We start from the raw sequence: 57,671 nt of genomic DNA, 5'->3' as shown, positions 1-57,671 counted from the left end.
TCTCCAGCAATTCCGAGTAGTAGCTGACGGACTCCGGGTCGGCCGTTCCCATGGCGCGAGCCAGCGCCTTCAGTATGGCCGGGGCGTCCCGGTGGCTGCCATGTGTCAGGGCCGAGAAGGTCGCCAGGGTCAGGTCCTGGGCGGCCTCCTCGGGGTCCAGGATCACCGGGACGTTCCCGGGGCCTAGGACCAGTGGGTGTACGGACAGTGCCGTCCAGTCGCCCAGGCCGAGCCGGAAGGGCCCCGCCGCCCAGTCGGCGGTTGACTTGTCCTGGCAGACCACCAGGAGAAGCGCCGGGCGCTTGTGCTTCGCCTTGAGGAACGCCAGGTAGTAGGCCCAGCTGACGGCCTTGTCCGGGTCGGGGCGTCCCTGAGCCTCGATGGCCAGGAGGAAGCCGCCGCCGTCAGGCGGATCGACGCGCAACACGCTGTCCACGCGCCGCTCCAACGGGCGGATCTCCGTGGCGTCGGGGGTGAGCACCTCGACGGCTGCTTCCTTCGGCAGCGGGACGTCCAATATGCGGAATACCGGCGCGAGTAACTCCGGTCGTTCTTGAAAGATGCGATGTGCGGCCTCGTGCCGCGAACTGACCATGTATGTGAACGTAGGGTCATCGGAGCATGTGCACGGGGCAAATGACCGGTGATCACCCGATTGGGGGAAAGGTCCGTGCGAGGTCAGGCGGCGATCTCGTATGCGTGCTGCTGCGGGGTGAGCTCGAACCAGAGCAGCTTGCCGCTGATGCCGAAGAGGTCGTCGGCGAGGGGGTAGCCGCCCCAGTTGTCGGCGCACAGCCGGACGATGAGCAGGCCGCGCCCCGAGGTCGCGTCCAGGTTGGCGGCGGCCTCGGTGAGGGCCGTGAAGCGGTCGAGGGGGCTGGGCGGGGCGTCGAAGGGTGCGGGGATGGTGGGGTTGGTGTCCCAGATGCTGACGCGGAGGCGGTTCTCGCAGAGGTGGCGGATGCGGAGTTGGGCCGGGCCGTCGGAGTGGCGGACGGCGTTGGTGACCAGCTCGCAGGTGAGGAGTTCCGCAGTGTCGGTCAGCTCGGCCATGCCGTGGGAGGAGAGGACCGCCCGGAGGGTGGCGCGTGAGATGCGTGCGGCCCGTGGGTCGTTGGGCAGGCGGAGGGAGTACGTCCAGGGGTCGGAGGACGGCGGTACGTTGGCCATGGAGACTCCCTCGGTCGGGTGGAGTTGGGTGGCTTGGGCCACACCGTATGGCAGTCGGTGGTAGACCTGCTACGAAATCAGCAGCAAGGCTGCTAAATGACTTCGTGTGGGTGACATAGGGAGATCCGGATGCCGCCGAGCAACACCCCGACCCTGACCCAGCGACGCCTGGGGACAGAGCTGCGCAAGCTCCGGGAACGCGCGGGCTTGTCATCAACCGCTGCCGCCGCGCGGCACGGGATCATTCAGGCTCGTCTGAGCAGTATCGAGGCCGGTCGATATCCGGTGAGCGCGGATCGTGTGCGGCTCTTCGCACGCAACTACAGCTGCGCGGAGGACGATCTGGTGGACGCGATGGCGGAGATGACAGGCGGGCGCACACGAGGCTGGTGGGACGAGTATCGGGAACACCTTCCGGCCAGTTTCGCCGATCTGGCGGAGCTGGAGCAGCATGCCCGGGAGATCCGCGTCGCGGTGGTCATCCATATCCCCGCGCTGTTGCAGACCGTCGATCACGCCCGGGCAGTGTTGCGGGAAGCGGCTCCGCCGTTGAGGGCTTACGAGGTGGAGCACCGGCTGTCTTACCGGATGAAGCGCCAGGCGATTCTCCATGAGGGCAGACCGGTGTCGTACACCGCGATCATCCACGAGGCCGCCCTGCGGATGGAGTTCGGTGGGGTGCGCACGGTGCGCGCACAGCTCGAACACGTCATCGCGATGGGCGAGCTGGACAACATCAACGTCCGGGTAATCCCGTTCAGTGGCGGCGGAACCTTCCCTGGGACAGGGCAATCGTTCGATTATGTGTCTGGCGCCGTGCCACAGCTTGACACGGTGCAGCTCGACTCAGCTCACGGGTGTCAGTTCATCGACGCGGTGGCTGAGTTGGCCAAGTACCGAGCCCTCTTCGAACGGATGGAGGCGACCGCCCTCAAGCCGGCTCAGTCGCGGGACTTCATCCACGGCATCATGCGCAGCATGTGAAAGGTGAGAAACGTGCCCACGTATCTGTGGCGTAAGTCCTCCTACAGCGCGGACGCATCCAACTGCGTGAACGTCGCCGCCGACGGCAATGGCATAGCGCTGCGCGAGAGCGACGCCCCCGACGTCATCCTGACCACCACACCCGCCGTCCTGCGCGCCTTCATACGTGGGGCCAAGGCCGGGGACTTCGACCGCGTCCAGGAAAGTTAGGCGCGACGGCCCGTCGGGAGAGGGAGGGAGAACAGACGGCCCGTCGCGTTCGCGACCCTAGGGTCCGGCGCTGAGCGGGCACTTACCGCTTGCTGAGGCCGGAAAATCGAGAGGCGGACTGATCGCCGACCGGGGTACCGTTCCCGCATGGACTCGTTTCTTCAGATCTACGGCTGACACGCCGTTCCGCCCGGCGCACCGGTGACATCGCCGCTGCGCCGGGCCGTCGTGTCCATCTCGCCGTAGACCTGAAACGAGTGATCCCCTATGTCCCGTCGCCGTGCCCATATCGCCATGGTCGGCATCCCCGCCATCAGCCACACCCTCCCCAGCCTCGAGATCATCCGTGAACTCGTGGCGCGCGGGCACCGGGTGACCTACGCCAACGATCCCTACATGGCGGACGCCATCGCGCCGACCGGCGCCGAGTTCGTGCCGTTCGAGTCCACCCTGCCGGTCGTCGACAACGACTGGCCGGAGGACCCGATCGCCGCGATGACCCTGTTCCTGGACGACGCCATCCACGTCCTGCCCCAACTGCGCGCCGTGTACGACCGCGACCCGGCCGATCTGTATCTGTACGACATCGGCGCGTACCCCGCGCGGGTGCTCGCCGAGACACAGGGGCGCCCGCTGGTTCAGCTGTCGCCGACGATCGTGGCCTGGGAGGGCTACCACGACGAGTTCGGGGGGCAGATCATGAGCCTTCCCGGGGCGGACGCGTATCAGGAGAAGTTCGGGGCGTGGCTGGTGGAGTCCGGCGCCACCACCACGGACCCGAACGCCTTCTCGGGGCTGCCGCCGCGCTGTGTCGCGCTCATTCCCCGTGCGATGCAGCCGAACGCCGACCGGGTGAACACCGAGGTGGTGACGTTCGTCGGACCGTGTCTGGGGGACCGTGCCGACCAGGGCGGCTGGGAGCGCCCCGCAGGTGCGGAGAAGGTGCTGCTGGTCTCGCTGGGCTCGGCGTACACCCGGCAGGCCGACTTCTACCGTGAGTGCGTCGCGGCCTTCGGGGATCTGCCCGGGTGGCATGTGGTGCTCCAGATCGGCAAGTACGTCGATCCGGGTGAGCTGGGGGAGATCCCGGCGAACATCGAGGTCCACAACTGGGTGCCGCAGCTGGCGATCCTGGAGCGGGCGGACGCGTTCATTACCCACGCGGGGATGGGCGGCAGCAACGAGGGGCTGTACACCGGCTGTCCGATGATCGCCGTCCCGCAGGGCGCCGAACAGGCCATGAACGCCGACCGGCTCGTCGAACTGGGCGTGGCCCGCCGCCTTGAGACGGCGGATGCCACCGCCGGTGTGCTGCGTGCCGCCTTGCTCGAACTCACCACGGATCCGGAGGTCGCGCGCACCTCGGCGCGGCTTCGGGACGAGGTGCGGGCCGAGGGCGGCAGCGTGCGGGCGGCCGATCTGATCGAGGACGCGCTGCGCTGACACGACGATGGCCCGGCCGCCACAAGCGGCCGGGCCATCGGCGTACACCGGGTTACTTCACGATCGTGATGCGGTCCGCCTTCGGCGGGTCCAGGGGCGAGGACTGCGACGAGTGCGCGCCCAGGTAGGCCGTGAACGCGTCCAGGTCGGAGGCGCCGACGAGCTTGTTCTTGCCCTCCTTGAAGGCGGGGAAGCCGTCGCCGCCGCCCGCGATGAACTCGTTCAGTGCGACGCGGTAGGTCTTGGCGGGGTCGATCGCCGCACCGTTCAGCTTCACCGAGTCCGTGACGATCCGGTCCTTGCCGGACTTGGTCAGGTCCAGGGTGTAGGTGAGGCCCTTGGAGACCTGGAGGATCCGCGGGGACGCCTCGTTGGCGCCGCTGACCTGCTGCTGGAGCGCGGTGATGAGCTGGGAGCCGGTCAGGTCGATCACGTTCATCATGTTGGTGAACGGCTGGACCGTGAACGCCTCGCCGTAGGTCACCACCCCGTCCCCCTCGCTGCCCGACGCCTTGTAGGCGAGGTCGGAGCGGATGCCGCCGGGGTTCATGAAGGCGATCTGGGCGCCGCCCTTGTCGGACGGGGAGAGCGCTTCGAGCTGGGCGTCGGCGATGGTGTCGCCGAGGGGGGTCTCGTAGGCGGTGGAGCCGCGACCGTTGATGTCGGCGGAGATGTAGCCGACCGGCTTGTTGGCGATCGGGGCGGCCAGCTTGTTCCAGCGCCCGATGAGCGAGGTCATGTCGGGGGCCTTGGGCTGCTCGCGGTCCACGACGTGGTTCGCCGCGTGGGCGCCCTTCACGCTCGTCCGCACGATGTCGCCGGTGCGGCGGTCGTAGGTGAGCGTGGTGTCGGTGTAGAGACGGCCGAAGGAGGCCGCTGAGGTCACCGTGCGCGGGGTGCCGGACGGGTCCGGGACGGTGCAGGTGTACGCCTGGTGGGTGTGGCCGGTGACCAGGGCGTCCACCTTGGGCGTGATGTTCTTGGCGATGTCGACGATGGGGCCGGAGATGCCCTTGCCCGCACCGCCGTTGTCGCAGTCGTAGTTGTACGAGGGGGAGGCGGGCAGCCCGCCCTCGTGGATGAGCGCGACGATCGACTTCACGCCCTTGCGCTGGAGTTCCTTGGCGTACTTGTTGATCGTCTCGACCTCGTCGTGGAACTTCAGGCCCTTGACGCCCTCGGCGGTGACGATGTCCGGGGTGCTCTCGAGGGTGACCCCGATGAAGCCGATCTTCACGCCCTTGTGCTTCCACACCGTGTAGGGCTTGAGGATGGGCTTGCCGGTCTTCTCGTCGGTGACGTTCGCGGCGAGGTAGGGGAAGTCGGCGCCCGGGAAGGTCTTGCCCTTCTCGTAGCAGCCCTCCTTGGGGTGGCAGCCGCCGTTCTGCATCCGGCTCAGCTCGGCGCGACCCTCGTCGAACTCGTGGTTGCCGACCGAGGTGACGTCGAGGTCCAGCTTGTTGAGCGCCTCGATGGTCGGCTCGTCGTGGAAGAGCCCGGACATCAGCGGGCTGGCCCCGATCATGTCGCCGCCGGCGGCGGTGACCGAGTACTCGTGGCCCTTACGGGCGTTACGGAGGGAGGTGGCGAGGTATTCGGCGCCACCCGCCGGGACGGTCTTGGTGGTGCCGTCCGCCTGGGTCTCGGTGACGGTGCCCGAGGAGCCCTGCGGGGGCTCCAGGTTTCCGTGCAGATCGTTGAAGGACAGCAGCTGCACGTCTACGGTGCGCCCGGGCCGGTGCTTGTCCGGGGCGGCGGCGCCGGTGTCCGCACCCGCCGGGCTCACGGCGGTCAGCACCCCGGCCGCGGCGGCCAGCACCGCGACTCCCGTGGCCAACCGGCGTCCCGCCCCGCGCCGTTGAGGTCTCGCTGGCATGTCGTCCCCTTGTGTGCCCCGTGATGGATGGTGGAGCGCAGCTTACGGTCAACGCGCGTAGCGGGGCAGGGGGGTGAGGTGAAGAGCTGGTGGCCGGTGGTCAACGGTGTGGGCCGACTTCGCCCGTTCGGCGGAAAAGTCCTGATGGTGGGTTTGGGTGGTGGTTCGTTATGTGAGCGTGCGGATCATGCAGAACGAACTCGCGAAGCAGACGCCCATCCCCGCGCAGGGGTCCGAGCTTCCGTCGGGCTTCTTCGAACTGGTCGATGACCTCAAGGCGATCGTCACGCAGGCGAGCGTGCGTGCTCAGCTCAAGGTCAACACCGAGATGATCAAGATGTACTGGCAGATCGGCCGGACGATCCTCGACCGGACGGAGCGGGAGAGGTGGGGATCAAAGGTCCTTGAGCGGGTGGCGACGGAGCTGCGTACGGCCTTCCCGAATCAACGCGGATTCTCGCGCAGCAACCTGAAGTACATGCAGCAGATGGCGAGGCTGTGGCCGGAGTCAATTGGCCAACAAGCTGTTGGCCAATTGCCCTGGGGACACATCACGGTCCTCATGGCGCGCTGCAAGACTCGCCCTGAGCTGGACTTCTACGCCCAGCAGGCCGTGCAGCAAGGCTGGTCCCGCGTCATGCTCGACCACTGGATCGACGCCCAGTTGCACCTCACCCAGGGCGCCGCGCTCAACAACTTCCACGCCACGGTCCCGGAGGACTCCGATGCCGTCAATGAGGTGGTCAAGGATCCCTACCGAGTCGACTTCACTCGGCTCTCCGGCAAGGTGGCGGAGCGCGACCTCGAAGACGCGCTGGTACAGCAGCTTGTTCGGTTCCTCACGGAGCTCGGGGTCGGCTTCGCCTTCGTCGGACGCCAGTACCCCATCAAGGTCGGGGACGAGGAGTTCCGTATCGACCTGCTCTTCTACCACCTCAAGCTGCACCGTTACGTCGTCATCGAGCTGAAGACCGACAAGGCCCGCCCTGCCCACCTGGGCCAGCTCGGCTTCTACGTCACCGTCGTCGACGACCTGGTCCGGGACAAGGAGCGCGACGATCCGACCCTCGGGATCCTCATCGCCAAGAGCCGCGACAAGGGGACGATCGAGTACGCCCTGCGGAGCAACAACGCACCGCTCGCCGTGAGCACGTATGCCGCGCTGCCGCCCCATGTGCGGGAGCTGATGCCCAGCGCCGAGGACCTCTCGCGTATCGCCGACGACGTCCTTGACGGAGGTGGGGCAGCCGGGTGACTCGCCGGTAATAAATTGTGCAGCAGCTTGCTGGACAATTGGGCCGCCGTAGGCTCGGCCCCATGAATGACGTGGTGAACGAGACATCCGGCGCCCGGCGGCTCGATGTGCTGGAGGAGTTGACGTCGGCCGAGGTGGAGGACGTGCTGCGGCTGGTCGCGGAGGCCGCGCGGGCCGATGGGCAGCAGGCGGTATCCGAGCAGGGGCGGCTCCAGCTGCGGGGGCGGCGGGAGGGGGTGCGGCATCTGGTGTTGCGGGAGCCGAGCGGGGAGCTGGTGGGGTACGCGCAGTTGGAGGACACCGACCCGGTGGAGGCGCCGGCGGCCGAGCTGGTCGTGCATCCGGGGCACCGTGGGCAGGGGCACGGCCGGGCGCTGGGGGTGACGCTGCTGAGGGAGTCGGGGAAGCGGCTGCGGATCTGGGCGCACGGAGGGCATGCCTCGGCGCGCCATCTCGCGCAGGTGCTGGGGCTGACGCTGTTCCGGGAGCTGCGGCAGATGCGGCGGCCGCTGGGGTCGCTCGCGGAGCTGGGCCTGCCGGAGCCCGCCTTCCCGGAGGGGGTGACCGTACGGACCTTCCGGCCGGGTGCGGACGACGCCGCGTGGCTGGCGGCGAACTCGGCGGCCTTCGCCCACCACCCCGAGCAGGGTGCGCTCACCCAGCGTGACCTGGACGACCGCAAGGGTGAGCCGTGGTTCGACCCGGAGGGGTTCTTCCTGGCCGAGCGGGGCGGGGAGATCGTCGGGTTCCACTGGACGAAGGTGCATGCCGAGGAGCGGCTGGGGGAGGTGTACGTCGTGGGGGTGCGGCCGGACGCGCAGGGCGGCGGCCTCGGCAGGGCGCTGACCTCGATCGGGCTGCGGCATCTGGCGGCTCAGGGGCTGCCGACCGCGATGCTCTATGTGGACGCCGACAACTTCGCCGCGGTCGCGGTCTACGAGCGGCTCGGCTTCGTCACCCATGAGACGGATCTGATGTACCGGACGGAGACCTGAGCGAAAACGGGGACCTGAGGGAGGCCTGAGCGGGACCTGGGTGAGGGGGGCGCGCAGGGGCCCTTGGGGGCGTGAAGAGGGCGGGACCCCTGGGGGATGGGTCCCGATTTCCTACGCGCCATGTGTCCGTTACCGGCGATTCAACCTTGGTTGCGAGCATCACTGAATGCAGCCCGCTGTGCCGAATTCGTCGAACCGGAGGCTCCGTGCCGTTTCCGCACCCGCTTCCGCCACGCCGTATTCACCTCCGGCGCGGAACAATGAGTTCATGAGCCACACAAGCGGTCAGGCATCGGTTTCCCCGCAGCCCCAGCCCAACCACCAGCCTTCGGTCGGGTCCATCGCGGCCCACCGGCCGCATGCTGTCGCCGCACCGGTGCGGTCGCTCGACCCCGATCTCGACGCCGACCTGGACTCGTACGAGGAGGGCACCGGGCCCGGCACGGAGGGCGGGGAGCTGCCGCAGGGGCGGTTCCTGGACCGGGAGCGCAGCTGGCTCGCGTTCAACGAGCGGGTGCTCGAGCTGGCCGAGGACCCGTCCACCCCGCTGCTGGAGCGGGCCAACTTCCTGGCGATCTTCGCCAGCAATCTGGACGAGTTCTTCATGGTGCGGGTCGCCGGCCTCAAGCGGCGCATCGCCACCGGGGTCGCCACCCGCTCGGCCTCCGGGCTCCAGCCGCGCGAGGTGCTGGAGCTGATCTGGAACCGGTCCCGTGAGCTCATGGCCCGGCATGCCGCCTGCTACCAGCAGGACGTCGCCCCCGCGCTCGCGGAGGAGGGCATCCATCTGGTCCGCTGGCCGGATCTCACCGAGAAGGAGCAGTCCCGCCTCTTCACCCTCTTCCGGCAGCAGATCTTCCCCGTGCTGACCCCGCTCGCCGTGGACCCGGCACACCCCTTCCCGTATATCTCGGGGCTGTCGCTCAATCTCGCGGTCGTGGTGCGCAACCCCGTCAGCGGACATGATCACTTCGCACGTGTGAAGGTTCCGCCGTCGCTCTCCCGGTTCCTGGAGGCGTCGCCGCAGCGGTACGTACCGCTCGAGGACGTGATCGCGGCGCATTTGGAGGCGCTCTTCCCGGGGATGGAGGTGCTCGCGCACCACATGTTCCGGGTCACCCGCAACGAGGACCTCGAGGTCGAGGAGGACGACGCCGAGAACCTCCTCCAGGCCCTGGAGAAGGAGCTGCTGCGCCGCCGCTTCGGGCCCCCGGTGCGGCTGGAGGTCGAGGAGTCCATCGACCCGTACGTACTGGACCTGCTGGTGCGCGAGCTGAAGATCTCGGACGCGGAGGTCTATCCGCTGCCCGGGCCGCTCGACCTCACCGGCCTGTTCGGCATAGCCGCGCTGGACCGGCCGGAGCTGAAGTACCCCAAGTTCGTGGCGGGCACCCACCGGGACCTCGCCGAGGTGGAGTCCGCCTCCCCGCCCGACATCTTCGCGGCGCTGCGCGAGCGGGACGTCCTCCTCCACCACCCGTACGACTCCTTCTCCACCTCCGTGCAGGCGTTCCTGGAGCAGGCGGCCGCCGATCCGGACGTCCTGGCGATCAAGCAGACGCTGTACCGCACCTCCGGCAAGTCGCCGATCGTCGACGCGCTCATAGACGCCGCCGAGTCCGGCAAGCAGGTGCTGGTGCTGGTCGAGATCAAGGCCCGCTTCGACGAGCACGCCAACATCAAGTGGGCGCGCAAGCTGGAGGAGGCCGGCTGCCACGTGGTCTACGGGCTGCTGGGCCTGAAGACCCACTGCAAGCTGTCGCTGGTGGTCCGCCAGGAGGGCGAAACCCTCACCCGCTACTCGCACGTGGGCACCGGCAACTACCACCCCAAGACCGCCCGGCTGTACGAGGACCTGGGGCTGCTGACGGCGAACTCCCAGGTCGGCGCGGACCTCTCCGACCTCTTCAACCGGCTGAGCGGCTACTCCCGGCGGGAGAACTACCGGCGGCTGCTGGTCGCCCCCAAGTCGCTGCGCGGCGGGCTGATCACCCGGATCAACAAGGAGATCACCCACCATCGGGCGGGGCGACCGGCCTACGTCAAGATCAAGGTCAACTCGATGGTCGACGAGGCCGTCGTCGACGCCCTCTACCGGGCCTCGCAGGCCGGGGTGCCGGTCGATGTGTGGGTGCGCGGGATCTGTGCGCTGCGGCCGGGCGTCCCCGGGCTCTCGGAGAACATACGGGTCCGCTCGATCCTCGGACGCTTCCTGGAGCATTCGCGCGTGTTCGCGTTCGGGAACGGCGGCGAGCCGGAGGTGTGGATCGGCAGCGCCGACATGATGCACCGCAATCTCGACCGCCGGATCGAGGCGCTGGTGCGGGTCACCGACACCGGTCACCGCGCCGCCCTCAACCGCCTGCTGGAGACCGGGATGGCCGACTCCACCTCCTCCTGGCACCTGGGCCCGGACGGCGAGTGGACCCGGCACGCCACGGACGCGGACGGCCAGCCGCTGCGGAACGTTCAGGAGATGCTCATCGACGCCCGGAGGCGACGGCGTGGTTCAACGACATGACCTGCCGCCGGCCGGGATGACGGGCGCCGTGGACCCGGCCGCCGACCCGTCCTGCCCGGGGACCGACGGCGACGGCGTGACGGACCGGGCGGCACCCTCCGCGGCTGCGGCACCTTCCGCGGCTTCGGGGGCCTCTGCGGCTTCGGGGGCCTCCGCGGCTTCGGGGGCCTCGGGAACGCCTTCGGGAGCGCCCGGGTGGGAGTCGGCGACGGCCGGGGAGGTGCTGTCGGCGTATTTGCACGCCCAGGCCGGGGACTTCCTGCGCAGTCTGCGGCTGCACCGCGAGAGCGGCTCCGACGTCCAGGAGGCGGCCGAGGCCGCCCGGCTGCTGCGCCGCGCCGCGCGGCGGATCAGCGGCGCGCTCTACGTCTACCGCCCGCTCACCGACACGACCTGGTCCGATGAGCTGCGGACCGAACTGGCCTGGCTGTCCGGCACGCTGGCGCGGGAGCACGCCTACGCGGAGCGGCTGGACCGGCTGCGCGGCGCCCTGCACCGGCTCTCGGGCGCGGGCGGCCCCTCGGACCGGTCACCGCAGGGCGAGGGGACGGCCGCCGAGACTGCGAGCCCGGGTGAGCGGCCCTCCGACAGCCAGCCGGTGAACGCGGCGCATGCCACCACCGCCGCGCGCACCGCGCGCGGCGGGGTCACGCTCGCGGTCGACGGCGCGGGGGGCCCGCCCGGCACCGCGGGCCCGATTCCCCGCTCCACCCGTGCCTCCCGCCGCAGCGTCTCGCTGGCCGCCGGAGGCGGGGCCGCGGACCCCGTCGGGGGGCAGGGTCCGCGGCCCGGTCCGGCCGACGCGGCCGGCGGCACCGAGGGCGCGGCCGGAACGACCAGGGACCGGGACCGAGACCGAGACCGGGACCGAGACCGGGAACGGGACGAGAGCCGGGCGGCCGGACGGCGCCGCGGTGAGCGCGGCGACAAGAGCGGCCGGGGCGCCAAGGGCGACAAGGGCGAGCGGTCCGGTCAGCCGGGCGCGACCCACCAGCGGGCCGGTGCCGAGGAGGAGGCCCGCGGCGGGGCGCTGACCGTGGGCGCGGCCCGCGCCGGAGCGCTGCTGGAACGCCAGCTCACGCTGGCCCGGACCCGGGCCCACACCGCCGCCCTGGAGGCGCTCGGCTCCTCCCGCTTCCACGCGGTCGCCGACACCGTCGCCCTGCTCGCCTCCGACGTCCCGCTCGACGAGGCCAACGCCGCCCGTCCCGCCGGGCAGGTGCTGCCGCCGCTCGCCGAGCTGGCGAACCGGCGGCTGGCCGAGGCGGTGGAGGCGCTGCCGCTGGTCCGCGCCGGACATCCGTACAACGCGGAGGCGCTGGTGCACGGCCTGGCGGCGACCCCGGCCGCGGACGCCCCGCCCGCCAGCGAGCGCCAGGACGCCCCCTGGCACCAGGTGCGCCATCTGCTGCGGCTGCGGCGGTACGCGCTGGAGGTGCTCGACCAGGCGTGGCACCAGCCGGACGAGTCGAGCGGACCGAACGGCTCCGGTCCTGGTGGTTCCGGTCCTGGCGGCTCCGGCCCCGTGGACGCCGAGCCGCCGCTGTCGGTGCGGCTGCTGGCCGCCGGACAGGCGCTCGAGCGCCACCGCGACGCGGCCGAGGCCGCCGCCGCTGCGGCGGCAGCCGCCCGTACGCCCCGGATCGCCCCGGCGACGGCGTACGCGCTCGGGGTGCTCCACGCCGATCAGCGGCATGAGGTCGAGGCGGCCCGGTTCGCGTTCGGCAGGATCTGGCGGCGCGTGTCCGCCGCCAGATCCTCCTGACGGGTCCTACGCCCCGTACAGGCGGTGGACGACGCACGACAGACACAACAGAACCGGGGAGGGAGAGACGGCGGATGAACCGGCGGAATTCCCGTGACGACGGGCTGGTCGGAACGGACACAGGCACGACTACCGGAACGGATGGCACCGGGACGGTCCTGGCGGCGGGCTGTGTGCTGTGGCGACGGTCCCCGCGCGGCGGCGGGCTCGAGATCGCCCTCGTCCACCGCCCCCGCTACGACGACTGGTCCCATCCCAAGGGCAAGCTGAAGCACGGCGAGGAAGCGCTGCACGGCGCGGTGCGCGAGGTCGCCGAGGAGACCGGCATGGGCTGCGCCCCGGGAGAAGCGCTGCCCACCCTCCACTACATGGCCAAGGGCCGCCCCAAACAGGTCCGCTACTGGGCGGCGGAGGCGATCGACCACGACGAGACCTTCGTGCCCAACCGCGAGGTCGACCGCCTGCTCTGGCTGCCCCCGGACGCGGCCCGCCGCCGCCTCACCTACGACCACGACCGCACCCTCATCGACGCGCTGCCGCACGCTCTGCGGTCGTCCTGAACCGATCTCGGCGTCCGCCCGGCGGCAGCCGGTCAGCGGCGGCGCAGGCTCTTGTCCGCGAGCGCCGGCGGCACGTAGTAGCTGTCCGCCCGGTTGAGGTCGGTGCCCGGCGGGACGATCTCGTCGATCCGGTCCAGGACGTCCTCGCTCAGCTCCACCTCGGACCCGACGAGCAGATCCTCCAGCTGCTCCATGGTGCGCGGGCCGATGATCACCGAGGTGATGGCCGGATGCGCCCGTACGAAGGCGATGGCCATGTGCGGCAGCGAGAGCCCGGCGTCGGACGCCAGCTCGGCCAGCGCGCCGACCGCCTCCAGCTTGCGCGCGTTGTCGGGCAGCGACGGGTCGAACTTGTGCTTCTCCACGGCCGCCCGGCCGCCCGAGAGATCGACATCGGACGCCTTGGTGTAGCGGCCGGTGAGCCAGCCCGCGGAGAGCGGGCCCCAGCTCAGCACGCCCATCCCGTACTTCCGGGCGGTCGGCAGCACCGCCGCCTCCACGCCGCGCGCCAGGATCGAGTACGGCGGCTGCTCGCTGCGGAACCGTACGTGGCCGCGCCGGTCGGAGACCCACTGGGCTTCCACGATCTGCTCGGCCGGGAAGGTGGAGGAGCCGACGGCGCGCACCTTGCCCGCCCTGACCAGGTCGGACAGGACCGACAGCGTCTCGTCGACGTCCGTCGTCGGGTCCGGCCGGTGGATCTGGTAGAGGTCGATGTGATCCGTGCCCAGACGGCGCAGGCTGTTCTCGACCTCCTGGGTGATCCAGCGCCGTGAGTTGCCGCCTTCGTTGGGGTCGTCGCCCATCGGGAAGTGGGCCTTGGTCGCGAGGACGATGTCGTCGCGGCGGCCCTTGAGGGCCTTGCCGACGATCTCCTCGGACTCGCCCGCGGAGTAGACGTCGGCGGTGTCGACGAAGTTGATGCCCGCGTCGAGGGCGCGGTGGATGATCCGTACCGAGTCCTCGTGATCGGGGTTGCCCAGGGCGCCGAACATCATCGCGCCCAGGGCGTACTCGCTCACCGAGATGCCGGTACCGCCCAGGATCCTGCGCTTCATGGCAGCTGCCTTCCTTTGCCTTCCGTGGCCTTTGCCTTCCATGGCGTCCTGCGCCCTCAGCCTCGGCCCCGGGCGGATACGTCACCAGGCCCGGCTCAACCTGGGTCTGGCAGAACCACCTGTCCGGCCCAGAATCCGGCGTTGCCCGGATAATGGAGCGATGGGCCATTCCGAACCGGAGATCAAGGGGTTTCTCACGTCGCGCCGCGCCGCGCTCGACCCGGCCGAGCTGGGGCTGCCGGAGGGGGTCGCCCGGCGCCGGGTGCGCGGTCTGCGCCGTGAGGAGGTCGCCCAGCGGGCCGGGATCAGCGTCGACTACTACACCCGTATCGAGCAGGGCCGGGCCCCGGCCGTCTCGGACTCGGTGGTCGACGGACTGGCGCGGGCGCTGCGGCTGACCCCGTCCGAGCACACCTATCTGCGCAACATCACCCTGCCCCGGCGGCGCGCCGGGGAGCCCGACCCCGATCCGCGGCCGCGGGTGCGGCCGGAGATCCAGCAGCTGCTGAACGCGATGGACGGCACCGTCCCGGCCTATGTCTACGGACCGGCGATGGACGTCCTGGCCTGGAACACCCTCGGCACCCGGCTCGGCATCGACTACGCCGCGATCCCCGAGGAGCGGCGCAACGGCCCGCTGCTGGTCTTCCTCGACCCCCGGATGCGGGAGATCCATCCGAACTGGGCCGAGGTCGCCGATGACACGGTGGCCGGGCTGCGCGCGGAGACCGGACGCCACCCGGGCAGTTCGCGGGTGTGCCGGGTGACCCATGAGCTGCTGGAGCGGAGCGAGGAGTTCCGGCGGCGCTGGGAGGCGCAGGCGGTGCAGGAGCGGACGCGGGGCGTCAAGCGGTTCCGCCATCCGGAGGCGGGGGAGCTGGTGCTGCGGTTCGAGGCGTTCACGCTGCCCGCGGATCCGGGGCAGATGCTGTGCACGTACACGGCCGACGAGGGGTCGGCGACGGCGGAGGCGCTGAGGGTGCTGGCGGGCGCGGCGGCGGTGGCCTGAGTCCGGCCCGGGGAGTGGTGCGCGCGAGGAGCGGTGCCCTGACGGCCGCTCAGGTCACTGACGGCCGCTGAGGGCCACGGACGGCCGCTGAGGGCCACGGACGGCCGCTGACGGCCCGGGACGCGCTCCGTTTTTGCCGCGGCCCACCTCCTTGACGCGACTGGAAACTTTCCTTACTTTCATTTCCTCCCACGGTGGCGCCAGTGGCGCGAGAGGGCAATGGAGGTCCGGATGTCCGGCACCGAGGGCGGATTCGTCCGCCGTATCGGCCTGTTCCAGTCGACCGCCATCAACATGAGCCAGATGTGCGGCATCGGCCCGTTCGTCACCATCCCCCTCATGGTCGCCGCCTTCGGTGGACCACAGGCGGTCATCGGCTTCGTCGCGGGCGCGGTGCTCGCGCTCGCCGACGGGCTGATCTGGGCCGAGCTGGGCGCCTCGCTGCCCGGGGCCGGCGGCAGCTATGTGTATCTGCGCCAGGCGTTCCAGTACCGCAGCGGCAAGTTGATGCCGTTCCTGTTCGTCTGGACGGCGATGCTGTTCATCCCGCTGATCATGTCCACGGGTGTGGTCGGTCTGGTGCAGTATCTGGGCTATCTGTGGCCGGATATGACACAGACCCAGGGCGATCTGGTCGGTCTCGGCGTCATCGTCCTCGTCATCGGGCTGCTGTGGCGGGGCGTCGAGCACATCGCCCGGATCACGGCCGTCATGTGGTGCGTGATGATCGCGTCCGTGGTCCTGGTCATCGTGGCGGCCTTCAGCCACTTCGACGCGGGGCAGGCGTTCACCTATCCGGACCACGCCTTCGAGTTGACCAGCGGTCACTTCTGGACCGGGTTCGCCGCGGGCCTGACCATCGGCATCTACGACTACCTCGGCTACAACACCGCCGCGTACATGGGCGCCGAGATCAAGGACCCCGGCCGCACCCTGCCGCGGGCGATCGTCACCTCGATCGCCGGGATCATGGGGATCTACCTGCTGCTCCAGATCGGCACCCTCGGCGTCGTCGACTGGCACGAGATGACCGACCCCGACTCGGTGGCCGCCCAGTCCGTTGCCTCGGCGGTGCTCGAGGAGACCTGGGGGAAGGGCGCGGCCGACGTCGTCACCGTGCTCATCCTCATCACGGCCTTCGCGTCCGTCTTCGCCGGGCTGCTGGGCGGCTCCCGGGTGCCGTACGACGCCGCCCGCGACCGGGTCTTCTTCCGGCCGTTCGGCACGCTCCACCCGCGCCACCGCTTCCCCGTGCTGGGCCTGGCCACGATGGGCGTCGTGACGGCGGTCGGCTTCCTGATCGGCCGCCACACCGATCTGGCCACGCTCATCCAGCTGCTGACCACGGTCATGGTGATCGTGCAGGCCCTGGCGCAGGTCGTCGCCGTCACGGTGCTGCGCCGCCGCCAGCCCGGTCTGCGGCGGCCGTACCGGATGTGGCTCTATCCGCTGCCGAGCGCGGTGGCGCTGGTGGGCTGGCTGGTGATCTACGGCTACGCGGACAAGAACTCCCCCGGTCGGCACCCCATCGAATGGTCGCTCGCCTGGGTCGCGGCGGGGTGTGTGGCGTTCGTGCTGTGGGCGCGGGTGGAGAAGGTGTGGCCGTTCGGCCCGAAGGAGATCAGCGAGGAGTACGCGGCGGGGGCCGACCCCGATACGGAAGGCGGCACCCTGGGCACGGGGGACCGCCCGGACGGCGCCGTCAGCCCCGGGGCGCCACCGCCTCCCACCGCACCGTGACCTCGCCCTGACGCCAGCGCCGCGGCCCGTCGGTGAGCGGCCAGCCCCCGGCGCGCAGCGTCCTCGCGCTGCGTATCCAGCGCTGACGCGCGCTGAGCGGCGCGTACGGGGCGGCGGCCGCCCAGGCGCGGTCGAAGTCGCGCAGGAAGGTGTGCACCGGCTCGCCCGGCACATTGCGGTGGATCAGCGCCTTGGGGAGCCGTTCGGCCAGGTCGGAGGGGCGTTCCAGGGATCCGAGACGGGCCGCGAAGGTCACGGTGCGCGGGCCCGACGCGTCCAGCGCGACCCATACGTGCCGCCGCCCGATCTCGTCGCAGGTGCCCTCCACCAGCAGTCCGCCGGGGGCCAGCCGGGCGCAGAGCCGCCGCCACACGGCGGCGACCTCGCCCTCCTCGTACTGCCGCAGCACATTGGCCGCCCGGATGAGCGCCGGGCGGGCCCCGCCGGGCAGCGGCACCTCGAAGCCGCCGTGCGCGAAGGTGAGCCCCTCGCGCTCGTACGGCCGGGCGGCCAGCACGCGTCCGGGGTCGATCTCGACCCCGACGACACGGGCCCCGGCCCGTACGGTCCGCAGCCGGTCCAGCAGCTCGACGGCGGTCCACGGGGCCGCCCCGTAGCCCAGGTCCACCGCCACCGGCGCCTCCGCGGCCCGCCGCAGCGCGGGCCCGTGCGCCGCCGCGATCCACCGGTCCATCCGGCGCAACCGGTTGGGGTTGGTGGTCCCGCGGGTCGCCGAACCGATCGGGCGGGACGGCGGGGGAACGCGGGCGGGCATGGCGCTGAGCCTATGCCGGGGCGGAGGCCGAGCCCGTGCCGGGGCGGGCCCTGGGCCCGTGGCGGGGCGGGCGCCGAGCCGATGGGGAACCCCTGCCGGGGCGGACGGGGAGTGGCCGTCGGACATCGGAACGTCACGCTTTGGCAAAGCGGAAATGGGAACCATACGTTCCGGTGTTGACGCCCTCGAGGGAGCCCGCCCCGGCAAGGAGGTAACGCGCGGTGAGCCAGCACGCGTCCCGGCTCGGCGGCCTGCGAGGCCGGTCCCACATACCGTTCGGCGCCCCGTCCCACCAGCGGCTTCGCCGCATTCCACGGCGGCCGCGGCGGATCGCGATGCTCAGCGTGCACACCTCGCCGCTGCATCAGCCCGGCACCGGCGACGCCGGTGGGATGAACGTCTACATCGTGGAGCTGGCCAGACGGCTGGCCGCCATCGACATCGAGGTGGAGATCTTCACCCGGGCCACCACCGCCGCGCTGCCCCCGGCCGTCGAGCTCGCCCCCGGCGTGCTCGTCAGGCATGTGGACGCCGGGCCCTACGAGGGCCTCGCCAAGGAGGACCTCCCGGCGCAGCTGTGCGCGTTCACCCACGGCGTCATGCAGGCGTGGGCCGGGCACCGGCCGGGCCACTACGACCTCGTCCACTCCCACTACTGGCTCTCCGGCCATGTCGGCTGGCTGGCCGCCGAGCGCTGGGGAGTGCCGCTGGTGCACGCCATGCACACCATGGCCAAGGTCAAGAACGCCGCGCTGGCGGCGGGCGACACCCCCGAGCCCGCGGCCCGCGTCATCGGCGAGCAGCAGATCGTCCGCGCCGCCGACCGGCTGATCGCCAACACCGCCGAGGAGGCGGAGGAGCTGGTGCGCCACTACGAGGCGGCGCGCGAGCTGGTGGCGGTCGTCCACCCAGGGGTGAACCTCGACCGCTTCCGGCCCGCCGACGGCAGGGCCGCCGCCCGGGCCCGGCTGGGGCTCCCGGCCGACGCGCTGATACCCCTCTTCGCCGGGCGCATACAGCCGCTGAAGGCCCCCGACATCCTGCTGCACGCCGTCGCCCACCTCCTGGAGGAGGACCCCTCGCTGCGCGAGCGCATGGTCGTGCCCGTGGTCGGCGGCCCCAGCGGCAGCGGCCTGGCCAAGCCCGAGGGGCTGCACAAGCTGGCGGCGCGGCTGGGGATCTGCGATGTGGTGCGGTTCCGGCCGCCCTGTGCGCAGGACGAGCTCGCGGACTGGTACCGGGCGGCGTCCGTGCTGGTCATGCCGTCGTACAGCGAGTCGTTCGGGCTGGTGGCCATCGAGGCCCAGGCATGCGGCACCCCGGTCGTGGCGGCCTCGGTGGGCGGCCTTCCGGTGGCCGTACGGGACGGGGTCAGCGGCACGCTGATCGACGGCCACGACCCCGCCGACTACGCCCGCGCCCTGCGCCCCTTCGCCCAGGACCCGGGGCGGGCGGACCGGATGGGCGCGGCGGCGGCCGGGCACGCCCAGGACTTCGGGTGGGACACGGCCGCCGCGGCCACGGCGGAGGTGTACACGGAGGCGATGCGCGAGCGGCGTCGCCTACGATCGGCCCATGGCTGACCCCAAGGCTGACACCGCCCCCGAGGCCGCCCTCGAGACCGGCCCCCGGGCCGTCATCGAGCGGACGCTGAACGACGCCGAACTGGAGTGGGAGAGCCCGGAGGACGGCACCTACGTCATCACGCTCCCGGGCACCCGCAAGCTGTCGACCACCTGCTCGCTGCGGGTCGGCCGGCACTCCCTCTCGGTCAACGCCTTCGTCGTCCGCCACCCGGATGAGAACCACGAGGCGGTCCACCGCTGGTTGCTGGAGCGCAACACCCGGCTGTACGGGGTGAGTTACGCGATCGACCAGCTCGGCGACATCTATCTGGTGGGCAAGCTGCCGCTGGCGGCCGTCACCCCGGAGGAGGTGGACCGGCTGCTCGGCACGGTGCTGGAGAACGCGGACGGCAGCTTCAACACACTGCTGGAGATGGGGTTCGCCACGGCCATTCGCAAGGAGTACGCATGGCGAACCGCACGGGGCGAATCGACGCGGAATCTTGAGGCGTTCAGCAATCTGACTCGCGATACGGCGAAGTGAACGACCGGGCCCCGTGACCTACGTCGTCGGTCCATCCTGACGCGACCCCTTCCGCGCGCCCCTGCCCCATGGCATTCTCACGCCGTCTCTCACCTGAACTGCGTTCACATCCATGGAAGGCGGCGCTGGCTCATGGGCACGGAGATCGACAGAAGGCGGTTGCTCGGCGGTGCGATGGGACTGGCGGCGGGCGCCACGCTCCTGGGGGCGGGCGCCCCGCTCCTGACCGCCACGGACGCGGCGGCGGCCGCCGCACCGGGTGTGCCGGGCGGGGCCCGTGCGTCCGGCGGGACGGGCACGTCCGCCCTCTGGCGTGAGTTCCGCGCCCACCCGTACACCCACCCCCAGATCCCCTACGTCGGCCGCGCCGGCTACCTCGGTGGCCGTACGGGCTTCCCCCGCCTGCCCGTCGTCGCGGACGTCCGCGCCTTCGGCGCCCGGCCCGACGGCTCCGCGGACGCCGCCCCCGCGATCAACCGCGCCATCGCCGCCGCCGGTCGGCGTGGTGGCGGCACGGTGCTGGTGCCGCCCGGGACATACCGGGTGGACGACGTGATCCGCCTCGGCTACGACAACGTCGTACTGCGCGGCGCGGGCAGCGGCCGCACCACCCTCCACGCGACCCGCGACCTCACCGAGCTGATCGGCCCGTACGGCAGCCGCTACGGCGGCAACAAGTCGTCCTGGTCCTGGGCCGGCGGGCTCATCTGGATCTGCCCGGACGCCCGCTGGCGCTCCCTCACCGACGCGATCCGGGCCCAGGACTGGCCGTTCGAGGGCTGGACCGGCAACCGGCGCGACGAGTGGCACACCCTCACCGACTTCGCCGCCCCCGCCCGCCGCGGCGACTGGACGGTGACCGTCGAGGACCCGTCCGCCCTGCGCCGCGGCGACCGCGTGCTGCTCCAACTCACCGACGACGACGCCCACTCGCTGCTGGCCCATATGGCCGGCGATGTCGAGGGCGCCGCAGACTACGTCTGGACCGACAAGACCAAGCTCACCTCGTACGTCCCCTATGAGTGGCCGTGCCGCGTCGTAGCCGTCGACCGGCGCCGCCGCCGGGTGACCCTCGACCGCCCGCTGCCGCTCGACGCCCGGCCCGCCTGGAAGCCCCGGTTCACCACGCTGGTACGGCCGGTCACCGGCTCCGGGGTCGAGGGCATCACCCTCGACGTCGTCGAGACCCCGCAGTCGCAGCATCTGCTGGACAAGGGGTACAACGGCGTCGCGCTTCAGTGCGCATGGGACTGCTGGGTGGACGACGTGACCGTCAACAACGTCGACAACGGCTTCCTGCTCGTCGCCGCCAAGGCGTGCACCCTGCGCCGCACCCGGGTGACGGGCCGCGGCAGCCATCATCCTTACTGCTGCCGCGAGGGCTCGCACGACAACCTCGTGGAGGACTTCGTCCTGGCCCAGCGGACCGTTCCGGCCCCGGCGGGGACACAGCTGCACGGCATCAATGTGGAGGGGCTGTCCAGCTACAACGTCTGGTCGCGCGGCCGGATGGAGATGGGCACCTTCGACACCCACCGCGGGATGCCCTTCGCCAACGTCCGTACGGAGATCACCGTGGACAACACGGGGGCGCACGGCGGCGACGCGAGCGCCGGTCCGCTCTACGGTGCGCGGTTCGCCCACTGGAACGTCACGGTCACCAATCAGCGGGCCGGATGCGTCAGGATCGACGACATCGCGCCGTACAGCGCGACGGTCGGGATCAGCGAGGTGCGGCAGTTCGGCCAGATCGACGTCCCTGACTTCACCGGTCCGCTCCACTCCCGTATCGAGTCCTACGGTCACCCGGAGGCGGTCCACCCCCGCAACCTGTACGAGGCGCAGCGCGCACTTCGCTGACGTATCCCCCGGAACATCGTGAGGAACGCGGTGGGCTCACGGTGGCAACGGTTGTGACGGTGGGGGTTGGCAACTGCTCGTCCGGGAGCGTGCATAAGGCTGGTTTAGCTCGATCGTGTGATGGTCGTCTTCCGGTCTTGCGGTGCCACGGGCGGGTCGGGTTAGCGTGGCTGTGCGATCTGGGACGCCGGGTGCGGTGCCAGCGTGCGGGGCCCCTGCTCCACCAGAGAGATGGTTCAGGGCCTCCCCGTCGCCTCTGGCCGTACCCACATGGCCAGGTCGTGAGGGACTCCGCCCACCCGGCTCGGACCACGGACGCGATCCGTGTCGCCGCCCGGGACGCGAAAGCGGACGACCAGTACGCCCAAAACCGTTCGGGGCGTGCCAGTGAGCGGACTCACTCCCGCCCACTGCCCAGGAACGGTGCTACGGCTGATGGGGGACGTCATCCGCCGGCTGGCGGTGCGCTCGGGCGAACGGCTCCGGGCGCGCACGCTGGCCGAGTTGGTGAACAGAATGGAGCCGGGCGCGCGTACATCGAGGCGATGCGCCGCTGGCCCGAGGTCAGGGCGTGCGCCTCGCCCGAGGCATGGGTGACCACCACCATGCGGCGCAAGCTCTCGCGGGACGGGCGGCGCTGGTGGTTCCGCTGGAAGCCGGCCGAGATGAGCGTCCCGGCCGCGACGACCGCGAGCGTGGAGGAGACCGCCGAGGCGCTGGCCGCCCTGCGCGCCCTCGGCACCCTGCCACCGCGTCAGCGCCAGGTGGTCGTGATGCACTCGCTCGAGGGCATGAGCTACCAGGCGATCTCGGCCGAGCTGGGCACCTCCGTGGGCAGCGTCGGCAGCAACCTCCACAAGGCCCGCGCCCGGCTGAGCCTGCTGCTGGACGTCTCCCCCGAGCTCGGCCGCGCGACCGAGCGCCTCCTGACCCGTACCCCGAAGGACCCGCTGAGCGTGGCCCTGTACGGGGCCGCGGAGTGGCTGTCGGCCGGGTTCAGGGGCGAGGGCCGGGCGTTGCGGGGCGGAGTCGACGGCCACGGCGGAGTCGACGGCCACGGTGGAGTCGACGGCCACGGCGGCGCCCGTGGCGATGCCCCGAAGATCGCCCCGAAGATCGCCCCGAACCGCGCCAGCGACGGCATCCGGGGGCGTCGATGATCGCCACCGCCCGCGCGCTCCTCGCCCTCGCCCTGCTCGCCGTCTTCTACGCACTGGTCGCGGCCATGGTGCTGCTCTGGGCGGCCTTCCTCGTGGCCGCCTTATGGACCGCGGGAACGCCGGAGGCCACGACGCCGCCCACCACGGTCGTCACCGCCTGCGCCGCGTTCGCCCCCATCGTCTTCGGCATGGTGTGGGCGGTGATCCGCACCGCCCGCCCGGCCGCCCCGCGCGAGGACGCGGTGCCGGTGACCCGGCGCGGGGCGCCCGAGTTATGGCGCACGGTCGAGGAACTGGCCCTCGACGTCGGCACCCGGCCGCCCGGCCACATCAAGCTGACCGCCGAGGTCAACGCCTCCGTCACCGAGGACGCACCGCTCCTCGGCCTCGCCCCCGGCCGACGCGTCCTCTACCTGGGACTACCCCTGCTGGCCGGACTCTCGCCCGCCGAACTGCGCGCCGTCCTCGCCCATGAGCTGGGCCACTTCTCCGGCCGCCACAGCCGCTTCGGCGCGGTCGCCCACCGGGGCGCGGCGGGCCTGGTCGCCGCCCGGCAGGCGATCCAGGACGCGTCGGCCGCGAACGACCTGGTGCGGCTGTACGCGGGCGTACCGCTGCTGCTGCTCGGCCTCTACACCCACGTCTTCCGCTGGCTCACCCGCCCGGTCCGGCGGCGGCAGGAGCTGGAGGCCGATCGTGAGGCGGCGCGGGTGGCCGGTCCGGGTGCCGTCGCCGACGCGCTGTGCTCCACGGCGGCGCTGGAAGCGGCGTGGCAGGAGTTCCTCGTGGACTTCCTCGCCCCGATGCGCCGAGCGACGGGCCGGATCCCCGACGATCCGTTCCGCGCCTTCGCCCATATGGCCGAGGCGCCAGAACTGCGGGAGCCGATGGCCGCGTCGCGCGCCCGAGCCGTGGAGCGGCCCGCCGACCCGGACGACGCGCATCCGGCCCTGGCCGTCCGGCTGGAACGGCTGTCGCGCCTGCCCGCGCGGGAGCCAGGAGCCGAACCCTCCCCGGAACCTCTCTCCGTACAGCCGCGGTACGCGGTCGCGCTGGGCCGCGTCCTGCTGTCCGGCCGGGACGCGGGGGCGAGGGTGCCCTGGCGGGACTGGCTCACCGAGCTGGCGGAGCACCGCGCGACACGGATCCTGACCCCGCTGGCGGAGGCGGTACGGGGGGTGGAGGAGACGGAGGGGATGGGTCGGCCGAAGGCGGAGCCGGAGCCGGACGGGGAGCCGGAGCCGGACGGGGAGCCGGAGCCGGACGGGGAGCCGGAGCCGGACGGGGAGCCGGAGCCGGACGGGGAGCCGGAGAGGCTGACAATCCACCGAGTGCTGCGGCTGCTGGACGGCGGCCGCCGCATGCCACTGGCCCGCGCGCTGAACGCCGGCCTGCTCAACGCCGGGCTGCCCGAGGGCGGGCTGCTCAACGCCGGGCTGCCCGAGGGGGAGCGAACGCCCCGTGGCGATCACCCCGAACAGGACCCGCTCGCCCCCCTGGCCGAGCTGGCCGTACTGATCGGGGCGCAGCTGGTCGCGCGGGGGACGGCGTACTGGGCCATGAACTGGACCGGCCCCAGCATCCTCGTACCGCCCGACGGCATCGCCCCCGAGACCATCCGCACCTGGGCCGACACCGCCGTACGACTCCCCGGCCAGACCCAGCGGCTCGGGCTGCACCTGGCGGCCCTGGGCGTGGACGAACGCGCACCGCTCCCCACCACCGGCAGGACAGGGGGTACGGCGGACGGGCCGGCGCCGGGGGAGAAGGCGCGACGGATCAGCATCGCACCCGGCGTCACCGGCCCCGCGCGCCAACGCATCACCGCCGTACGGGCGCTGGCGCTCACCGTGATGTTGGGGCTGACGGGGCTGACGTTCGTCCTATGGGCGAACCGGGACGAGCCGAGCTACCCAGGGACCCCGGTGACCCGCTGGAACGACCGCTACCAGCCGGGCGGCGGCACGGCCCCGGGGCCGACTCCGTTCCCGACGTACCAGCGGCCCACCTTCCCGACCTGGCCGACGCCCCCGGCGTACCACCTGCCCTCGGGCTCGGTGCCGAGCGTCCACATCGAGCCGGTCATCCCGAGACCGACCCCCTGAACTACGAGGAGCCCGCCCCGACCGCAGGCACTCCGGCACCGGCACCGGAGGCGGCGCCGGCGCCCCCAGCCGGATCCGAAGCCGCAGCGGAAGGTGAACCCGCGACCGAGACCGCACCCGCAGCCGAGATGGAACCCGAACCCGCGACCGAGACCGCACCCGCAGCCGAGACGGAACCCGAACCCGCGACCGACACCGCACCCGCAGCCGAGACGGAACCCGAACCCGCAGCCGAGACCGCACCCGCAGCCGCACCCACTCCACCCCCGACCTCCCCGGCCGCAGGCCGGTCCCGCAGGGCGCGTCCCAGCGCCACGTACCCCCCGGCCGCCACGAGGCCCACCACGGCGCTGGCCGCCCACAGGGCATCCGCGCCGAAGCGGTCCATGACGGCGCCGCCCGCGAGCGGGGCGATGAGCGAGGCGAGGGACCACGACAGGGTGTACATCCCCTGGTAGCGGCCGCGCCCATGGGTCGGGGAGAGCCGGGCGACCAGACCCATCTGCGTGGGGGAGTTGATGATCTCGCCGACCGTCCAGACCATCACGGCCAGCGCGTACGTCCCGACCGACCCGGCGAAGGCGGTCAGCCCGAACCCGGCGCCGGTCAGCAGCGCGGACGCCATCAGCAGCGGCGCCGGCTCGCGATGCTCGAGGAACCGCGTCACCGGGATCTGCACGGCCACGATCAGTACGCCGTTCATCGCGATCGCGACGCCGAAGTCCGTACTGGACAGCCCGTCCGCCCCCATCGCCACGGGCAGCGCCACGAACGCCTGCTGGATGAGGGTCGCGACCAGGAACGACAGCGCGACCACGGCCATGAACCGCCGGTCCCGCAGCACCGCGCCCAACCCGACCTCGCGCTCCGGCTCCGCCGCCGGCGAGCCCACCGAACGGTCCCGCTCAGGCCGGGACTCCGGAACCTTCCCGAAGACGATGACCGCGCACAGCAGGGTCATCCCGGCGTCCGCCAGGAAGAGCGTGAGATAGCCATGGCGCGCGATCAGCCCGGCGGCGGCCGCGGAGACGGCGAAGCCGAGGTTGATGGCCCAGTAGTTGAGCGCGAAGGCCCGTACCCGGTCCCCGGGCGCGACGATGTCGGCGATCATCGCCTGCACGGCGGGCCGTGACGCGTTGCTGGTCATGCCCACGAGACAGGCCACGACGGCGATGGCGACCGGGTTCTGGACGAAGCCCAGCACGGCGACGGTGACCGCGGTCGACAGCTGCGAGACCAGCAGCGTGGGCCGCCGCCCCAGCCGGTCGGTCAGCACCCCGGCGACGACCGCGGCCACGGCCCCGCCCAGCCCGTGCAGCGCACCGACCAGCCCGGCGAACATCGCCGAATAACCACGATCCACGGTCAGGTACATGGCAAGAAAGGTGGCCACGAACCCGCCCAGCCGATTGACCAGCGTGGAGGTCCACAGCCACCAGAACTCCCGGGGCAACCCCGAGACACTCTCCTTCGCGGCCTGCCTCAGTCGGACGACGGACACGGACGACTCCCCCCAGTCAAAGCCACAGCCCTGTGAATGCGGCAGCCGGTAAGCCGCACACTCCATGAGCGGCGCAGCATGTAAGTGGCACAACCAGCATCCGCAACTTACCGATACCGCCCCCGCCCCGCCAGTCAATTGATGGGGTCCGTCAACCGAGCCCCTCAGACCGGTCCAGTAGGCTCGACCACATGGCCGACGCACCGTACAAGCTGATCCTCCTCCGCCACGGCGAGAGCGAGTGGAACGCGAAGAACCTGTTCACCGGCTGGGTGGACGTCAACCTGAACGAGAAGGGCGAGAAGGAGGCCGTCCGCGGCGGTGAGCTGCTGAAGGACGCCGGCCTGCTCCCCGACGTGGTCCACACCTCGCTCCAGAAGCGCGCGATCCGCACGGCCCAGCTGGCGCTGGAGTCCGCCGACCGCCACTGGATCCCCGTCCACCGCTCGTGGCGCCTGAACGAGCGCCACTACGGCGCCCTCCAGGGCAAGGACAAGGCGCAGACCCTCGCCGAGTTCGGCGAGGAGCAGTTCATGCTGTGGCGCCGCTCCTACGACACCCCGCCGCCCCCCCTGGACCGCGACGCCGAGTACTCCCAGTTCGCGGACCCGCGCTACGCGACCCTCCCACCGGAGCTGCGCCCGCGGACGGAGTGCCTCAAGGACGTCGTCGTCCGCATGCTCCCGTACTGGTTCGACGGCATCGTCCCGGACCTCCTCACCGGCCGCACCGTCCTGGTCGCCGCCCACGGCAATTCCCTCCGCGCCCTGGTCAAGCACCTGGACGGCATCTCCGACGCCGACATCGCGGGCCTGAACATCCCCACGGGCATCCCGCTCTCCTACGAACTGGATGCCGACTTCAAGCCGATCACCCCGGGCGGCACCTACCTCGACCCGGACGCCGCGAAGGCCGCCATCGAGGCAGTGAAGAACCAGGGCAAGAAGAAGTAGCCCGAGCTGAAGAGGCCCCCTACCTGCGGTTTTGCTGCGAGTGGGGGGCTCTTCTATGCGCTTGGGCCGTGTCTGGGCCGTCAGGCCTTGGAGCGTCGATACCAGCGAACCTGGACGCTGAAGATCACCAAGAACGCTACTGGGAGGGCGAGCTCCCACGGGACGTGAGCCCGCAATGCCAGGGCCCCTCCACTGGAGCCGATGAGGGGCTCGCGCAAGGTGATGTGGATGGCTAAGCCTGGGCGTGAGAGCATGGGTGTCCTCCGTTTGGTGCAGCTGATCTAATACATCGATGGAGACTGGGCCGCTCCCGTGCCGGGGGGCGGCCCGAATTCATGCCGAGCGGCAAGAATTCGACCCCGACCATATGCGCATGGCGAGTCCCATCGCAAATCCGCGACTTGGGTGGCTCTCGGGGCATCGCGAGCGGGCGTTGCATATTCATGTTTCGCCGTGTACTTCGATTGCCGTTACAGGCGTGCGCATACTTCTTAGGGTGCGCGGAAAGCGCTGGTTCCTGAGGTGCTCCTTGCATCTGCCCGCCCGGCCGACCAGGTGCCCGCCAGGCCGCCCGCCCGGCCGCCCGGCCGGGACCCTGGGGCTCAGACTGAATCACGGTTCGTAGGGGATTCACGGATGGTGATTCCAATGTTGGAGTCGATGAGGCCGCGAAACATGAACTAGCCAGCCTGGGTGAAAGTTCACGGATGATGATTGCAAATTTTGGCGCCGACGAATTGGTGAAGCAGGAAATTTTCGTGCTGGCAGGATGGATTCACGGATGGTGATTCCAATGTTGGAGCCGATGAAATGGTTACACCGAACTTTCCTCGCCGGGTGCAATGTTCATAGGGATCCTGAATCACACGAAGACGGCGGCCACGACCTTACGAGTGCGCTCCTGGCTGGACGGCATCAGGTGCGCGTACACGCGCAGCGTCAGGCCCGGGTCCGAGTGCCCCAGGTACTCGGCGAGAGCTTTGATGTTCTCCCCGGCGTCCAGGAGCACCGACGCGTAGAAGTGCCACAGCACGTGCATGCCGTTCTCGTGGGACTCCGCGTACGGCTGACCTCGCTCGGGCACCGGGATGACCCCTGCCATGGCCAGCGCCCGTTTCCACGGCTCCTCGTTGAGCGACGTACGCCAGACGTGCCCACCACGCGGCCCAGTGATGATCAGTCGTTTGGTCATCGGGGGACCGTCGATCGCCTTCCACGGCAAGGTGATCTCGACCGGCGGGAACCGCTTCATGTGCTCCCGGAGCGCGTCGGCGACCGCTCTGGGCAGCGGTACCGTCCCGGAGTTTGCAGTCCCGCATGGTCAGGACACCCGCGGGGTTGAAGCGCAGATGCCGACCGACCCGGAAGTCGTGCGGCTCGATGCTTGCGACGCCGCTGGTAGTCGTTTCAGTGCTGGGCAGGGGCGAACTCCGGCGGTGCCGCCCCGACTGCTACCTTGCCCCGCCTGAACAGCGCGAAAGGCCGGCCGGTCGCTTTACAGCCGCGGAGTACGGCAATCGGTTCGACCGCGACCGGTTGTTGGCCAAGGGCCTGGTTGCCCATGGGGCCGTTCGAGACCACTCATCTGTGGCCAAAGTTGACCACTAGCGCCACGCCTGGTGGCGATCGGCGAGGCGCTGGCGCTTTCAGCCGGACGGTGATGCGCAAGGGCAGGGCCCGTCCAGGTGGCCGTTCAGGTGGAAGAGCAGCCACTCAAGCCGGTCGGCTGTGACTCCCAGGGACGAGGCCCAGCCGTGCATGGTGCTGACGTAGGTGGTGTAACGGGTCGGCCAATGACGCGTGCCGGCCGCCTGCCAGCTGAACCACTCAAGGGCATTCAGTGAGTGAAAGACCCGAGCATCCAGGATCAGGGCCCGGTCACACCCGGTGTCGTGGTCGTCGACGGCCGCGAACCACTTCGTGAAGAAGGAGCGCCCCACCCCGTTGAGGACGAACTGCCCGTAGGCGCCGCTCAGGTCGCTGCTTCGGACCGACTGGCGCGTGGTCCAGAGGACAGCAGGCAGGCGGGTGTCGGACAAGGCAGCCTCGGTGTACCGCGGGCCGCGTCCGTTCGTGGTGCCCGAGCCCCAGATCATGACGGCCACGAACAGGTCGCGTAGACCGTCAGGATCGTCGCCAACGCGGTCACGGAGGTCGAGCAGGTCGCCCCGGCTGATGAGGCGGTCACCACTCCGCCCGCTCGCACATTCAACGCCGACATCGAGTACGTGTGCCGCCCCGCGCGGCTCCAGCCGTGGGCGCCACGTGCTGGGGCGGAAGCGCACTGGCTCCTGCTTGCAATCGCGACAGCGGTCAACGAGCTTCTGAAGCTGCTCCATCATGTTCTCTCCCCCCGGGCCACGGCGACGGCGTCGGCGTGACGTGCGCCATAGCGTATGGGAGGAAATGCCAGGAGGGCACGCTTATCTACGATCCCGGATGTATCAGGTCAGAGCAGTCTGTCGGTGCCGAGCAATAGCCTGTGACTGTCAGCCGTGGTCCGCCTGGAGGTTTCGTGGAAGCTACCGCTCTCACCAGCCCCGACCGGTTGTGGTCGGCGCAGGAGGTCCTGACGCGTCCAAGCCCCGTCCCGGCGGCCGCGGGAGTCTACGGGTGGTACTTCGAGCAGCCGCCCCACCCGGACTTGAACGCCCGACACCTGCTCTACGTCGGCATAGCGCCGCGGTACATGGCGAACCGCACCAGCACCCAGAACCTGCGCAAGCGGGTGCGGTACCACTACCGGGGCAACGCGGCCGGCTCGACGCTGCGGCTCACGCTCGGTTGCCTGCTCGGGCTTGAGCTGCGCCTCGTGGGCAGCGGTAAGCGGATGACCTTCGGCAAGGTCGGCGAGGCCATCCTGAGCGAGTGGATGGCGGACAACGCCCGAGTGTGCTGGATCGAGCAGGAGGAGCCATGGACCTTGGAGGCACAGCTCATCTCCCGACTCGACCTACCGCTGAACCTCGACCAGAACGGCCACAACGCATTCCACGGGCGTCTGAAGGAGCTGCGGGCCCAAGCACGTCAGCGGGCACGGGAGTTGCCCGTCAGCGTGTAGGCCTACCGGCCGGGCACCCTCAGGAGGCGGTCAGGAAGGAGTGAACTCGTACTGCAACTCGTAGAGATGCCCGGCCTTGGCCATCACCGTGGCTTCGATGGGGCGCTCGCCGTCGCTGTAGACGACGCGCAGCGTCCGCAGGACCGGAAGGTTTCCCGGCAGGCCGAGCACCGTGTACTGCTCCTGTGTCGGTACGCGCGCGGAGACCTTGTCGATGCTGAGGCGGGGCGGGTGGCCCAGCTCCGCGAGGAGGGCCGGGGTGCCGCCCTTGATCTTGCGGCGGTCCATCATCGCCGTCCCGCGAGCCAGCTCCAGCGGGTAGTACGACTTCACCAGCTCCACCGGCTCATCGTCCAGGAGCAGCACCTGCGCTCGCAGCAGCGCCGTGCCGTTCTCCGGTAGCCGCAGTGCCTCGGCGACGTCGGCGGGTGGGCGGATCTCGGTGACGTCGAGGAGCCGGCTGCTGCCGCGAGCCTGGTGGCCCGCCGCGGCCTCGCTGATCCATCGGTACGGCTCTCCGGGCGCGGCCGGGGCCATGTACGAGGCGGGGCGCATGGTGCGCTGCCGGTGTTCGCGTACGGTGACGGCCGCTCCGGCGCGGCCGACCGCCAGCCCTTCGTCCTTCAGAAGTTGCAGGGCCTTCTGCACGGTCGCGTTCGAGGCGGTGAAGCGCTCCTTGAGCTGGGCGGTCGAGGGAAGCCTGGCGCCGGGAGGAAGGTCGCCGGACATGATCTCGTCGCGTAGGTCGGCGGCGATCCGTTCGTGCAGCGACCGCCGGTCGACTGCGTCCTGTTCGGCCTTCGGCACGGTCATCCCATCCTGAGTTCGTAGCGCAGGCGCTGGCGTTGGGCGGGCATGGTGATCAGGTCGGCCTGGAGGGGGCGTTCGTTCCCGTCGAGTACGACCCGCTCCAGGCACAGCACCGGCTCCTCCGCGCCGGTCCGCAGTAGCTCCCGCTGCTGCGCGTCCGGCATGCGCGCCGTAACGTCCTCGCGCACCCGGTGCCCCACATGCCCCAGCTCGGCGAGCAGCGCCACCGCTCCTCCTCGGATCTTCGCGGTGCCCGCGAGGCCGGTGCCTGCGGCGATATGTGCCGGGTAGTACGAGTCGGTGAGCTCGCACGGTTGCTCGTCGAGATACATGATCCGACGCCGTACGACGACCGTGTCCCCGTTCTCGAGCCTCAGAAGGCGGGCCACGACAGCCGGAGCGGGAACCTCCCCGGCATGCAGGATGCGCTGTGTCCCACGCCTGCCGTGCGCTGCCGCTTCCTCACCCCATGCGTCGCCCTGGCCGCCCTCAACGGGCCGCAGATAGGGCATCGAGGAACTGATCCACGCATCGCTGACCACTGAGCCCCTCCTCAAGCGTGATCGACACTCGCCGACCTTGCCGCTTTACACAGTAAGCGACCCCTTGGCCATCATCCCCAGAGAGTACCTCGCTGCCTTTCGTGAATAGCGATAAGGTGATGTCGCTCTCACACCCAGCTCTGAGGCGGTGACTCGCCATGCCCCTGATGCGGCAGCGGTTCTTCACGCGACGCAAGCCATCCATTCGCGCAACGCGCCACTTCGTCACCGGCACGCTCTCCGAGTGGGGGTATGTCGACCGCCTGGAGGAGATCCAGTTATGCGTATCGGAGATCGCCACCAATGCCCTCCTGCACGGTGTCCCGCCGGGCCGGCTGTTCCGGGTGCGGATCGAAGCAGCCGAGGAGGAGGTACGCATCGAAGTGCGCGACTCCGGCCCCGGGCGACCGGCCGCCCAATCCCCGCGCACGGACAGCGAGAACGGCCGCGGACTGCTACTCGTAGGCGAACTCGCGGACGCTTGGGGCGACATCGAGCACACGGTCGGCAAGACGGTCTGGTTCACCGTCAAGGCAACGCAAGCCCAGGGACGCGCCCAATGACGGCCCACCCCGAGATCAACGGCGGCTCGGATCCCGACCGGCTCCACCGTGACGAGATCACCGTGACGATGAACTGGGTCATCCGCACCTGTCAAGGACGTCGGTGCGGGCCGACTCGATCAGGTCCTCCGGTCACCGAGGCAGCGAAGAACCAGGGCAAGAAGGAGTAACGCACCGCGAACGAGCCCGAAAGCCGCGCCTGGCCCCGAGGTCGGCCCCAAGGGAACTCACTGGGGGCGACGGGCGAAGGAGAGATGAAAGCCCAAGCCTTCGAAGCGTTCCCCAGGATGAGAGGAGCCCCGATGACCGTCGAACCAGGCGTCCGCACGGGGGCGGAGAGCGATGCCTCGGTCATTGCACGGTCCCGGGATGAGCCCGAGGCATTCGCCGTGCTGTTCGACCGGTACGCGGATGCGGTACACCGTTATCTGGCCCGTAGGCTCGGCGGCGAACCGGCCGACGACCTCATGGCGGAGACCTTCACCACTGCTTTCCAGCAGCGGCACCGGTACGACCCCGCGAGGGCCACGGGCAACGACGCCCGGCCGTGGCTGTTCGGCATAGCGACCAACCTGGTCGGCCGGCACCGGCGGGCCGAGGCCCGCCGGTTCAAGGCCCTGGCCCGCATCCCGGCTCCCGCCGACCACGAGGAGCCGCTGGCCGACCGGGCCGCGGCCCGGGTAGGGGCACAGGCCGTACGCCGCGAGCTGGCGGCGGCACTGGCCGCACTGCCCGCGCGGCACCGGGACGTGCTGCTGCTCGTGGCGTGGGGCGGTCTCGGCTACGAGGAGGTGGCCCAGGCCCTCGGTGTCCCCATCGGCACGGTCAGATCACGGCTGCACCGGGCTCGCAGCAAGCTACGCGAAGCGTTGGGCGGATCCGATCCGACGACACTGCGAGAGGCATCCGGCCATGACTGACGAACTCGAACTCCTGCGGGACTGGGACGCGGACGCGGCCCCGCTCACCGAACCGGCCCGAGTGCGGGCCCGCCACCGACTGCTCAACACGATGACGCGCACGGAGCGGCACCCCGACACCGCGCCCAGCCGCCGCCACGCGCTGCGCCTCGCGACGGCCGCGGTGGTCACCATGGCGGTTGCGGGCACGGCGGTACTGCTCACCGAGGACGGCGCCGACGAGCGCGGCCGCACCGACCGCGCGGGCACGAACGCCCCGCGGATGCGCAACGTCGCCGCCGTGACGGTGCTGAACGGGGCGGCAGCGCGGGCGAGTAAGCACGAGAAGCCCGTGGCGCCGCGCGATGACCAGTTCATTTACTGGAAGCGGATCATCAAGGAGACGGAGCGGAAGACCGGCGCGGTCAAGACCTATGTGGACGTGAACTGGGACTCGGTGGACGGCTCCAAGCGATCTCTGACCATGGAGCTCGGCCGGGTGATCTGGGAGAAGCCCTTGGGGAAGAACGAGGGCGTGTGGCCGCCTCGGGAGTGGAGCAAGCTGAAGGAACTGCCCACCGACCCGGAGAAGCTCACCCAGGCCATCGTCGGCGTCGGCACGTCCGACAAGCCGATCGACGACTTCACCGCGTGGGACTGGTACGACGCCTACTTCATGCTCGGCGAGCTCCTGAAGTGGCCGGTACTGCCCGAGGGACTGCGTCCCGCCGCGTACGAGGCGCTGGCCCTGGTGCCCGGGGTCAAGGCGACCCCGGGGATGAAGGACTCCGCCGGGCGCACCGGGGTGGGGATCTCCTACCCCAAGCGCGCGTCCGAGAAGGGCAAGTACCTCATCTTCGACCCGGAGTCCTATGAATTCCTGGGCTTCCGCGACGAGCGGACCTCGCGTTCCGGGAAGAAGACGTACGTCCAGCTGTCGCACGTGGCGGACTGGGCGATCGTCGACCGCTTGAAGCAGCGCCCCTAGGCCCCCTTAGCGCTCCAGCGGGATTTCGCTGTCCAACCTGGGACGAGGTCAGGCGGCTGGAGTGCATCGGGCTGATGGCTGGTGAGGGGCGGTCTCGTGGAGACCGCCCCTCGAACGTGGGGCAACGCCGCCGGTAGTGGCAGTTGCAGCGGTCCTGCGCTCTGATAGCGCATGTGCGCCCGGCCCCGGTGGATGGTCCATCCACGCCACGCCGCGGGAGTGCCGCTTACGAGTCGTTCACCCGTCAGGGGTACGACGCCTGTACGTAGCTCGCCCGGTCGACGCGGCGGGTCAGCCCCCTGCCCTGCCCGATGCGCCGAGCCCACCGTTCGGGTGATTGCTCCTGCGACGGGCATCACCGAATATCCGGCCCTTCGGACAACCCGACATACTGTGCTAATGACGGCACAAAAGACAATTCCCCCCTTGATTCACCAGACATGGAAAGACGCCGACCTCCCTCCGACATGGCAGAAGTGGGCCGAGTCCTGGCGGCTGCACCACCCCGGCTGGGGCTACCGGTTGTGGACGGACGCGGACAATCGCGCCTTCCTCCAGGAGCACTATCCGTGGTTCCTGCCGGTCTACGACGGCTATCCCGAACCGATCATGCGGGCCGACGCGATCCGCTATTTCCTGCTCGACCATTTCGGCGGCCTCTACGTGGATCTGGATTTCGAGTGCCTGAAGCCGGTCTCCGACCTCCTTGACGGACGCGAACTCGTTCTCGGCTGCGAACCCGAGGCACACACCCGCTTGTTGCTGGCCCGGCAGCGCGGGTTCACCCGCATCGTCGGCAACGCGTTCATCGCGTCACGGCCGGGCCACCCCTTCTGGGCGGCTCATGTGCACCGCCGACTGGTCGGCGCCCACAAGCTGCCGCACACGCTCGATGCGACCGGCCCGTTCTTCCTCACCAGAGCGGTCGACAGTGCCCCGGAGCCGGACTCGATCACGGTGGTCGGCCCGGAGACCCTGTACCCGGAGGTGAGCCCGTACGCGACAGAGCTGTTCGGCATGCAGGAGGCCGACTATGACCGTGCCTACGCCGTGCACCACTGGTCGGGCAGCTGGGCCTGCGACACCGCGACCGCGCCGAGGGTCTCGGTGGGCAGACGGCTCCCGTTCTGGGCCAGCCAGGAGCGGCAACCGGTCGCCGACGGCCTGCTCAACCTGGAGGCGCAGCGCCGCCGTTGGGCTTCGGGCGCGCCGGCGCCGACCGTATCCTGCCTGATGGTGACCAAGGACCGCTCGGCGACGGCACGCCGCGCGATCAGGTGCTTCACCGCTCAGACCTACCCGAACCTGGAGCTGGTGGTGCTGGAGGACGGCACCGATGACGCGCTCGAGCAGCACATCCGTGACCTGGACGACCCGCGGATCCGCCATTACCGGCTCCCCCCGGAGCGACGGACCTTGGGGGAACTGCGCAATGAGGCGGTGGACCGAGCCACCGGGCCGTACGTGTGCCAGTGGGACGACGACGACCTCTACGACCCGGAGCGGGTGGAGACCCAGATGGCGGCGATTCTCTCGCTCGGCGCCGACACGTGCTTCCTCGCCCGTGAGCGGCTGTGGTGGCCCGCCCGGCGCAAGCTCGCCATCTCCTGCGCGCGGGTCTGGGAAGGGTCGATGGTGTGCGCGAAGGACCGGCTCCCGCGCTATCCGGCCGAACGCCGCGGCGAGGACACCCCGGTGGCAGAGGAGCTGGTCCGAAGCTGCCGGGTCGTCTCGGTGGACGCGTCCGACCTGTACACCTACGTGTGCCACGGGAACAACACCTTCGACGAGTCACATTTCGCGGAGCACTTCGAGGTGGCGACCCAGGTGTGGGCCGAACCCGGCGCCTACGCCGCGCAGTTGCTCGCCATGGCGGCCCGGCTGCCGATCGAGCCGGGGGACATCGCGCACGCCGAGACCGCCGCAGGCGCCGCGAGGACGTACGAGCGGAAGCCGCAGCCGGTCACCGAGCCGGCCCCGGCACCGGCGAGCGAGCGGCCCCCGGTGCTGGTGCTCACGCCCCTCAAGGACGCGGCCGCGTTCCTGCCCGGCTATCTGGACCGCCTGCGCACGCTGGACTACCCGCGCGAGGCGATCTCGCTGGGCCTGCTGGAGGGCGACAGCAGGGACTCGACCCCGGAACTGCTCCGGCAGGTCCTGCCCGGCATCGAGGCGGAGTTCCGGCGGGTGACCCTCGTCCACCATGACGTCGGCCTCCAGTTGGCCGGAGCCCGCTGGGAGCCGGGGATCCAGCGCCGGCGCCGGTCGGCGCTGGCCAAGGTACGCAACCACCTCCTCGCCCGAGCCCTGGCCGACGAGGAGTGGGTGCTGTGGCTCGACGTCGATGTCACCGACTACCCGGCGGACCTCGTCCAGCGCCTGCTCGGCGCGCGCAAGAACATCGTCGTCCCGCACTGCGCCACCGCGCCCGGCGGGCCGACGTACGACCTCAACACCTTCGTCCTCAAGCCTGGAGCCACCACGCTCAACTGGGCCCAGTGGCTGCGCGACGGCATCCTTCAGCCTCCCAGGGGTTTCGGCCGGACGTATCTCGACGAGTTGCGTGGACGCGGACTCGTCCGCGTCGACTCGGTCGGCGGAACCGCGTTGCTGGTCCGCGCGGAGTTGCACCGCGACGGCCTCAACTTCCCGTCCTTCCCCTACCGGCAGTTCATCGAGACCGAGGGGCTGGCCGCGATGGCCCTGGACATGGGAACCGCCTGCTGGGCGCTGCCCGAGCTGGAAGTGGTGCATCCGCACCACGGCGCACCGCGGCCGGAGCCCGCCATCCTGGCCGTCACGCACACGGAGTAGTCATTTTGCCGCATAAGGTGACCAAACTTACGGTGACTTTGCTGCCCGCGCCGCGAAGTACACCGGCGTTCCGGGGCGGCTCCCCCGCACCCAAAGGAAAGGTGCCACCGTGAAATCCCGTGTCATGACCTCACTGGCCCTGCCTGCCGCGCTGGCCACGGCCGGGCTGCTCAGCAGCGCGGAGGCGGCCTACGCCGCCGTCGCTCCGGACACGCAGACGGGGACGGCGACGTACGGGTACTCAGGACAGCCGATGAGCGGCGACGTCACCCTCACGCCCGGGACCAGTCACCCCTGCGAGCCGATAGGCAACGTCACGATCACCGACTACGGGCACTGCTGCCCGCCGGTGAACAACGTCACGATCACCGACTATGGGCACTGCTGCCCGCCGGTGAACAACATGACCATCACCGACTACGGGCACTGCTGCCCGCCGGTGAACAACATGACCATCACCGACTATGGGTGGTTCTGCGGGGTCGACGACGACCTCGGACGCGAGTACGGGTTCGGCCACCACGAGTACGCGGACGACCCCTACGACCCCCAGCGTGGGGAGCACGCGCACAGCTAGCGCAGGATCCGTTGCCTGCCCGGCCGTGGGCCCGCAGAAGCGGCCCGGGGGGACGGCCGGCGCTCGGAACACCGGCTTCCGGTCCGCCCGATTCCCACTCCCACTCCCCTTCCCTTCCCCGTTCCCCTCCCCGTTCCTGTTCCCGTCCCGAACCGAAAGACCGCGCATGCCCCACAATCCCGACCCTGTGGTCTCGGTGGTCATCCCCTGCCATGACTACGCCCGCTATCTTCCCGAGGCCGTGTCCAGCATCCTTGCCCAGACCTTCCAGGACTGGGAGCTCCTCGTCGTCGACGACGGCAGCACCGACAACACCGTCGAGGTGGCCCGGTCCCTGATCGCCCGCCACCCCGACCGGCGCATCAGGCTCGTCCAGCGGCCGAACGGCGGCGTCTCGGCCGCCCGCAACACCGGGATCGAGGCAGCCACCGGCCGCTACGTCCTTCCGCTGGACGCCGACGACGTGATCGCTCCCACGATGCTCGAGAAGACCGTCGCAGTCCTGGACGACAGCCCCGGCATCGCGATCGCCTCCACCGATGTGTTCACCTTCACCGAGGACGATCTGCCCCCGCAGACGATGTCCCTCCCCGCCTACAGCCGGGAACTGATGCTCCAGCGGCTGATCATGTTCTACTGCTCGCTGTACCGCCGGGAGGTGTGGCGGACCGTGGGCGGCTACGACGAGAGCATGCGGGCCGGAGAGGACTGGGACTTCTGGGTCGGCTGCGTCGAGCACGGCTTCGATGCCCACCACATCCATGAGCCGCTGTTCGGGGCGCGCAACAAGGACACCGGACTCCACGTGGAGGCCGCCGAGAACGACCTGGCCATCCGGGCGCGGATTGTGGCCAACCACCCGAGCCTGTTCAAACCGATCACCCATGGCTGGGCACAGGCCGTGCTCAGCCAGGCCGCGGAAGTCTGCCTGCGGGACGAACGCGTGCCCGACGACATCCTCACCCGGGCCGCCGAGATGGATCACTTCCTCACCGCGGTGATGGCCTTGCAGCGCACGGCGCGGGTGCAGCACTACCACATCCAGCGGCTGAACAAGGAACTGGCGGCTCACCGCCACGCGGCCGGCTCTCCCGTCCAGGAGAAGGGCCCGACCACGTCGGCGGTTTGAGGAGGGCCGGGGCGCCGCCCTTGATCTTGCGGCGGTCCATCATCGCCGTCCCGCGAGCCAGCTCCAGCGGGTAGTACGACTTCAGGACTCGGTCCTTAAGACGTCTTGAGGACTTACGCTGAAAGCGTCCGCACCCGTGCGACCTGGGACGGTGAGCACACATGGCCAAGTACGAGCAGATCGCGGACGCCCTGCGCCAGAGCATCCGCACAGGTCGGCTGGGCCCCGGAGAGCGGCTTCCGGCCGAGGACAAGCTCGCGGCGCGGTATCGGACGAGTGTGCCGACGCTTCAGCGGGCGCTGTCGGAGCTGGTGGCCGAGGGGCTGATCGACAGGCGGCACGGGGTGGGGACGTTCGTAAGGACTCCGCGCCGGCGGGTCGAGCGGAGCAACGCGCGGCACCAGTGGGAGAAGGACCGGGCCCGCCGGTCCAGGGCGGAGCGGCTGCGGACCGGGTCGACCGAGCACGACACCGGGCTGGAGGTCGGCGACCTCGCCTTTCACGCCGAGTACCGCGACGCGAAGGCCGACGAGGACCTGGCGTCGGTCTTCGGGGTCCCCGTGGGCACGCGGCTGCTGGAGCGGATCTACCGCACCAACTGCCGCGAGGAGGACGCGCCGTTCGCGCTCGTGCACTCCTATCTGGTCCACGACGTCGTGGCCGCCAACCCCGACCTGCTCGACGCCGCCCATGAGCCCTGGCCCGGCGGCACGCAGAATCAGCTCTACACGATCGGCGTCGAGCTGGACCGCATAGAGGAACGGATCACGGCCCGCCCGCCGACGGCGGAGGAGGCCGAGGCGCTCGGCCTCAAGAAGGGAGTTTCGGTGATCGTCCTCCGGAAGATCTGTACGGACATCGGCGATCGGGTCGTCGAGGTCTCCGACGTCACGCTGTGCGGAGACCGTACGGAACTCGTCTTCACCACGCCCCTGAAGAGGTGGTGACCATGCCGAACACCATCACCGTCATCACCGCGGTCCACGCCCCGGGCGCGGCACATCTGCCGGACGCCCACAAGTCGCTGTGCGAGCAGGAGCTGCCGGACGGCTGGGACTGGCAGTGGATCGTCCAGGAGGACGGCGAGACCGACGCCGTACGGCCCTACGTGCCCGACGACGCCCGCGTCAGCTTCGGCCAGGGCCGGGCAGGCCGGGCCGCGATGGCGCGCACGATGGGGCTCTCGCGAGCCGAGGGCGCGTACATCAAGGTGCTGGACGCCGACGACATGCTCACCCCCGGCGCCCTCGCCCGCGACCTCCGCGCGCTCACCGACCACCCGGATCTCGGCTGGGCCACCTCCCGCGCCCTTGACCTGCTGCCCGACGGCTCCACCGCCGGCTTCGAGGGCGATCCGCCGCAGGGGCCCATCGCACGCGGCGCGGTCCTCGAATTCTGGCGGGCGAACGACCACCGCGCCCAGGTCCACCCCGCCACCCTCTTCGTACGCCGGGACCTGCTCCTCGCCCTCGGCGGCTGGATGGCCCTCCCCGCCTCCGAGGACACCGGCCTCCTCATGGCGCTCAACGCGGTCAGCCGCGGCTGGTTCACCGCCGAGACCGGTCTGCTCTACCGCAAGTGGCCCGGCCAGGTCACCAGCCAGTCCGCCCACACCGACGCGGCCGAGCGCGCGGCACGGTTCGCGGTGGTCGAGGCGCGGGCCCGGGTCCTGGCCGCCATGGACGGCTGGCGCTACGAAGACACCCGCTGAAAACCCGCTCGCCGCCGCCGATGAGTTTGCGCGGCCTCCCCGGTCTGAGAGGAGGAAGAGCTCACCGGCCGCATCCCACGGAGGGGCATCATGAGGAAGATCACCGCCAGCCTGTTCATCTCGCTCGACGGGGTCGTGGAGGCGCCCGACCAGTGGCACTTCCCCTACTTCAACGACGAGATGGGCGCCGCGGTCGACGCGGGCCTCGGCGCGGCCGACACCCTTCTCATCGGCCGCAAGACCTACGACAGCTTCGCCGGAGCCTGGCCGGACCGCGAGGCGGCGGGCGGTGAGGACGCCCACTTCGCCAAGAAGCTCGGCGACGCCCGCAAGATCGTCCTGTCCCGCCAGAACCTCAGCTTCAGCTGGCGGAACACCGAGCAGCTCAAGGGCGACTTCGCCGAGGCCGTCACCGCGCTGAAGAACGAACCGGGCGGGGACATCGCCCTCAGCGGCTCGGTCTCCGTCGTCCGGCAGCTCATGGCGCACGGCCTGCTGGACGAGCTGCACCTGCTGGTCCACCCGATCGCCGTCCGCAAGGGCATGCGGCTGTTCGACGAGAGCGAGACCACGCTCCCGCTGAAGCTGCTCTCCTCCGCCACCTTCAGCACCGGTGTGCTGCACCTCGTCTACGCCCCGGCCGGGTCCACCACCGACGCCACCTACGAGGACGCCAGGACCCACCTGCCCCGGGACGACCAGTAGCCGCCCCGGGAGGACCACTCAGGGCAGGGTCTCCGCGTCGACCCGGGAGAAGACCAGGTCGCTTTCCTCGGTGACCGGCGCCCGCCAGCGGACCGGGACCTCCGGTGGGCGCCGCAGGGCGTCCGGGTAGCTGGCTGCCGCGTAGTCGTTGGGCAGGCGGTAGACGTGGAAGCCGTGGTCCTGGAGGGCGGTCAGCAGGTCTTCGACGGAGTCGCCCAGGTCGGACATGCGCTGGGGGGTGACCTCGACGGTCAGTTCGGCGTCCGGGCGGAGTTTGTCGAGGAGGGGGACGAGGCCGCGGACCACGCTGCCTTCCGCGCCCTCCACGTCGATCTTGATGACCCGGGCGTTGGCGATCTCGTCGTCGGTGAGGAGGTCGGGCAGCGGCTGGGCCGCGATCTCGAAGCTGGACTCGGCGGGGCCGTCGTAGGGGACGACGCTGTTGGCGCCCATGTTGCGGGAGCTGGCGAGGATGAAGGTCAGCAGCTCGTCGCGGTCGGAGACGGCCGCGTTGAGGGCGCGGATGTTGGTGCGGTCGTTGCGCCGGGCATGGCGCTGGAGGAGCTGGTGGAACGTCGGTGAGGCCTCGATCGCCACCACCGTCCCGCCGCGCCCGACCAGACGGGAGGCGAGGACGCTGTAGTAGCCGATGTTGGCCCCGACGTCCACGAAGACGTCCCCGGGCTTCAGCCGGCGCTGGAGCCACCGCGTCATATGGGGCTCCCAGACCCCGAAGAGGTAGAGGTACCGCTGGATGAGGTCCTGGGTGTCGACGGCGAAGGTGGCGCCGAAGCGCGTACGGGCCAGGCGGTGCAGGGGGCGGTCCCGCAGGGCGGCGTTGAGGTGGCGCTCGACCAGGGCCCGCTTGCCCGCGCTCCAGGGCGCGTGGCGGACGTACTCACGGCCGAGGTCGAGAGCGGCCTGGTCGACGAGCCTGCGGATCACGGGGTCTCCAGGTGGGGGAGGTGTCTTCTTGTGGTGCGCGCGATCTCGTTCGGTGTCGCCGCACCGGTGCCCAGTGTCTCCCGGACACGCCCCCGGACATGGAAGCGCCCGACCGCTGGCGACGGGGGATGCACCAGCGGTCGGGCTGTACCTAAGAGTAACGCGGTCGCCGGGGTGGGGAAGCCGACTCCTCCCCGCGGTGAGCAGTTGTGACCGCGATCACGCAACGTTCGCGCAACGTCGTCACTGCCCGCACGGAGGCGCGTACGAGAGCCGGGAGAGGTATTCATCCCATTTCTCCGGAGTCAGTACGCCTCGTGTCATCGAGCAGATGCGATGTACCGCCTCATCCACGTCCAGGCTCCACAGCCGGACCGTGTCCGCCCCGCTGGACACCCCGAGCATCCGGCTGTGCGGGCTGAACGACAGGAAATTGCCGGTCTTGGCGTTGGGGCTCAGCGACTGGCCGATGGACGTGGCCTTGGACGGAACGGTGACGTCCCACAGCCGGACCGCGTTGTCGTTGCCGCCGCTCGCGAGCGTGTCGCCGTCCTGGCTGAAGGTCAGCGACACGATCGCGTCGGTGTGGCCGGTGAGCGGGGACCGCAGCCGGGTCACCCTGCCCGGGTCGGTGACGTCCCAGAGCCGGACCGTGTTGTCGTCGCTGCCGCTGGCCAGCGTATGGCCGTCGGGGGTGAAGACGAGCGCGTTGACGGGTCCGAGGTGGCCCGTGACCGGCGCGCCCCGCGGGGTGGCGTGGCGCGGGTCGGTCACCTTCCACAGCCGGATGGTGTTGTCCGCGCTGCCGCTGGCCAGCGTGCGGCCGTCCGGGCTGAAGACGAGGCTGTTGACGTAGCCCCGGTGGCCGGTGAGCGGTTTGCCGAGCCGGCGGACATGCGACGGGTCGCTGACGTTCCACAGCTGGATGGTGTTGTCGTTGTACGCGGTCGCCATCATGCGCCCGTCCGGCGTGAAGCCCAGCGCGCCCGCGAACCGGGTCCGCAGGGGGAGGGGCGGCTTGTACGGGACGGGCCGGGCGGGATCGGTGACGTTCCACAGCCGCACCTGGTGGCCTCCGGTCATCATCGCCAGGGTGTGGCCGTCCGGGGTGAACGTCAGCTCCCGCACCGAGCCCTTCCCGGGGGTGAACGGCTCGCCCAGCGGCACCGGCCGGTTGGGATTCTCCACGTTCCACAGCCGGACCTTCTCGTCGCGCCCGGCCGTGGCGAGCACCCGCCCGTCCGGACGGAACACCCCCATCCGGCCGACCATGTCCGACGTCGGGATCGACCACAGCCGGACCGTGTTGTCGCCGCTCCCGGTGGCGAGGGTCCGCCCGTCGGGGCTGAAGCCCAGGGCGTACATCTCGCCGCTGCTCCCCGCGAGCGGCTCGCCGACCTGCGACGGATACGCCGGATCGCTGACGTTCCACAGGCTCGCCGTACTGTCCTGGCTGGCGGCGGCGAGCATGGATCCGTCCGGGCTGAAGGACACCGACCAGATGGGGCCGATGTGGCCGGTGAGCGGCGAGCCCAGCGGTTCCGCGTGACGCGGATCGCCGACGTCCCACAGCCGGACGGTGTTGTCCGCGCTGCCGCTGGCGAGGGTCCGGCCGTCCGGGCTGAACGCGACGGAGTGGATCAGGTCCTTGTGGCCGGTCAGCGCCTTGCCGATGCGCTTCGGACGGCGCGGCTCCGCCATGTTCCACAGCCTGATCGAGGCATCGTCGCCACCGGCCGCCAGCGTCCGCCCGTCGGGGCTGAACGCCACGGAGCGCACGGCGGCGGTGGCGCCGGTCAGCGCGCCGATCGCCTTCGGCCGGCCCGGGCGCCTCATGTCCCACAGGCGCACCACGCGATTCTCCGTGGCGGTGGCCAGCGTGCGGCCGTCCGGGCTGAAGGCGAGCAGATAGATCGTGCCGTCATGGTGGGAGAAGGGCGTGCCGAGCGGGCGCGGATGGCGGGGGTCCCGCACGTCCCACAGGCGGATCGTGCCGTCGTCGCCCGCGCTGGCGAGGGTCTTGCCGTCCGGGCTGAAGACCGCGCTGCTCACCCAGCTCGTATGGCCGGTGAGGGGCTTGCCCAGGGGTTTGGGGCGGGTCCGGTCCCGCACGTCCCACAGCCGTACGGTCCGGTCGTAGCTGGCGGTGGCCAGCAGCCGCCCGTTCGGGCTGAACGAGGTGAGGTAGACGGCGCCGGTGTGCCCGTGCAGCGGCGTGGCCAGCGGCGCGTTCACCATCGACAGCAGCCGGTTCCTGGTGGCCTCGTCGTGCGGCCGCAAGTCGTGGGCCACCAGGGCCAGCTGGGCGGACAGCGACGGATCCGTGTTCTGGAAGCGATCGGCCTCGGTGACCACCTGCTCGAACACGGCGTCGTCCCGCTGCTGCCACGCGACCACCGCCGTCCCCGCGGCCAGCACCGCCAGCGCGACCAGAGCCGACACCGCGCCACGGCGGAGCCACACCGTGCGCCTGCGCAGCCGGACCGAAGCGGCCAGGAACTCCACCGCGCTACGGGTCAGATAGGTGCCGCCGGCGGTCTTCGCCCAGGTGTGGGCCTGCTCCAGCCGGGAGCCCCGGTAGAGGAGGGACGAGTCGCGGTTCGAGCCCTCCCAGGACCGGCCGTCCTCCTCCAGCCGCTGGCGCACCAGATGGTCGTTGCGGTCCTCGTCGATCCAGTCGCGCAGCCGTGGCCAGGCGTGGAGCAGCGCCTCATGGGTGATCTCCACGGTCTCGGCGTCGAGCGTCACCAGGCGGGCGCGGACCAGCGTTTCGAGCGATTCCTCCGTCTTGCCCGGATCCGTGGACTCCCGCGCCAGCTGGTGCCGGGTCCCCCGCCTGCGGGTGGCCTGGGTGTCCTCGCCCAGCCGGACCAGCCGGAGGAGCAGCAGCCGCGCGGCGGTGCGCGCCTCGGAGTCGAGGCTGGACCAGGCGCGTTCGGCGGTCGCCGCCACCGCCCCCTGGATGCCGCCCGCCGCGCGGAAACCGGCCAGCGTCAGCCGTCCGCCCTTCCGGCGCTGCCAGGTGGCGAGCAGGGCGTGGGAGAGGAGCGGCAGTACGCCCGCGTCATGTGACCCGCGCGGGCCGTCGGCGCTCACCTCCCGGACGATCAGCTCCGCGAGCCCCGGTTCGAGCTCCAGCCCCACGGCCTTGGCCGGGCCGGTCACCGCCTCGCGCAACTCGGCGGTGGTCAGCGGCCCGAGCACCATGTGCCGGTGCTGGAGCGCGTCGGCCAGCTCGGGGTAGCCGAGGCACAGCTCGTAGAAGTCGGCGCGGATGCCGAGGACGACGAGCACGGGGGGCGGCTCGCCGGGGCCGGCGGGGGTGCAGGCGGCGTGGAGGAGCTGGATGAACGCACGCCGGCCGGCCTCGTCGGAGCCGAGGGTGAACGCCTCCTCGAACTGATCCACGATCACGACGGGGCGGGCGTCGGAGGACGGTGCCTCGCGGTCCGCCCATGCGGTGACGGCCTCGCGGACCGCTTGGGCGAATTGTGGGGTGCCGGGTTCGGCTGGCTGTTTGTTCGTTATGGGCGCGCTCGTTATGGGTGCGTCTGCTGTCGACGTGTCTGTTGTCGGTGTGTCCGCTGCCGGTGCGTCTGTTGCCGGTGTGCCCGCTGGTGGTGCGTCCGCTGGTGGGCCGTCAGCCGCGCCTTCGTCCGCGCCCGGTTCGTCCGCGCCCGGTTCGTCCGCGCCCGGTTCGTCCGCGCCCGGTTCGTCCGCGCCCGGTTCATTCGCGTTCGGTTCGTCCGTTTCCGGTTCGTCCGGTTCCTTCGCCGTGGGGACCACGCGCGCCAGTTCGGGGATATGACGGGCCAGCTCCGCGAGCGGGTCGCCGCCCGGCACGAGTTGCAGTACGCCCCTCGCCCGGCCGCCCCCGTCGCCCGGTGCCCCGGTGCGCAGCGCGGGCACCAGACCGGCGTTCAGCAGCGAGGACTTCCCCGCCCCCGAAGCGCCCACGAGCACGACCAGGCCGCCCGTCTTCTCCGCCGTGTGCAACTGAGTGACCAGGGCGTCCGTGCTTCGCTCCCGGCCGAAGAACCACCGGGCGTCCTGCCGGCGGTACGAGGCCAGGCCCCGGTACGGGCATACGCCGCCGGGGACCGCCGGGCCCTCGGCCGGGGGCCCTTCCTCTTCTTCCGCCGACGGCGCGGGCCGGTCGCCGACCGGGTCGGCCAGCGCACGCTCCCAAAGCCGTTGCCAGCGGGCCATGTCGTACAGGCCCGGGGACACCGGTACGGGCCGTGAGCGCCGTGCGTCGGGTATCAGGACGTGCAGGACGGCCGCGAGGGCGGCGAACTGGGCGGGTACGTTCTTCGCTCGTCGCCAGTCGCTGATCCGCTGGGCGGAGACCCGTACGGGACGCCCCCGCTCATCGGTCCGCTGGAGTCGGACGACCGCCTCGGCCACGCTCTTGAGGGGAGGGTTACCGGCCTCCCTGTACAGCAGCGCGAGGCGTTCCGCGAAGGCTATGCGTGCCCCCGAGTCGGAACTCAAGGTCTCCACTCCTTACTTCCCCCGCGCTGGACATCCGGACCGGAAAACTCACTTTATATGGCTGACCAGCGGAGAAACCGGCAGCGTGAGACCGGAACCTCCTCGGTGGGAGGCACAGCTGGCAGGATCATGGCGCGAAGCGCATCCACCACGAGCCGTCCAGCCAGGCCATCAGCTCAGCGCACGGAGAGACAACCCATGGCACCGCATGTTCTCGGTCAGCTTTCGTCGCGGTCACGAGACGGCGGTCACGGGCGCGTCGCATGAGCCCCGGAGATCCGTGAAGCCGGTCCCATCGGGGACGGCGGTCGCATCGACCACGGATCCGGCCCCCGATCCGCACCCGTAAGGCGCGGATCGGTACCGCTCCAGCGTTCGGCACCGGTCCCCACGAGGGGAGGGACCGGCGCCGGACGTTGTGGCGGTTCTGCCGTCTCCGCTATGTCGCTGCGTCGCTGCGTCAGCCACGTCAGCTACGTCATCTGGGCGCGGCGGGCCAGTCGTCGGGGCCGCCGCCGTTCCACTCGATCAGCTCGGGGTTGTCCAGGGGCGCGGCCTCTTCCATCACGCCCGCGCGGTGCAGGAGCCGCCGGAGCTCGTCCGGGCTCACCACCACTCCGACGTCGGCGCCGTCGATCAGCACACGGCGGCGGCCGTCCAGCGGTTCGTCCACCACGACGCGAGGCGGGGCCGGGGTCTTGTCCTCCATAGCACCAGGCTCGCCGCTTACGGCGCCGACCGCACCTCGGGCGGGACGTGCCGAGGGGACGGGCCGAGGGGACGGGCCGAGGAATCCGCGACCGACGCGCGAGGGCCCGGGACGATCATCGGTCCCAGGCCCTCGGTTACGCGGTTCGTATCGGTCGCGCCGGTCAGCCGCAGTTGCCGCCGCACTGGCACGGACCGCCGGACTGACAGCCGCAGCCGCAGCCCGAGCCGCAGCCGCATGCGCCGATGGGGTGGGTCGGAGCGGGTTCGGGCTTGGAGAGGTCCGCCATGCGTCTCCTCCTCGGGAGGGGTCACGTCACCTGCTGCTCATGGTGCCGACGACCCGGTGGCCGAGCGCAGGGGCGCGTCGACGGCGCTTTGATGCACACCGTCGCAGATGCTCACGCCCCGTAGCAGCCCCCGCCCCTTCGGCGGTCACGTCCCTGCGGCGGTCACGCCCTCTCGAAGCTCACGCCTCCTCGACATTCCCCTGCGCCGATATCTCGTCGGCGTGCTCACCGGTGACCAGGTAGACCACGCGCTTGGCGACCGAGACCGCGTGGTCCGCGAAACGCTCGTAGTAGCGGCCCAGCAGCGTGACGTCCACGGCCGTCTCGATGCCGTGCTTCCAGCGGTCGTCCATCAGGTGCTGGAAGAGGGTGCGGTGCAGCAGGTCCATCGCGTCGTCGTCCTGCTCCAGCTGGAGCGCCAGGTCGACGTCCTTGGTGATGATGACCTCGGCGGCCTTCGCCATCAGCCGCTGGGCGAGCTGGCCCATCTCCAGGATCGTGGCGTGCAGGTCGTGCGGCACGGCCGAGTCCGGGAAGCGGAGCCGGGCCAGCTTGGCGACGTGCTGCGCGAGGTCGCCGGAGCGCTCCAGGTCGGCGCTCATCCGCAGGCTGGTCACCACTATCCGCAGATCGGTGGCGACCGGCTGCTGCCGGGCGAGCAGGGCTATCGCCCGTCCCTCCAGATCGCGCTGAAGATCATCGACCTTCTCATCGGCGGCGATGACGCTCTCGGCGAGCTTGAGGTCCGCGTCGAGAATGGCAGTGGTGGCACGGCCGATGGCCGAACCGACGAGCCGGGCCATGTCGACCAGGCCGTCCCCGATCGAATCAAGCTCCTCGTGGTACGCGTCCCGCATCACTGACCTCTTTCACTGACTCTCGGTGACGATCTTTGACAGACTCTGACAGGTTTCCTGGCAGTTCTCCGTGGCTCATGCCCCGGGGCCTCACACTTCCACGCTCCGGCCGAAACGCGTCCGCTTCCGGCATCGGGCGTTAATCACACCTGATGCCCAGGTGAACTCTCGGCAACGCGGCCCCGGCCGCCCCGTGTGACACCCGCTCGACGAAACGTCCGGAGTGAACCGATACCGACTCCTCGGTGAACTCTCGGCAACGTCTGACCGAGGGGATCGTCACGGGGCTGTGGAGGGGTCTCGCCGCCCGCATAACCTGGACGCATGAACGTGAACGCGGCGATCGCCGCAGTGGCGGCGCTCGCCGGGTTGTGCACCGGCGTCATCGCCATGCTGGCGTTCCGCTGGAGCGAGCGTGAACAGGCGAAGCCTACGCGCTCCTCGCTGCATACCGACGCCGTGCTGCCGCCCGGCGTGGACACAGTGCTTTCGGTACTGCGTTCCTCGGCCGTCGTCCTCGACGAAGCGGACGCCGTCGTCAAGGCGAGCTCGGCCGCGTACGCCCTGGGCCTGGTGCGCGGCGGCAAACTGGCCGTGGAGCCGATGCTGGCGATGGCCCGCGACACCCGGCGGGACGGCGAGATCCGGCAGATCGAGCTCGATCTGCCCCGCCGTGGCACCGGCCGGGGCGGCGACGCGCTCGCGGTCTCCGCCAGAGTGGCCCCGCTGGGCTCCCGGCTGGTCCTGCTGCTCGTGGAGGACCTCACCGAGGCCCGCCGGATCGAGGCCGTACGACGCGACTTCGTCGCCAACGTCAGCCATGAGCTCAAGACCCCGGTCGGCGCGCTGTCCCTGCTGTCCGAGGCCGTGATGGACGCGTCCGACGACCCGGAGGCGGTCACCCGCTTCGCCGGGCGGATGCAGGTCGAGGCCACCCGCCTGACCAGCCTGGTCCAGGAGCTGATCGACCTCTCCCGGGTGCAGAACGACGACCCGCTGGAGGACGCCGAGCCGGTCCGGGTGGACGAGCTCGTCGCCGAGGCCATCGACCGGTGCCGTCACCAGGCGGGTACCAAGCAGATCACGATGGCCACGGGCGGCACCGCCGAGCTGCACGTCTGGGGCAACCGTGGCCAGTTGGCCGCCGCGCTCGGCAATCTCGTCGAGAACGCGGTCAACTACAGCCCGGCCCGCACCCGTGTCGGCATCGCCGCCCGCCGTATCCCCGCGACCGGCGGGGACCTGATCGAGATCGCCGTGACCGACCAGGGCATAGGCATCTCAGAGAAGGACCGCGAGCGGATCTTCGAGCGGTTCTACCGGGTCGACCCGGCCCGCTCGCGGCAGACCGGCGGGACCGGACTCGGGCTCGCCATCGTCAAACACGTGGCCGCCTCGCACGGCGGGGAGGTCACCGTGTGGAGCGCCGAGGGACAGGGCTCCACCTTCACCCTGAGACTCCCGGAAGCCGGTGCGGCGCGGGACCGGGACCGCTCGCGGAGCGGGACGCGCGAGTCGAGCGAGTCGTACGACACCGGAGACCTCGATGGCGAGGACCACGGCCGGCCGTACGAGACCTTCACCAATGAACCACTCTCAGCCCCGGAGGTCCTTCCGTGACCCGAGTTCTGGTCGTCGAGGACGAGGAATCGTTCAGCGACGCGCTGTCGTACATGCTTCGCAAGGAGGGATTCGAGGTCGCGATCGCGACGACGGGCCCCGAGGGGCTCGATGAGTTCGAGCGGAACGGCGCCGATCTGGTGCTGCTCGACCTGATGCTGCCGGGTCTGCCCGGTACGGAGGTCTGCCGCCAGCTGCGCGGCCGGTCCAATGTCCCGGTGATCATGGTGACCGCCAAGGACAGCGAGATCGACAAGGTGGTCGGGCTGGAAATAGGCGCCGACGACTATGTGACCAAGCCCTTCTCCTCGCGCGAACTGGTCGCCCGGATCAGAGCCGTGCTGCGCCGCCGTGGCGAGCCGGAGGAGGTCACCCCGGCCGCCCTGGAGGCCGGACCGGTCCGGATGGACGTCGACCGGCACGTGGTCACGGTCGGCGGCGGCAAGGTGGATCTCCCGCTGAAGGAGTTCGACCTGCTGGAGATGCTGCTCCGCAACGCGGGCCGGGTGCTGACCCGTATGCAGCTGATCGACCGCGTCTGGGGCGCGGACTACGTGGGCGACACCAAGACCCTCGACGTCCACGTCAAGCGCCTCCGCGCCAAGATTGAGCCGGATCCGGGGGCGCCTCGGTATCTGGTGACGGTGCGGGGGCTGGGCTACAAGTTCGAGCCGTAAAGCCGGGGCTGAGCCCCGGTCCGCCGGACGGAGTCCGGCACAGCGTGCCGATGCCCGTGAGGCCCGCCAGGGCCGAGCGGTGCGAGGGGCGCACGCGGAAGGGGGGCTCGAGCCGGACCCGGGGGCGCCTCGGTATCTGGTGACGGTGCGGGGGTTGGGCCACAAGTTCGAGCCGTAAACCAGCCCGGTTGAGCCGTAAGCCGTAAGCCGTAGAGACCGGCTCATGCGTGAGGGCGGCCCTGGAGACTCCAGGGCCGCCCTCACGCATGTCTGGGTGCGGTCTCAGTGACCGCCGCCGTTCGGGGTGGGCTCGCCGGAGGCGATGCCTTTGGGGGCGCCGCTGCTCTCCTCGCCGCCGGGCTGGCCGCTCGCCGTGCCGGACGGGGTACCACTGGGCTTACCACTGGCGGTGCCGGTGGGCGTGCCGCTCGGCTTGCCGCCGGGCGTCGCCGAACCGGACGGCTTGGCGGTCGGCAGCTCGGACGGGCCCCAGCCCTTGAAGTAGCTCTTCGCCGGGACCACGAACGCGGTGATCGGGATGTTGCCGGTCGAGCTGAGGTCGAAGACGACCCGCTGCGCGTTGCCGTCCTGGGTGGCCTCGCGCCCGTCGCTGATGACGGCGGAGGCGTTGCCCTCGCCCCCGAAGGCCACCGAGCCGCCGTGCGGCACCACTACCGCGCCCTTGCCCTTGGCCGGGGACAGCTTCACCCGAGCGCTGGTGCCGGGGAGGGTGATGGCCTTGACGGTCTGGTCGTTCTTGCCGTTGTTGAAGATCCGGCCGGTGACGACGGCCGGGCCCTTGGCCGTGCGGTCCGGCTGGGTCACCACCGTGGCGTTCTGGATCTTGATGTCCCCGACGGACGTCGCGGCGTTGTCGGGCTTGACCTCCAGCGTCTGCGCGTCGTTCCCGGCTCCGCAGGCGGAGAGCGGGGCGACCGAGACCACGATGGCGGCTGCGGCGAGGGCGCCGCGTCGAAGGCTGCTGCTCACGGCGGCGGCATCTCCTAGGACGAGGTAAAGGTTGGATCAGCGCGCTTAGATTACCGATCCGCCCTCTTCGGCCCGCACCCGACCCGCCCCAAGGCGACCGGCCCCGGGGCGCCAGGCCCGTACGCTGCCGGTTCCGGCGGTGGTTCCGGCGGTGGTTCCGGCGGTGGTTCCGGCGGTGGTTCCGGCGTGGTTCCGTGGGTTTGGGCGCGGTTCCGGCGCGCTTCCCGCATGGGTTACGCGGTCCGTACCCCGCGCCGTGCCGAACTCCCGAATATCGGCTCGACCGGTCGCGCGGGAGATTATCGGTAAGGAATCCACGCATGTCCGAGAATTGATCACAGACTTGATCCGCTGTGCGTGATCAACTCCGTGATCAATTCGCGAATCGGGGCCGGATCCCTCACTACTGATCCGAACGGAGTAGCGGAAGTCCATCGACCGGACTCCGGCAAAACGGGACGTACGGTCACTCGTCCGGGCTTCTTCGGACGCGTAACGGGCGGGTTTCGGGGTGCCCGGACAGCCGCTCCCACCTGCGAATACCCGGTTCCGCAGGGCTCGTGCAGCACGTTCCTGCCGCACTTGTCAAGCCCCGAGATATGCCCTGACCTGCGAAAACGCCATTCAGAAGAAGCCGTTCCCGTGTTACTCTGGATAGCCACGGAAGGGGTACCTGTCACATGACGTTCAAGGTTGGCGACACCGTGGTCTATCCCCATCACGGGGCCGCGCTGATCGAGGCCATCGAAACTCGCCAGATCAAAGGCGTGGACAAGACCTACTTGGTGCTGAAGGTCGCCCAGGGTGACCTGACGGTTCGTGTGCCGGCGGACAATGCGGAGTTCGTCGGTGTGCGTGATGTGGTCGGCCAGGACGGGCTGGACCGGGTCTTCGAGGTGCTGCGCGCACCGTACGCGGAAGAACCCACGAACTGGTCCCGTCGCTACAAGGCAAATCTCGAGAAGCTCGCCTCCGGCGATGTGATCAAGGTTGCCGAGGTCGTGCGTGACCTGTGGCGCCGAGAGCGTGAGCGCGGACTCTCCGCCGGTGAGAAGCGCATGCTCGCCAAGGCCCGCCAGATCCTGGTGAGCGAGCTCGCCCTCGCCGAGAGCACCAACGAGGACAAGGCCGAGGCCCTGCTCGACGAGGTTCTCGCGTCCTGACACATCAATGCCGTGGTGCCCGAGTGACTCAGACGCGAATTCCCGCTGAATCGTCTGTCGCCGGGCGCTGCGGCATGCGTACGCGCCGGACGTCGTTGATCCCCGATCTCGTTGATCCTCGAGCGATCTCCTTTGATCCCCCGAGCGATCTCCGAGTCCCGAACGATCTCTGAGTCCCCGGCTGTCGAACCCCCGGTCACCGCACCTGGTGCCGATGCGCCACCGCGCGCACGACTGCGCGGTGTAGGTGTGCCGGGCCCGGGCAGCTGGCTCGACCAGTCGTCACGGAAGGGGCCGGTCGGGGCATCGCGCCCGGCACGCTGTGGCCATACCCAATTCGGCTGAGGAAGCAAACCTGAACGCCAACTCAATGTCCGCAACACCGGATCACGGCGGCTCCGGCGCGTCCGGGCGAACCGTCCGCACCGCCGCCGTGATCCCCGCCGCGGGCCGCGGAGTGCGGCTGGGTCCGGGCGCCCCCAAGGCGCTGCGCCCGCTGAGCGGTACGCCCATGCTGGTCCACGCCGTACGGGCAATGGCCGGATCCCGCTCCGTGTCCCTCGTCGTCGTGGTCGCCCCGCCGGACGGCGCCGACGAGGTGCGGCGGCTGCTGGACGGGTATCCGCTGAGCGGCAGCCTCGGAGACACCACCGAGGTGGTCGTCGTGCCCGGCGGCGAGACCCGCCAGGAGTCGGTGCGCAAGGGGCTGGCCGCCGTCCCCGAGACCGTCACCACCGTGCTGGTGCACGACGCGGCGCGGCCGCTGGTGCCCGTGGACACGGTGGACGCGGTCGTCGCCGCCGTACGGGACGGGGCGCCCGCCGTGGTCCCCGCGCTGCCGCTGGCCGACACCGTGAAGCAGGTCGATCCGCGCACCGGGGAGCGGGCCGGTGAGCCCGAGCCGGTGGTCGGCACCCCCGCGCGCGCCCTGCTGCGCGCCGTCCAGACCCCGCAGGGGTTCGACCGCGCCACGCTCGTGGCCGCCCACGAGAAGATCGCCCTGGAGGGCGAGGGCGCCACGGACGACGCGGGCATGGTCGAGCGGCTCGGCGTCGAGGTCGTGGTCGTCCCCGGCCATGAGGAGGCGTTCAAGGTGACCCGCCCGCTGGACCTGGTGCTGGCCGAGGCGGTTCTGGCCCGCAGGAGGGCGAACGATGGCTTCTGAGGCTTCCGGCGCGGCGATGCTCCCCCTGGTGGGCATCGGCACGGATGTGCACGCCTTCGAGAGGGGCCGTGAGCTGTGGTGCGCCGGGCTGCTGTGGGAGGGCGAGGAGTACGGGCTCGCCGGGCACTCCGACGGCGATGTGGCCGCGCACGCCGCCTGTGACGCGCTGTTCTCCGCCGCCGGACTCGGCGATCTCGGCGCCCACTTCGGCACCGGCCGCCCCGAGTGGTCCGGCGCGGCCGGCACCACGCTGCTCGCCGAGGCGGCCCGGATCGTCCGGGACGCGGGCTTCGGGATCGGCAATGTGGCGATCCAGGTGATCGGCGTACGCCCGAAGATCGGCAAACGGCGCGACGAGGCGACGAAGGCGCTGACGGCGGCCGTGGGCGCCCCCGTCTCGGTGTCCGGTACGACCACGGACGGGCTGGGGCTGACCGGCCGCGCGGAGGGGCTCGCGGCGATCGCGACGGCGCTGGTGTTCCGGCGGTAGCACCGTCTGGTGATGCGGTAGCACCGTCTGGTGATCAGGATGGGCGCGCGGGTGGGTCCGGAAGTGTCACCCGCGTCCCGAGTGTCACGCTTCTGTGTCCCCGTGGGGGAAGGGGCACGGGGCACCGTTCTCTTCCCACTACCCTTGATGCGTGACTATTCGCCTGTACGACACCAGCGCCCGGCAGATCCGTGACTTCACCCCGCTCAAGCCGGGCTGCGTCTCGATCTACCTGTGCGGCGCGACCGTGCAGGCCGCCCCGCACATCGGGCACATCAGGTCGGGGCTGAACTTCGACATCATGCGCCGCTGGTTCGCCCACCGCGGCTATGACGTGACGTTCATCCGCAATGTCACGGACATCGACGACAAGATCATCGCCAAGTCGGCGGAGCAGAAGCGCCCCTGGTGGGCGATCGGCTACGAGAACGAGCGCGCCTTCAACCAGGCGTATGACGTCCTCGGCTGCCTGCCCGTGACCTATGAGCCGCGGGCGACCGGTCATGTCCCCGAGATGATCGAAATGATGCGGGAGCTGATCGACCGGGGCCATGCGTATGCCGCCGAGGGCAATGTCTACTTCGATGTGCGCTCGTTCCCCGAGTATCTGAAGCTTTCCAACCAGGATCTGGACGGGCTGCGCCAGCCCTCGGGCGAGGGTGAGACCGGCAAGCGCGACCAGCGCGATTTCGCCATGTGGAAGGCGGCGAAGCCGGGGGAGCCCAGCTGGGAGACCCCGTGGGGGCGCGGCCGTCCCGGCTGGCACCTGGAGTGCTCGGCGATGGCGCACAAGTACCTCGGGCGCGCCTTCGACATCCACGGCGGCGGCGTCGACCTCATCTTCCCGCACCATGAGAACGAGATCGCGCAGGCCAAGGCGTTCGGCGACGACTTCGCCGCCTACTGGGCGCACAACGCCTGGGTGACCATGAGCGGCGAGAAGATGAGCAAGTCGCTCGGGAACTCGGTGCTGGTCTCCGAGATGGTCAAGCGCTGGCGTCCGATCGTGCTCCGCTACTACCTGGGCACCCCGCACTACCGGTCGATGATCGAGTACAGCGAGGAGGCCCTGCGCGAGGCCGAGTCGGCGTTCGCGCGGATCGAGGGCTTCGTCCAGCGCGTGGTGGAGAAGGCCGGGAACGTGGAGCCCGCCGCCGAGGTGCCGCCCGCCTTCGCCGAGGCGATGGACGACGACCTCGGGGTGCCGCAGGCGCTCGCGGTCGTCCACACCACCGTCCGCCAGGGGAACTCCGCCCTGACCGCCGACGACAAGGAGGCGGCGGTCGCCCGGCTCGCCGAGGTGCGGGCCATGCTGGGCGTGCTGGGTCTCGATCCGCTCGATGAGCACTGGGCGGGTGGCTCGGACCGCGGTGAGGATCTGCACGGCGTGGTCGATTCCCTCGTCCGGCTGGTCCTGGACCAGCGGCAGGCGGCCCGGGCCCGTAAGGACTACGCGACGGCGGACGCGATCCGCGATCAGCTCCAGCAGTCGGGTCTGCTGATCGAGGACACCCCGTCCGGCCCGCGCTGGGAGCTGGGCAGCCGCTGACCTGGCTGTTTGTGCCGCCCGCCGCGTCGGGCGGCACACTTGTGACCGTACATACGACCGTACGACCGTAGCCGCGTGTGGCGTGTGGGCGTGTGGCGTTCGATGTTTTTCCGTTGCCGTTTGCCGAGCAGCGCTGAGCAGTGAAGAGACAGGTGACATTCATGGCCGGCAACAGCCAGCGCAGGAACCGCCGTACCAGCAACAAGAAGGGCGCGACGGTCGGCAGCGGCGGTAAGCGGCGCCGCTCCCTCGAGGGCAAGGGGCCCACTCCGCCCGCCGAGATGCGCAAGGGACACGCCAAGCAGCGGATGGCCAACGCCCGCGCCCGCCAGGCCGCCAAGCGCCCCGTCCCGCGGCGCGGCGGCAAGGGCACGAACGAGCTGGTGGTGGGCCGTAACCCGGTGGTCGAGGCGCTGCGCGAGGGCGTTCCCGCGAACACGCTGTATGTGCAGCAGTTCATCGACAGCGACGACCGGGTGCGCGAGGCGCTGAAGGTCGCGGCCGACCGCGGCGGCATCCACCTCATGGAGGCGCCCAAGGCCGAGCTGGACCGGATGACGAACGGGCTGAACCACCAGGGTCTGGTGCTCCAGGTCCCGCCGTATGAGTACGCCCACCCCGAGGACCTGAGCGCGGCCGCCTTCGACGAGGGCGAGGACCCGCTGATCGTCGCCCTCGACGGGGTCACGGATCCGCGCAACCTGGGCGCGGTGGTGCGGTCCGTCTCCGCCTTCGGCGGCCATGGCGTGGTCGTACCGGAGCGGCGCGCGGCCGGGATGACCGCGGGCGCCTGGAAGACCTCCGCGGGCACCGCCGCCCGCACCCCGGTCGCCCGCGCGACCAACCTCACCCGGACCCTGGAGGGCTACCAGAAGGCGGGCCTGACGGTGGTCGGGCTGGCGGCGGACGGCGATGTCGAGCTCCAGGACCTCGAGGTGCTGGACGGCCCGGTCGTGATCGTCGTCGGCAGCGAGGGCAAGGGGCTGTCGCGGCTGGTGGGCGAGACCTGCGATCTGCGGGTGCGGATTCCGATGCCGGGTGGCGCGGAGTCGCTGAACGCGGGTGTGGCGGCGGGTGTCGTTCTGTACGAGGCGGCGCGGCGCCGGGCGTAGGCGGCGCGGCGGCGGGGCCGACTTTGGGGTGAGCGGTTGCCGGCGCCGGGTGTGACCCTGGGCTGAGCGGTTGCCGTCGCCCGGTGTGACCCTGGCCGATGATCTTGACGGGGCTCGGACAGATCGGGACGTCCCCGGCAGTGTCTTTCCCGTCCGTCACTCGGTTAGTTGGGCGTGGAGACCAGAAAAGCCCGCATGCCTTCGCCCCTGGCGGGACGCGCGGGGGGATTCGACGACGAACCGCAGCTGACCATGGCCAAGGTGCCATGCGATCCGGCGCAGGTCGCCGTCAATGCCCCGAGCTTCCGGGTGCAGCTCAGCGTCCCGGTCGTCAGCGACACGCTGACGGAGACGGCCCGGCTCGCCCGCGTCCCGGCGCCCGGCCGGCGTCGGCCGCCCGTGGTGTGGAGCGGCCGCACCCGCCCCGGCGGGGACACCGCGGCGACCCGGCTGCTCCAGGCCGTGCGGTACTCCTCCGAGGGTCTGACCGACAGTCTGTCCGATGGCCTCAACGACGGTTTGGGCCGTTCCCGGTCGGGTGAAGGCGCCGAGGACGTGGGCGCCACGCAGGTGCTGCCGAGGATCGCCCTCGACGACGACACGGCGCCCACGGTCATCGGCCCGCGCAGCCCCCGTACGGAGTCCGTGCCCCGGCCGTCCGGCGGGCGGCGGCGGCAGGGCGCGGACGGGCCGCACGAGGCGGGCGGAGCGCGCGGTTCTGGCGGAGCGCGCGGGGCGGGCCGGGCGAGCGCGGTGGCCAGGG

General features: G+C 70.7%; 48 protein-coding genes and 2 pseudogenes (1 of these 50 running past the window's edge). 35 read left to right on the top strand and 15 right to left on the bottom strand.

From position 1 onward, the window contains the following. A protein-coding gene (locus ABD329_RS04325) for a hypothetical protein (protein ID WP_198282360.1) crosses the window boundary here: on the bottom strand, positions 1–595 show its 5' portion. The gene continues 296 nt to the left of window position 1, outside the view; 595 of the gene's 891 nt are visible here — the first part of the coding sequence; the start codon lies at positions 593–595; its stop codon lies off the left edge, out of view. Positions 596–678: 83 nt separating this feature from the next. After that, a complete protein-coding gene (locus ABD329_RS04320; RefSeq protein WP_344315977.1) occupies positions 679–1,170 on the bottom strand; it encodes an ATP-binding protein in 492 nt (163 codons plus the stop codon). A 129-nt stretch (positions 1,171–1,299) separates the two neighbouring features. Here ABD329_RS04320 and ABD329_RS04315 point away from each other — a divergent pair, with 129 nt between their 5' ends. The 3 genes from ABD329_RS04315 (at position 1,300) to ABD329_RS04305 (ending at position 3,807) form a co-directional block, all read left to right on the top strand. After that, entirely contained in the window at positions 1,300–2,154 is an 855-nt protein-coding gene (locus ABD329_RS04315; RefSeq protein ID WP_198280895.1) for a helix-turn-helix domain-containing protein, read from the top strand. Positions 2,155–2,166: 12 nt separating this feature from the next. Beyond that, positions 2,167–2,364: a DUF397 domain-containing protein gene (locus ABD329_RS04310; protein WP_198280896.1), complete on the top strand. Its 198-nt coding sequence runs from the start codon at positions 2,167–2,169 to the stop codon at positions 2,362–2,364. A 267-nt stretch (positions 2,365–2,631) separates the two neighbouring features. Next, positions 2,632–3,807 (top strand): macrolide family glycosyltransferase, encoded by a 1,176-nt coding sequence (locus ABD329_RS04305; RefSeq protein WP_198280897.1) that lies wholly within the window; start codon positions 2,632–2,634, stop codon positions 3,805–3,807. A gap of 52 nt (positions 3,808–3,859) precedes the next feature. Here ABD329_RS04305 and ABD329_RS04300 read toward each other — a convergent pair whose 3' ends face one another. Beyond that, positions 3,860–5,683: a bifunctional metallophosphatase/5'-nucleotidase gene (locus tag ABD329_RS04300; protein ID WP_198280898.1), complete on the bottom strand. Its 1,824-nt coding sequence runs from the start codon at positions 5,681–5,683 to the stop codon at positions 3,860–3,862. A gap of 187 nt (positions 5,684–5,870) precedes the next feature. Here ABD329_RS04300 and ABD329_RS04295 point away from each other — a divergent pair, with 187 nt between their 5' ends. The 5 genes from ABD329_RS04295 to ABD329_RS04275 all read left to right on the top strand — a co-directional run bounded on the left by ABD329_RS04295 (position 5,871) and on the right by ABD329_RS04275 (position 12,779). After that, entirely contained in the window at positions 5,871–6,938 is a 1,068-nt protein-coding gene (locus tag ABD329_RS04295) for a PDDEXK nuclease domain-containing protein (RefSeq protein ID WP_198280899.1), read from the top strand. Positions 6,939–7,000: 62 nt separating this feature from the next. Beyond that, positions 7,001–7,933 carry a mycothiol synthase gene (mshD, locus tag ABD329_RS04290; protein ID WP_344315975.1) on the top strand — a complete coding sequence of 311 codons (933 nt, stop codon included), beginning with the start codon at positions 7,001–7,003 and terminating at the stop codon, positions 7,931–7,933. A gap of 268 nt (positions 7,934–8,201) precedes the next feature. After that, a complete protein-coding gene (locus tag ABD329_RS04285) occupies positions 8,202–10,454 on the top strand; it encodes an RNA degradosome polyphosphate kinase (protein ID WP_344315974.1) in 2,253 nt (750 codons plus the stop codon). A gap of 16 nt (positions 10,455–10,470) precedes the next feature. After that, the gene (locus ABD329_RS04280; RefSeq protein ID WP_425574284.1) at positions 10,471–12,219 is read left to right on the top strand and encodes a CHAD domain-containing protein; all 1,749 of its coding nucleotides are present in this window, start codon (positions 10,471–10,473) and stop codon (positions 12,217–12,219) included. Between the two features lie 74 nt (positions 12,220–12,293). Next, a complete protein-coding gene (locus ABD329_RS04275; protein ID WP_344315971.1) occupies positions 12,294–12,779 on the top strand; it encodes an NUDIX hydrolase in 486 nt (161 codons plus the stop codon). A 32-nt stretch (positions 12,780–12,811) separates the two neighbouring features. Here the strand turns inward: ABD329_RS04275 and ABD329_RS04270 are convergent, their stop codons facing one another. Continuing rightward, positions 12,812–13,837: an aldo/keto reductase gene (locus ABD329_RS04270; RefSeq protein WP_344315969.1), complete on the bottom strand. Its 1,026-nt coding sequence runs from the start codon at positions 13,835–13,837 to the stop codon at positions 12,812–12,814. A 160-nt stretch (positions 13,838–13,997) separates the two neighbouring features. Here ABD329_RS04270 and ABD329_RS04265 point away from each other — a divergent pair, with 160 nt between their 5' ends. Both ABD329_RS04265 and ABD329_RS04260 read left to right on the top strand, forming a co-directional pair. Next, positions 13,998–14,846, top strand: coding sequence for a helix-turn-helix transcriptional regulator (locus ABD329_RS04265; protein WP_344315968.1), 849 nt, complete (start codon positions 13,998–14,000; stop codon positions 14,844–14,846). 231 nt (positions 14,847–15,077) lie between these two features. Continuing rightward, entirely contained in the window at positions 15,078–16,586 is a 1,509-nt protein-coding gene (locus tag ABD329_RS04260) for an APC family permease (protein WP_344315967.1), read from the top strand. Here the strand turns inward: ABD329_RS04260 and ABD329_RS04255 are convergent. Beyond that, positions 16,549–17,361, bottom strand: a complete 813-nt coding sequence (locus tag ABD329_RS04255) for a class I SAM-dependent methyltransferase (protein ID WP_344315966.1) — start codon at positions 17,359–17,361, stop codon at positions 16,549–16,551. The genes ABD329_RS04260 and ABD329_RS04255 overlap by 38 nt on opposite strands. Positions 17,362–17,582: 221 nt before the next feature. Here ABD329_RS04255 and mshA point away from each other — a divergent pair, with 221 nt between their 5' ends. The 5 genes from mshA to ABD329_RS04230 all read left to right on the top strand — a co-directional run bounded on the left by mshA (position 17,583) and on the right by ABD329_RS04230 (position 24,595). Beyond that, positions 17,583–18,944: a D-inositol-3-phosphate glycosyltransferase gene (mshA, locus tag ABD329_RS04250; RefSeq protein WP_198280904.1), complete on the top strand. Its 1,362-nt coding sequence runs from the start codon at positions 17,583–17,585 to the stop codon at positions 18,942–18,944. Next, positions 18,937–19,470 carry a type III secretion system chaperone family protein gene (locus ABD329_RS04245; protein ID WP_198280903.1) on the top strand — a complete coding sequence of 178 codons (534 nt, stop codon included), beginning with the start codon at positions 18,937–18,939 and terminating at the stop codon, positions 19,468–19,470. Before mshA ends, ABD329_RS04245 begins: the two co-directional genes overlap by 8 nt. A gap of 132 nt (positions 19,471–19,602) precedes the next feature. Next, entirely contained in the window at positions 19,603–21,330 is a 1,728-nt protein-coding gene (locus tag ABD329_RS04240) for a glycosyl hydrolase family 28-related protein (protein WP_198280902.1), read from the top strand. Between the two features lie 41 nt (positions 21,331–21,371). Next, the gene (locus ABD329_RS04235) at positions 21,372–22,490 is read left to right on the top strand and encodes an RNA polymerase sigma factor (RefSeq protein WP_309142901.1); all 1,119 of its coding nucleotides are present in this window, start codon (positions 21,372–21,374) and stop codon (positions 22,488–22,490) included. Next, positions 22,487–24,595, top strand: coding sequence for a M48 family metalloprotease (locus tag ABD329_RS04230; protein ID WP_344315965.1), 2,109 nt, complete (start codon positions 22,487–22,489; stop codon positions 24,593–24,595). The genes ABD329_RS04235 and ABD329_RS04230 overlap by 4 nt, the downstream gene beginning before the upstream one ends. A gap of 1 nt (position 24,596) precedes the next feature. Here ABD329_RS04230 and ABD329_RS04225 read toward each other — a convergent pair whose 3' ends face one another. Beyond that, a complete protein-coding gene (locus ABD329_RS04225) occupies positions 24,597–26,096 on the bottom strand; it encodes an MDR family MFS transporter (RefSeq protein WP_198278608.1) in 1,500 nt (499 codons plus the stop codon). Between the two features lie 191 nt (positions 26,097–26,287). On the opposite strand from ABD329_RS04225, the gene ABD329_RS04220 reads away from it, so the two are divergent. Next, the gene (locus tag ABD329_RS04220) at positions 26,288–27,049 is read left to right on the top strand and encodes a phosphoglyceromutase (protein WP_198278609.1); all 762 of its coding nucleotides are present in this window, start codon (positions 26,288–26,290) and stop codon (positions 27,047–27,049) included. Positions 27,050–27,911: 862 nt separating this feature from the next. On the opposite strand, the pseudogene ABD329_RS04215 reads toward ABD329_RS04220, so the two are convergent. Both ABD329_RS04215 and ABD329_RS04210 read right to left on the bottom strand, forming a co-directional pair. Beyond that, positions 27,912–28,343, bottom strand: a pseudogene (locus ABD329_RS04215) (site-specific integrase); the annotation flags it as partial. 352 nt (positions 28,344–28,695) lie between these two features. Next, positions 28,696–29,391 (bottom strand): 8-oxoguanine DNA glycosylase OGG fold protein, encoded by a 696-nt coding sequence (locus ABD329_RS04210; protein ID WP_198278610.1) that lies wholly within the window; start codon positions 29,389–29,391, stop codon positions 28,696–28,698. Between the two features lie 173 nt (positions 29,392–29,564). Between ABD329_RS04210 and ABD329_RS04205 the strand changes: the two genes are divergently transcribed. Further along, positions 29,565–30,110 carry a GIY-YIG nuclease family protein gene (locus ABD329_RS04205; RefSeq protein WP_198278611.1) on the top strand — a complete coding sequence of 182 codons (546 nt, stop codon included), beginning with the start codon at positions 29,565–29,567 and terminating at the stop codon, positions 30,108–30,110. Between the two features lie 30 nt (positions 30,111–30,140). Here the strand turns inward: ABD329_RS04205 and ABD329_RS04200 are convergent, their stop codons facing one another. Both ABD329_RS04200 and ABD329_RS04195 read right to left on the bottom strand, forming a co-directional pair. Continuing rightward, positions 30,141–30,923: a GntR family transcriptional regulator gene (locus tag ABD329_RS04200; RefSeq protein ID WP_198278612.1), complete on the bottom strand. Its 783-nt coding sequence runs from the start codon at positions 30,921–30,923 to the stop codon at positions 30,141–30,143. After that, positions 30,920–31,462: a GntR family transcriptional regulator gene (locus ABD329_RS04195; protein WP_198278613.1), complete on the bottom strand. Its 543-nt coding sequence runs from the start codon at positions 31,460–31,462 to the stop codon at positions 30,920–30,922. The genes ABD329_RS04200 and ABD329_RS04195 overlap by 4 nt, the downstream gene beginning before the upstream one ends. A 158-nt stretch (positions 31,463–31,620) precedes the next feature. On the opposite strand from ABD329_RS04195, the gene ABD329_RS04190 reads away from it, so the two are divergent. The 10 genes from ABD329_RS04190 (at position 31,621) to ABD329_RS04140 (ending at position 40,848) form a co-directional block, all read left to right on the top strand. Next, positions 31,621–32,025, top strand: a complete 405-nt coding sequence (locus ABD329_RS04190) for an ATP-binding protein (RefSeq protein WP_198278614.1) — start codon at positions 31,621–31,623, stop codon at positions 32,023–32,025. Next, complete coding sequence (locus ABD329_RS04185) at positions 32,022–32,195, top strand: hypothetical protein (RefSeq protein WP_198278615.1); 174 nt, start codon at positions 32,022–32,024, stop codon at positions 32,193–32,195. The genes ABD329_RS04190 and ABD329_RS04185 overlap by 4 nt, the downstream gene beginning before the upstream one ends. Positions 32,196–32,327: 132 nt before the next feature. After that, complete coding sequence (locus ABD329_RS04180; protein WP_037960569.1) at positions 32,328–32,945, top strand: RNA polymerase sigma factor; 618 nt, start codon at positions 32,328–32,330, stop codon at positions 32,943–32,945. Then, positions 32,938–33,912 (top strand): CU044_5270 family protein, encoded by a 975-nt coding sequence (locus ABD329_RS04175; RefSeq protein WP_198278616.1) that lies wholly within the window; start codon positions 32,938–32,940, stop codon positions 33,910–33,912. Before ABD329_RS04180 ends, ABD329_RS04175 begins: the two co-directional genes overlap by 8 nt. A 426-nt stretch (positions 33,913–34,338) precedes the next feature. Then, complete coding sequence (locus ABD329_RS04170; RefSeq protein WP_246618651.1) at positions 34,339–36,726, top strand: glycosyltransferase; 2,388 nt, start codon at positions 34,339–34,341, stop codon at positions 36,724–36,726. Positions 36,727–36,835: 109 nt separating this feature from the next. Then, the gene (locus ABD329_RS04165; protein ID WP_198278618.1) at positions 36,836–37,303 is read left to right on the top strand and encodes a hypothetical protein; all 468 of its coding nucleotides are present in this window, start codon (positions 36,836–36,838) and stop codon (positions 37,301–37,303) included. A 166-nt stretch (positions 37,304–37,469) separates the two neighbouring features. Then, positions 37,470–38,432, top strand: a complete 963-nt coding sequence (locus ABD329_RS04160; protein WP_214664813.1) for a glycosyltransferase family 2 protein — start codon at positions 37,470–37,472, stop codon at positions 38,430–38,432. A 161-nt stretch (positions 38,433–38,593) separates the two neighbouring features. Further along, positions 38,594–39,379: a GntR family transcriptional regulator gene (locus ABD329_RS04150; protein ID WP_198277027.1), complete on the top strand. Its 786-nt coding sequence runs from the start codon at positions 38,594–38,596 to the stop codon at positions 39,377–39,379. 2 nt (positions 39,380–39,381) lie between these two features. Further along, on the top strand, positions 39,382–40,143 hold the full coding sequence (locus ABD329_RS04145; protein WP_198277026.1) for a glycosyltransferase family 2 protein: 762 nt from the start codon (positions 39,382–39,384) through the stop codon (positions 40,141–40,143). Positions 40,144–40,233: 90 nt separating this feature from the next. Beyond that, positions 40,234–40,848 carry a dihydrofolate reductase family protein gene (locus ABD329_RS04140; protein WP_198277025.1) on the top strand — a complete coding sequence of 205 codons (615 nt, stop codon included), beginning with the start codon at positions 40,234–40,236 and terminating at the stop codon, positions 40,846–40,848. Between the two features lie 18 nt (positions 40,849–40,866). Here ABD329_RS04140 and ABD329_RS04135 read toward each other — a convergent pair whose 3' ends face one another. The 4 genes from ABD329_RS04135 to phoU form a co-directional block, all read right to left on the bottom strand. Beyond that, positions 40,867–41,790 (bottom strand): FkbM family methyltransferase, encoded by a 924-nt coding sequence (locus ABD329_RS04135; protein WP_198277028.1) that lies wholly within the window; start codon positions 41,788–41,790, stop codon positions 40,867–40,869. A 246-nt stretch (positions 41,791–42,036) separates the two neighbouring features. Beyond that, positions 42,037–46,296, bottom strand: coding sequence for an nSTAND1 domain-containing NTPase (locus ABD329_RS04130; protein WP_309142707.1), 4,260 nt, complete (start codon positions 46,294–46,296; stop codon positions 42,037–42,039). Positions 46,297–46,765: 469 nt separating this feature from the next. Then, positions 46,766–46,996, bottom strand: a complete 231-nt coding sequence (locus tag ABD329_RS04125) for a hypothetical protein (RefSeq protein WP_198277023.1) — start codon at positions 46,994–46,996, stop codon at positions 46,766–46,768. Positions 46,997–47,464: 468 nt separating this feature from the next. Continuing rightward, positions 47,465–48,142, bottom strand: coding sequence for a phosphate signaling complex protein PhoU (gene phoU / locus ABD329_RS04120; RefSeq protein WP_198277022.1), 678 nt, complete (start codon positions 48,140–48,142; stop codon positions 47,465–47,467). A 324-nt stretch (positions 48,143–48,466) separates the two neighbouring features. Between phoU and phoR the strand changes: the two genes are divergently transcribed. Then, positions 48,467–49,762 carry a two-component system sensor histidine kinase PhoR gene (gene phoR, locus ABD329_RS04115; RefSeq protein WP_198277021.1) on the top strand — a complete coding sequence of 432 codons (1,296 nt, stop codon included), beginning with the start codon at positions 48,467–48,469 and terminating at the stop codon, positions 49,760–49,762. Further along, positions 49,759–50,439 (top strand): two-component system response regulator PhoP, encoded by a 681-nt coding sequence (gene phoP / locus ABD329_RS04110; protein ID WP_037960596.1) that lies wholly within the window; start codon positions 49,759–49,761, stop codon positions 50,437–50,439. The genes phoR and phoP overlap by 4 nt, the downstream gene beginning before the upstream one ends. 282 nt (positions 50,440–50,721) lie before the next feature. Here the strand turns inward: phoP and ABD329_RS04100 are convergent, their stop codons facing one another. Then, complete coding sequence (locus tag ABD329_RS04100; protein ID WP_198277020.1) at positions 50,722–51,429, bottom strand: DUF461 domain-containing protein; 708 nt, start codon at positions 51,427–51,429, stop codon at positions 50,722–50,724. A 680-nt stretch (positions 51,430–52,109) separates the two neighbouring features. Between ABD329_RS04100 and ABD329_RS04095 the strand changes: the two genes are divergently transcribed. The 6 genes and pseudogenes from ABD329_RS04095 to ABD329_RS04070 form a co-directional block, all read left to right on the top strand. Continuing rightward, a complete protein-coding gene (locus ABD329_RS04095) occupies positions 52,110–52,592 on the top strand; it encodes a CarD family transcriptional regulator (RefSeq protein ID WP_009716930.1) in 483 nt (160 codons plus the stop codon). Positions 52,593–52,962: 370 nt separating this feature from the next. Beyond that, positions 52,963–53,757, top strand: coding sequence for a 2-C-methyl-D-erythritol 4-phosphate cytidylyltransferase (gene ispD, locus ABD329_RS04090; protein WP_198277019.1), 795 nt, complete (start codon positions 52,963–52,965; stop codon positions 53,755–53,757). Continuing rightward, on the top strand, positions 53,747–54,247 hold the full coding sequence (ispF, locus tag ABD329_RS04085) for a 2-C-methyl-D-erythritol 2,4-cyclodiphosphate synthase (protein ID WP_198277018.1): 501 nt from the start codon (positions 53,747–53,749) through the stop codon (positions 54,245–54,247). The genes ispD and ispF overlap by 11 nt, the downstream gene beginning before the upstream one ends. A gap of 151 nt (positions 54,248–54,398) precedes the next feature. Continuing rightward, positions 54,399–55,796 (top strand): cysteine--tRNA ligase, encoded by a 1,398-nt coding sequence (gene cysS / locus ABD329_RS04080; RefSeq protein WP_198277017.1) that lies wholly within the window; start codon positions 54,399–54,401, stop codon positions 55,794–55,796. Positions 55,797–55,957: 161 nt separating this feature from the next. Next, a complete protein-coding gene (gene rlmB / locus ABD329_RS04075; RefSeq protein WP_198277016.1) occupies positions 55,958–56,908 on the top strand; it encodes a 23S rRNA (guanosine(2251)-2'-O)-methyltransferase RlmB in 951 nt (316 codons plus the stop codon). Between the two features lie 195 nt (positions 56,909–57,103). Beyond that, a pseudogene (locus tag ABD329_RS04070) lies at positions 57,104–57,671 on the top strand (hypothetical protein); the annotation flags it as partial.

Origin of the sequence: Streptomyces javensis, assembly GCF_039525925.1 — a bacterium.
GTDB classification, from domain to species: domain Bacteria; phylum Actinomycetota; class Actinomycetes; order Streptomycetales; family Streptomycetaceae; genus Streptomyces; species Streptomyces asiaticus.
This window is presented reverse-complemented; position numbering and strand designations above follow the sequence as displayed.

Excerpts from the sequence above, each read along its gene's own strand:
- ABD329_RS04265 (WP_344315968.1), top strand. The coding sequence starts at position 13,998 with ATGGGCCATTCCGAACCGGAGATCAAGGGGTTTCTCACGTCGCGCCGC.
- ABD329_RS04245 (WP_198280903.1), top strand. The coding sequence starts at position 18,937 with ATGGCTGACCCCAAGGCTGACACCGCCCCCGAGGCCGCCCTCGAGACC.
- ABD329_RS04145 (WP_198277026.1), top strand. The coding sequence starts at position 39,382 with ATGCCGAACACCATCACCGTCATCACCGCGGTCCACGCCCCGGGCGCG.
- ABD329_RS04275 (WP_344315971.1), top strand. The coding sequence starts at position 12,294 with ATGAACCGGCGGAATTCCCGTGACGACGGGCTGGTCGGAACGGACACA.
- ABD329_RS04095 (WP_009716930.1), top strand. The coding sequence starts at position 52,110 with ATGACGTTCAAGGTTGGCGACACCGTGGTCTATCCCCATCACGGGGCC.
- ABD329_RS04185 (WP_198278615.1), top strand. The coding sequence starts at position 32,022 with ATGACGGCCCACCCCGAGATCAACGGCGGCTCGGATCCCGACCGGCTC.
- ABD329_RS04190 (WP_198278614.1), top strand. The coding sequence starts at position 31,621 with ATGCCCCTGATGCGGCAGCGGTTCTTCACGCGACGCAAGCCATCCATT.
- ABD329_RS04315 (WP_198280895.1), top strand. The coding sequence starts at position 1,300 with ATGCCGCCGAGCAACACCCCGACCCTGACCCAGCGACGCCTGGGGACA.
- ABD329_RS04180 (WP_037960569.1), top strand. The coding sequence starts at position 32,328 with ATGACCGTCGAACCAGGCGTCCGCACGGGGGCGGAGAGCGATGCCTCG.
- ABD329_RS04240 (WP_198280902.1), top strand. The coding sequence starts at position 19,603 with ATGGGCACGGAGATCGACAGAAGGCGGTTGCTCGGCGGTGCGATGGGA.
- ABD329_RS04280 (WP_425574284.1), top strand. The coding sequence starts at position 10,471 with ATGACGGGCGCCGTGGACCCGGCCGCCGACCCGTCCTGCCCGGGGACC.
- mshD (WP_344315975.1), top strand. The coding sequence starts at position 7,001 with ATGAATGACGTGGTGAACGAGACATCCGGCGCCCGGCGGCTCGATGTG.
- ABD329_RS04305 (WP_198280897.1), top strand. The coding sequence starts at position 2,632 with ATGTCCCGTCGCCGTGCCCATATCGCCATGGTCGGCATCCCCGCCATC.
- ABD329_RS04285 (WP_344315974.1), top strand. The coding sequence starts at position 8,202 with ATGAGCCACACAAGCGGTCAGGCATCGGTTTCCCCGCAGCCCCAGCCC.
- ispD (WP_198277019.1), top strand. The coding sequence starts at position 52,963 with ATGTCCGCAACACCGGATCACGGCGGCTCCGGCGCGTCCGGGCGAACC.
- ABD329_RS04200 (WP_198278612.1), bottom strand. The coding sequence starts at position 30,923 with ATGACCGTGCCGAAGGCCGAACAGGACGCAGTCGACCGGCGGTCGCTG.
- ABD329_RS04125 (WP_198277023.1), bottom strand. The coding sequence starts at position 46,996 with ATGGAGGACAAGACCCCGGCCCCGCCTCGCGTCGTGGTGGACGAACCG.
- ABD329_RS04255 (WP_344315966.1), bottom strand. The coding sequence starts at position 17,361 with ATGCCCGCCCGCGTTCCCCCGCCGTCCCGCCCGATCGGTTCGGCGACC.
- ABD329_RS04150 (WP_198277027.1), top strand. The coding sequence starts at position 38,594 with ATGGCCAAGTACGAGCAGATCGCGGACGCCCTGCGCCAGAGCATCCGC.
- phoU (WP_198277022.1), bottom strand. The coding sequence starts at position 48,142 with ATGCGGGACGCGTACCACGAGGAGCTTGATTCGATCGGGGACGGCCTG.
- ABD329_RS04175 (WP_198278616.1), top strand. The coding sequence starts at position 32,938 with ATGACTGACGAACTCGAACTCCTGCGGGACTGGGACGCGGACGCGGCC.
- ABD329_RS04320 (WP_344315977.1), bottom strand. The coding sequence starts at position 1,170 with ATGGCCAACGTACCGCCGTCCTCCGACCCCTGGACGTACTCCCTCCGC.
- ABD329_RS04140 (WP_198277025.1), top strand. The coding sequence starts at position 40,234 with ATGAGGAAGATCACCGCCAGCCTGTTCATCTCGCTCGACGGGGTCGTG.
- ABD329_RS04210 (WP_198278610.1), bottom strand. The coding sequence starts at position 29,391 with ATGATGGAGCAGCTTCAGAAGCTCGTTGACCGCTGTCGCGATTGCAAG.
- phoR (WP_198277021.1), top strand. The coding sequence starts at position 48,467 with ATGAACGTGAACGCGGCGATCGCCGCAGTGGCGGCGCTCGCCGGGTTG.
- ABD329_RS04295 (WP_198280899.1), top strand. The coding sequence starts at position 5,871 with ATGCAGAACGAACTCGCGAAGCAGACGCCCATCCCCGCGCAGGGGTCC.
- ABD329_RS04160 (WP_214664813.1), top strand. The coding sequence starts at position 37,470 with ATGCCCCACAATCCCGACCCTGTGGTCTCGGTGGTCATCCCCTGCCAT.
- ABD329_RS04230 (WP_344315965.1), top strand. The coding sequence starts at position 22,487 with ATGATCGCCACCGCCCGCGCGCTCCTCGCCCTCGCCCTGCTCGCCGTC.
- ABD329_RS04220 (WP_198278609.1), top strand. The coding sequence starts at position 26,288 with ATGGCCGACGCACCGTACAAGCTGATCCTCCTCCGCCACGGCGAGAGC.
- rlmB (WP_198277016.1), top strand. The coding sequence starts at position 55,958 with ATGGCCGGCAACAGCCAGCGCAGGAACCGCCGTACCAGCAACAAGAAG.
- ispF (WP_198277018.1), top strand. The coding sequence starts at position 53,747 with ATGGCTTCTGAGGCTTCCGGCGCGGCGATGCTCCCCCTGGTGGGCATC.
- ABD329_RS04260 (WP_344315967.1), top strand. The coding sequence starts at position 15,078 with ATGTCCGGCACCGAGGGCGGATTCGTCCGCCGTATCGGCCTGTTCCAG.
- ABD329_RS04300 (WP_198280898.1), bottom strand. The coding sequence starts at position 5,683 with ATGCCAGCGAGACCTCAACGGCGCGGGGCGGGACGCCGGTTGGCCACG.
- ABD329_RS04270 (WP_344315969.1), bottom strand. The coding sequence starts at position 13,837 with ATGAAGCGCAGGATCCTGGGCGGTACCGGCATCTCGGTGAGCGAGTAC.